The 57,671-nt window shown below is 38.9% G+C and carries 54 protein-coding genes, 1 pseudogene and 1 riboswitch (2 of these 56 running past the window's edge); of the genes and pseudogenes, 34 read left to right on the top strand and 21 right to left on the bottom strand.

Translation table 11 applies throughout. The annotated features are described in order from the left end of the window. The 6 genes from ACXVWP_RS01480 to ACXVWP_RS01455 all read left to right on the top strand — a co-directional run. Positions 1-1,583 carry the final stretch of a tape measure protein gene (locus ACXVWP_RS01480; RefSeq protein WP_369866651.1) on the top strand. 1,636 nt of this gene lie to the left of the window's left edge, so the window shows 1,583 of its 3,219 coding nt (coding positions 1,637-3,219); its start codon lies beyond the left edge, outside the window; it ends in the stop codon at positions 1,581-1,583. 94 nt (positions 1,584-1,677) lie between these two features. Then, positions 1,678-2,139, top strand: a complete 462-nt coding sequence (locus tag ACXVWP_RS01475) for a hypothetical protein (RefSeq protein ID WP_204628476.1) — start codon at positions 1,678-1,680, stop codon at positions 2,137-2,139. A gap of 329 nt (positions 2,140-2,468) precedes the next feature. After that, the gene (locus tag ACXVWP_RS01470; protein WP_458473195.1) at positions 2,469-3,038 is read left to right on the top strand and encodes a DUF1902 domain-containing protein; all 570 of its coding nucleotides are present in this window, start codon (positions 2,469-2,471) and stop codon (positions 3,036-3,038) included. Between the two features lie 75 nt (positions 3,039-3,113). After that, positions 3,114-3,467, top strand: a complete 354-nt coding sequence (locus ACXVWP_RS01465; RefSeq protein WP_297567861.1) for a hypothetical protein — start codon at positions 3,114-3,116, stop codon at positions 3,465-3,467. Positions 3,468-3,580: 113 nt separating this feature from the next. Continuing rightward, on the top strand, positions 3,581-4,039 hold the full coding sequence (locus tag ACXVWP_RS01460; protein WP_048953023.1) for a ProQ/FINO family protein: 459 nt from the start codon (positions 3,581-3,583) through the stop codon (positions 4,037-4,039). Between the two features lie 373 nt (positions 4,040-4,412). Further along, entirely contained in the window at positions 4,413-5,303 is an 891-nt protein-coding gene (locus tag ACXVWP_RS01455; protein WP_297567858.1) for a phage antirepressor N-terminal domain-containing protein, read from the top strand. Positions 5,304-5,463: 160 nt separating this feature from the next. Here the strand turns inward: ACXVWP_RS01455 and ACXVWP_RS01450 are convergent, their stop codons facing one another. Next, positions 5,464-5,772, bottom strand: a complete 309-nt coding sequence (locus ACXVWP_RS01450; protein ID WP_297567915.1) for a type II toxin-antitoxin system PemK/MazF family toxin — start codon at positions 5,770-5,772, stop codon at positions 5,464-5,466. A gap of 317 nt (positions 5,773-6,089) precedes the next feature. Here ACXVWP_RS01450 and ACXVWP_RS01445 point away from each other — a divergent pair, with 317 nt between their 5' ends. The 9 genes and pseudogenes from ACXVWP_RS01445 (at position 6,090) to cysB (ending at position 16,205) form a co-directional block, all read left to right on the top strand. Beyond that, entirely contained in the window at positions 6,090-6,608 is a 519-nt protein-coding gene (locus ACXVWP_RS01445; RefSeq protein WP_289901878.1) for a phage antirepressor N-terminal domain-containing protein, read from the top strand. 44 nt (positions 6,609-6,652) lie between these two features. Further along, entirely contained in the window at positions 6,653-7,363 is a 711-nt protein-coding gene (locus tag ACXVWP_RS01440) for a phage minor tail protein L (RefSeq protein WP_289901877.1), read from the top strand. A gap of 3 nt (positions 7,364-7,366) precedes the next feature. Beyond that, the gene (locus ACXVWP_RS01435) at positions 7,367-8,101 is read left to right on the top strand and encodes a C40 family peptidase (protein ID WP_297567855.1); all 735 of its coding nucleotides are present in this window, start codon (positions 7,367-7,369) and stop codon (positions 8,099-8,101) included. Then, positions 8,044-8,679 (top strand): tail assembly protein, encoded by a 636-nt coding sequence (locus tag ACXVWP_RS01430; protein WP_297567853.1) that lies wholly within the window; start codon positions 8,044-8,046, stop codon positions 8,677-8,679. Before ACXVWP_RS01435 ends, ACXVWP_RS01430 begins: the two co-directional genes overlap by 58 nt. Before the next feature lie 10 nt (positions 8,680-8,689). Beyond that, positions 8,690-12,829, top strand: a complete 4,140-nt coding sequence (locus tag ACXVWP_RS01425) for a host specificity protein J (RefSeq protein ID WP_458473193.1) — start codon at positions 8,690-8,692, stop codon at positions 12,827-12,829. Positions 12,830-12,888: 59 nt separating this feature from the next. Next, positions 12,889-13,215 (top strand): hypothetical protein, encoded by a 327-nt coding sequence (locus ACXVWP_RS01420; protein ID WP_458473192.1) that lies wholly within the window; start codon positions 12,889-12,891, stop codon positions 13,213-13,215. 329 nt (positions 13,216-13,544) lie between these two features. Next, complete coding sequence (locus ACXVWP_RS01415; RefSeq protein WP_128787353.1) at positions 13,545-14,168, top strand: L-threonylcarbamoyladenylate synthase; 624 nt, start codon at positions 13,545-13,547, stop codon at positions 14,166-14,168. A 117-nt stretch (positions 14,169-14,285) separates the two neighbouring features. Further along, positions 14,286-15,218 (top strand): annotated as a pseudogene (rluB, locus tag ACXVWP_RS01410) (23S rRNA pseudouridine(2605) synthase RluB); the annotation flags it as partial. A 15-nt stretch (positions 15,219-15,233) separates the two neighbouring features. After that, positions 15,234-16,205: an HTH-type transcriptional regulator CysB gene (gene cysB / locus ACXVWP_RS01405; protein ID WP_289902262.1), complete on the top strand. Its 972-nt coding sequence runs from the start codon at positions 15,234-15,236 to the stop codon at positions 16,203-16,205. Positions 16,206-16,267: 62 nt separating this feature from the next. Here the strand turns inward: cysB and ACXVWP_RS01400 are convergent, their stop codons facing one another. Continuing rightward, positions 16,268-16,663: a hypothetical protein gene (locus ACXVWP_RS01400; protein ID WP_289902261.1), complete on the bottom strand. Its 396-nt coding sequence runs from the start codon at positions 16,661-16,663 to the stop codon at positions 16,268-16,270. A gap of 63 nt (positions 16,664-16,726) precedes the next feature. On the opposite strand from ACXVWP_RS01400, the gene ACXVWP_RS01395 reads away from it, so the two are divergent. After that, positions 16,727-16,981 (top strand): helix-turn-helix domain-containing protein, encoded by a 255-nt coding sequence (locus tag ACXVWP_RS01395; protein ID WP_126471291.1) that lies wholly within the window; start codon positions 16,727-16,729, stop codon positions 16,979-16,981. A gap of 55 nt (positions 16,982-17,036) precedes the next feature. Here the strand turns inward: ACXVWP_RS01395 and ACXVWP_RS01390 are convergent, their stop codons facing one another. Together ACXVWP_RS01390 and prmB are read right to left on the bottom strand one after the other, a co-directional pair. Further along, a complete protein-coding gene (locus ACXVWP_RS01390; RefSeq protein WP_289902260.1) occupies positions 17,037-18,101 on the bottom strand; it encodes an MFS transporter in 1,065 nt (354 codons plus the stop codon). 97 nt (positions 18,102-18,198) lie between these two features. After that, entirely contained in the window at positions 18,199-19,143 is a 945-nt protein-coding gene (prmB, locus tag ACXVWP_RS01385; protein WP_289902259.1) for a 50S ribosomal protein L3 N(5)-glutamine methyltransferase, read from the bottom strand. An 84-nt stretch (positions 19,144-19,227) separates the two neighbouring features. Between prmB and smrB the strand changes: the two genes are divergently transcribed. After that, positions 19,228-19,737 carry an endonuclease SmrB gene (gene smrB, locus ACXVWP_RS01380; protein ID WP_297567844.1) on the top strand — a complete coding sequence of 170 codons (510 nt, stop codon included), beginning with the start codon at positions 19,228-19,230 and terminating at the stop codon, positions 19,735-19,737. A gap of 40 nt (positions 19,738-19,777) precedes the next feature. On the opposite strand, the gene trpA is transcribed toward smrB, so the two are convergent. The 9 genes from trpA to ACXVWP_RS01335 form a co-directional block, all read right to left on the bottom strand. Next, positions 19,778-20,584 carry a tryptophan synthase subunit alpha gene (gene trpA / locus ACXVWP_RS01375; protein WP_289902258.1) on the bottom strand — a complete coding sequence of 269 codons (807 nt, stop codon included), beginning with the start codon at positions 20,582-20,584 and terminating at the stop codon, positions 19,778-19,780. Next, a complete protein-coding gene (trpB, locus tag ACXVWP_RS01370; protein WP_289902257.1) occupies positions 20,584-21,780 on the bottom strand; it encodes a tryptophan synthase subunit beta in 1,197 nt (398 codons plus the stop codon). Before trpB ends, trpA begins: the two co-directional genes overlap by 1 nt. Before the next feature lie 12 nt (positions 21,781-21,792). Next, positions 21,793-22,551, bottom strand: coding sequence for an SDR family oxidoreductase (locus ACXVWP_RS01365; RefSeq protein ID WP_289902256.1), 759 nt, complete (start codon positions 22,549-22,551; stop codon positions 21,793-21,795). A gap of 23 nt (positions 22,552-22,574) precedes the next feature. Next, entirely contained in the window at positions 22,575-24,011 is a 1,437-nt protein-coding gene (trpCF, locus tag ACXVWP_RS01360; RefSeq protein WP_369866638.1) for a bifunctional indole-3-glycerol-phosphate synthase TrpC/phosphoribosylanthranilate isomerase TrpF, read from the bottom strand. Between the two features lie 41 nt (positions 24,012-24,052). Further along, positions 24,053-25,054: an anthranilate phosphoribosyltransferase gene (gene trpD, locus ACXVWP_RS01355; RefSeq protein WP_289902254.1), complete on the bottom strand. Its 1,002-nt coding sequence runs from the start codon at positions 25,052-25,054 to the stop codon at positions 24,053-24,055. Between the two features lie 11 nt (positions 25,055-25,065). Beyond that, entirely contained in the window at positions 25,066-25,452 is a 387-nt protein-coding gene (locus ACXVWP_RS01350) for a tautomerase family protein (RefSeq protein WP_005629316.1), read from the bottom strand. 9 nt (positions 25,453-25,461) lie between these two features. Continuing rightward, positions 25,462-26,046 carry an aminodeoxychorismate/anthranilate synthase component II gene (locus ACXVWP_RS01345; protein WP_289902253.1) on the bottom strand — a complete coding sequence of 195 codons (585 nt, stop codon included), beginning with the start codon at positions 26,044-26,046 and terminating at the stop codon, positions 25,462-25,464. A 12-nt stretch (positions 26,047-26,058) separates the two neighbouring features. Further along, positions 26,059-27,609: an anthranilate synthase component I gene (gene trpE / locus ACXVWP_RS01340; protein ID WP_289902252.1), complete on the bottom strand. Its 1,551-nt coding sequence runs from the start codon at positions 27,607-27,609 to the stop codon at positions 26,059-26,061. A gap of 197 nt (positions 27,610-27,806) precedes the next feature. Then, positions 27,807-28,388: an FMN-dependent NADH-azoreductase gene (locus ACXVWP_RS01335; protein ID WP_289902251.1), complete on the bottom strand. Its 582-nt coding sequence runs from the start codon at positions 28,386-28,388 to the stop codon at positions 27,807-27,809. Between the two features lie 260 nt (positions 28,389-28,648). Between ACXVWP_RS01335 and thrS the strand changes: the two genes are divergently transcribed. From thrS to rplT, 5 genes are all read left to right on the top strand, one after another. Further along, on the top strand, positions 28,649-30,580 hold the full coding sequence (gene thrS, locus ACXVWP_RS01330) for a threonine--tRNA ligase (RefSeq protein ID WP_289902250.1): 1,932 nt from the start codon (positions 28,649-28,651) through the stop codon (positions 30,578-30,580). Between the two features lie 127 nt (positions 30,581-30,707). Next, complete coding sequence (locus ACXVWP_RS01325) at positions 30,708-31,526, top strand: D-hexose-6-phosphate mutarotase (protein ID WP_289902249.1); 819 nt, start codon at positions 30,708-30,710, stop codon at positions 31,524-31,526. Between the two features lie 123 nt (positions 31,527-31,649). Further along, complete coding sequence (gene infC / locus ACXVWP_RS01320) at positions 31,650-32,213, top strand: translation initiation factor IF-3 (protein WP_430537364.1); 564 nt, start codon at positions 31,650-31,652, stop codon at positions 32,211-32,213. Positions 32,214-32,410: 197 nt separating this feature from the next. After that, complete coding sequence (gene rpmI, locus ACXVWP_RS01315; RefSeq protein WP_005596065.1) at positions 32,411-32,608, top strand: 50S ribosomal protein L35; 198 nt, start codon at positions 32,411-32,413, stop codon at positions 32,606-32,608. Between the two features lie 66 nt (positions 32,609-32,674). Continuing rightward, on the top strand, positions 32,675-33,028 hold the full coding sequence (gene rplT, locus ACXVWP_RS01310) for a 50S ribosomal protein L20 (RefSeq protein WP_005596075.1): 354 nt from the start codon (positions 32,675-32,677) through the stop codon (positions 33,026-33,028). Positions 33,029-33,269: 241 nt separating this feature from the next. Here the strand turns inward: rplT and dxs are convergent, their stop codons facing one another. The 3 genes from dxs to xseB all read right to left on the bottom strand — a co-directional run bounded on the left by dxs (position 33,270) and on the right by xseB (position 36,332). Next, positions 33,270-35,123 carry a 1-deoxy-D-xylulose-5-phosphate synthase gene (dxs, locus tag ACXVWP_RS01305; RefSeq protein ID WP_297567838.1) on the bottom strand — a complete coding sequence of 618 codons (1,854 nt, stop codon included), beginning with the start codon at positions 35,121-35,123 and terminating at the stop codon, positions 33,270-33,272. A 69-nt stretch (positions 35,124-35,192) separates the two neighbouring features. Further along, positions 35,193-36,086, bottom strand: a complete 894-nt coding sequence (ispA, locus tag ACXVWP_RS01300) for a (2E,6E)-farnesyl diphosphate synthase (protein ID WP_297567836.1) — start codon at positions 36,084-36,086, stop codon at positions 35,193-35,195. A 3-nt stretch (positions 36,087-36,089) separates the two neighbouring features. Further along, entirely contained in the window at positions 36,090-36,332 is a 243-nt protein-coding gene (gene xseB, locus ACXVWP_RS01295) for an exodeoxyribonuclease VII small subunit (RefSeq protein WP_005696153.1), read from the bottom strand. 167 nt (positions 36,333-36,499) lie between these two features. On the opposite strand from xseB, the gene thiI reads away from it, so the two are divergent. After that, on the top strand, positions 36,500-37,951 hold the full coding sequence (gene thiI / locus ACXVWP_RS01290; RefSeq protein ID WP_289902246.1) for a tRNA uracil 4-sulfurtransferase ThiI: 1,452 nt from the start codon (positions 36,500-36,502) through the stop codon (positions 37,949-37,951). Positions 37,952-37,986: 35 nt separating this feature from the next. Here thiI and ACXVWP_RS01285 read toward each other — a convergent pair whose 3' ends face one another. Further along, entirely contained in the window at positions 37,987-38,931 is a 945-nt protein-coding gene (locus tag ACXVWP_RS01285) for a gluconeogenesis factor YvcK family protein (protein ID WP_297567834.1), read from the bottom strand. 155 nt (positions 38,932-39,086) lie between these two features. Then, a riboswitch (molybdenum cofactor riboswitch) is annotated at positions 39,087-39,228 on the top strand. Here ACXVWP_RS01285 and moaA point away from each other — a divergent pair. The 6 genes from moaA (at position 39,217) to ACXVWP_RS01255 (ending at position 46,115) form a co-directional block, all read left to right on the top strand. Further along, positions 39,217-40,230, top strand: coding sequence for a GTP 3',8-cyclase MoaA (gene moaA, locus ACXVWP_RS01280; RefSeq protein WP_297567832.1), 1,014 nt, complete (start codon positions 39,217-39,219; stop codon positions 40,228-40,230). (Overlaps the previous riboswitch by 12 nt.) Before the next feature lie 87 nt (positions 40,231-40,317). After that, the gene (gene moaC / locus ACXVWP_RS01275) at positions 40,318-40,800 is read left to right on the top strand and encodes a cyclic pyranopterin monophosphate synthase MoaC (RefSeq protein WP_197561037.1); all 483 of its coding nucleotides are present in this window, start codon (positions 40,318-40,320) and stop codon (positions 40,798-40,800) included. A gap of 1 nt (position 40,801) precedes the next feature. Then, positions 40,802-41,047: a molybdopterin synthase sulfur carrier subunit gene (moaD, locus tag ACXVWP_RS01270; RefSeq protein WP_118788283.1), complete on the top strand. Its 246-nt coding sequence runs from the start codon at positions 40,802-40,804 to the stop codon at positions 41,045-41,047. Then, positions 41,048-41,500: a molybdopterin synthase catalytic subunit MoaE gene (gene moaE, locus ACXVWP_RS01265; protein WP_297567828.1), complete on the top strand. Its 453-nt coding sequence runs from the start codon at positions 41,048-41,050 to the stop codon at positions 41,498-41,500. A gap of 136 nt (positions 41,501-41,636) precedes the next feature. Continuing rightward, positions 41,637-43,499, top strand: coding sequence for a site-specific DNA-methyltransferase (locus ACXVWP_RS01260; RefSeq protein WP_297567912.1), 1,863 nt, complete (start codon positions 41,637-41,639; stop codon positions 43,497-43,499). Between the two features lie 9 nt (positions 43,500-43,508). Further along, positions 43,509-46,115, top strand: a complete 2,607-nt coding sequence (locus tag ACXVWP_RS01255; protein ID WP_297567826.1) for a restriction endonuclease — start codon at positions 43,509-43,511, stop codon at positions 46,113-46,115. Between the two features lie 41 nt (positions 46,116-46,156). On the opposite strand, the gene ACXVWP_RS01250 is transcribed toward ACXVWP_RS01255, so the two are convergent. From ACXVWP_RS01250 to purE, 3 genes are all read right to left on the bottom strand, one after another. Further along, positions 46,157-47,347, bottom strand: a complete 1,191-nt coding sequence (locus ACXVWP_RS01250; protein ID WP_289901782.1) for an amino acid aminotransferase — start codon at positions 47,345-47,347, stop codon at positions 46,157-46,159. Positions 47,348-47,485: 138 nt separating this feature from the next. Beyond that, the gene (gene purK, locus ACXVWP_RS01245) at positions 47,486-48,574 is read right to left on the bottom strand and encodes a 5-(carboxyamino)imidazole ribonucleotide synthase (RefSeq protein ID WP_289901781.1); all 1,089 of its coding nucleotides are present in this window, start codon (positions 48,572-48,574) and stop codon (positions 47,486-47,488) included. Between the two features lie 70 nt (positions 48,575-48,644). Then, the gene (gene purE / locus ACXVWP_RS01240) at positions 48,645-49,139 is read right to left on the bottom strand and encodes a 5-(carboxyamino)imidazole ribonucleotide mutase (protein WP_289901780.1); all 495 of its coding nucleotides are present in this window, start codon (positions 49,137-49,139) and stop codon (positions 48,645-48,647) included. Positions 49,140-49,301: 162 nt separating this feature from the next. Here purE and pepN point away from each other — a divergent pair, with 162 nt between their 5' ends. From pepN to rnm, 3 genes are all read left to right on the top strand, one after another. Continuing rightward, entirely contained in the window at positions 49,302-51,911 is a 2,610-nt protein-coding gene (pepN, locus tag ACXVWP_RS01235; RefSeq protein ID WP_297567823.1) for an aminopeptidase N, read from the top strand. 68 nt (positions 51,912-51,979) lie between these two features. Next, entirely contained in the window at positions 51,980-52,999 is a 1,020-nt protein-coding gene (pyrD, locus tag ACXVWP_RS01230; RefSeq protein ID WP_289901778.1) for a quinone-dependent dihydroorotate dehydrogenase, read from the top strand. Next, positions 53,000-53,827: an RNase RNM gene (rnm, locus tag ACXVWP_RS01225; RefSeq protein ID WP_049355719.1), complete on the top strand. Its 828-nt coding sequence runs from the start codon at positions 53,000-53,002 to the stop codon at positions 53,825-53,827. It begins immediately after the preceding gene. A 29-nt stretch (positions 53,828-53,856) separates the two neighbouring features. On the opposite strand, the gene ACXVWP_RS01220 is transcribed toward rnm, so the two are convergent. After that, a complete protein-coding gene (locus tag ACXVWP_RS01220) occupies positions 53,857-54,756 on the bottom strand; it encodes a LysR family transcriptional regulator (RefSeq protein ID WP_289901777.1) in 900 nt (299 codons plus the stop codon). Between the two features lie 97 nt (positions 54,757-54,853). On the opposite strand from ACXVWP_RS01220, the gene topA reads away from it, so the two are divergent. Continuing rightward, complete coding sequence (topA, locus tag ACXVWP_RS01215) at positions 54,854-57,460, top strand: type I DNA topoisomerase (RefSeq protein ID WP_289901776.1); 2,607 nt, start codon at positions 54,854-54,856, stop codon at positions 57,458-57,460. Position 57,461: 1 nt separating this feature from the next. Next, positions 57,462-57,671, top strand: the beginning of a protein-coding gene (locus ACXVWP_RS01210; protein ID WP_289901775.1) for an LOG family protein. 351 nt of this gene lie beyond the right edge of the window; the window shows 210 of its 561 coding nt (coding positions 1-210); the start codon lies at positions 57,462-57,464; the stop codon falls past the right edge of the window.

Genomic DNA, 57,671 nt, shown 5'->3' with positions numbered 1-57,671 from the left:
TAGAAAAGCTCTATCCTGAATTACAATTTAATAAAGACAAATTTGTTGAGTTAAAACTTTCAACAGAAGACTTTAAAGATTTGTTACCAGACGCCAATGGTAAAATCTTAGGGATGGCTGATGCATTAGCTCAGGCAGCGCAAAAAGCAAGATTGCTACTTAGCGGTGTAATTGGCGTAAAAGAAGAAACCGCAGGTATTGGCGCAGATGCTCAAAAGGTTATTGACGATCTTCGCCTTGATCGAAAAATTGCTAATGCAAAAACGCCACAAGAAAGAGCAGCGGGAGAAACAGAAAAATATATTAAACGGCTTTCTGAGCAAGGCAAATATAATAAGTCTGAACTTGCTGCAATCGAAAAAGAATATCAAGCCAATGCGTTAGCTAGAGAGAATAGATCTAGCGGGGCAAAAGGGAGTGGGAATAAAGTTGATTATGTCAAACAATATACCGATCAAGTGACCCAACTCCAACAACGCCTAGCGGACATAAAAGCCAATCTACAAGATGGTGGAATTAGCCAATATCAAGAGTTAAAAAAACTCACAAACGATATTGCTGCCAATGGTGAAAAATATGCGCACTTTGGTGCAGAAGGACTTGCTAATCTAAAACGCCTTGCCAGTGAAATTGACAGTGGGCAGCAACAAGTTGCAATCCGCGATTTAGGTGACAATTACAAAGAGCAGATTGAGGCTCGACAATTTGAATTGACGCTTATTGGTCAAACAAGTGAAGCGGTAGATCAGTTACGTTTCAATCATCAACTAGAGCTTGAAACGGCAAAATTGCGCAAAGGCATGACGCAAGAAAATATTGCCTTACTTGAGCAGACGATTGATGAAATTAAACGCTTAAAAGAAGAACAAGCTAAACAAACCGCAGTACTAAAAAGCGATCCAGCGGCTGGATTTAGAGATGGTTTCCAAAAATTCCAAAATACGGCGGAAGATGTGATGGGCAACGTATCTCAAATTACGTTAAATGCGTTTAATGGGATGTCAGATGCCGTAACTGATTTCATATTAACAGGTAAAGGAAATTTCCGAGGCTTTGCGCAATCAGTGATTAAAGATATCACTTCAATGATTGTAAAAATGATGATTTTTGCATCACTCAAGGCGGCGTTCGAAGGAACATCTATTGGCAAATTTTTCGGGTTTGACTCAAAATATACTGGTGGACTCGTTGGATTTGATGAAGGGGGATTTACTGGTCAAGGAGGGAAATATACGCCAGCTGGTATTGTTCACAAAGGCGAATATGTCTTTACCAAAGAAGCAGTAAGCCGTTTGGGTGTGAATTACCTCGATCAGCTCAACTATCAACGCAAGGCTAAACCACAGGGCTACGCAAACGGCGGTTCAGTGGGTGGATATGCACCAAGCACACCAATGAATGCGAATAATCGGGGGGTGAAAGTAAACATCATCAACAACGGTGAGCCAACAAACGCCAACGTGGAAACCAAAGAGACCAGTGGCGGCTTAGAAATTACTGTGGAATTAGTGCAAGCCATTGCTCGAAAAGAGGCAGGAACAATAATGCAACAAAATATGAGACCAGGTGGAATGTTCGCCTAATTTTAGGCGAATTTTCCATTTTGTGATCTTGTTCAATGTTTTTTAATTTTTTCAAAATATAATATTCCCTATAACCGTTATGTGGAGAATATTAATGAAAAAATTATTATTAACTGGGTTAGCTTGCGCATTATTGGTAGGGTGTGCTCAAGAACCGTTAAAAAAACAAACATCTTCAGGAAAACCTGAGACTGAATTTCCAAACAAAACTGTAGATCAGGTTATTAATGGAATCACTGAATATTGCAATGACAAAGGATTTGTTGTTGAAGAACAAAATAAAAACTATGTAGTTTGCGCAAAAGAAGCTGAAGGAGCTCAAGGATTCTTTACTCAGCTTGCTATAGGTAATGCCTACTCAACTACTCCACAAAATAAATTAAGATTTTCAGTATCAAAAAAAGGAAATGGTTCTAAAGTTTGGGTAAATGCTTGGAGCGAAACTCAAATGGCTATGGGGCAAGTAAATAAAATGCCTTTTGAAGGTAATAAAGCACAAAATCAAATGCAAGATATGCTTGATCTTTTATTACCTCAATATGTAAATAAGCAATAAAATAAATATAAGCCCCTTGACTACAAAGGGGCTTTTTCATGCGGTAAGATTTTATTTCTTTTTTAGTCATTGCAAGCAATTTCTTGTCAAAATAAAACTTTTCATCTATCATTCGATACAGTTTGAACTATTTCAATCACTGTTATTTAACCTTTAATAGCACATAAATTTACCCGTCCACTTCATTTTTGGTGAGTGTTTTTATGTTGATTAGAGAAATGTGTTAGATAAAAAGAAGGCTTATAATGTCTAATAAAAAGTGTAATGTATTCACCTCAAATTTTGGCACTCTCCCTTTACGGTTTACCCTTAAAGACGGTGAACTCTTTGTGTCAAAATCAGATTTAACAAAGATTTTCTATGAATTTTACCCTTCAGATTATCGCTATATTGTTGAAGAACTGATGAATAAAGGCATTACACAAATTATCGGCGATAAATCCGACGTGGTTTCAGTGGTGATTGGAGAATCTAAAATTGGTGCAGCAATTCATTTTCACGCTGTGGGTAATTTACTTCATTTTTGTAGTGAATTGATTGATGTCGATGATGAAATCATGCGTAGTGCTGCATTCCAAGCTAGCACCTTTACAACGTGGTACATTGGAACTTTATCAAACGCCAATAGTTATTTCGGCATAACCATTGAGGATACGCTCATGTCAGTGAAGAAACGCTTGGATAAAATCAATCCGCCTTATATCGTGGAAGTGATGTACGATGTAGAAGATAACATCCCCGCGTGGATTGGCACGTGCGATAAGTTGCATCTTGTCACTGAAGGCCGCACTTATGAAGAATTGCAACAACGCGTGTGGGAAATTGCACCTGAAATGCACGAATTACAAGGTTACGGCAGTGAAAGTGATAATATCCGCCTTGCCTTTATCCAAACTTGATGGGAAAAGAGTAATTACTCAATCACCATACAAATAGAGGTGGTATAATTCTTAATTACTTACGGAAAGATGAGAATGAAAAAACGCTTATTTATTGGCTTAATAAGCCTTACTTTATCTGCATGCCATTCTGGATTTACACATAACAGCAGTAGCGGTTCAAAATGGGAGACAAGAGAAGTTTATTCAACTCCACAAATTGATAATACCACTGCTACAATGCCAGGGCAAAGCCGTATATTCCCTCAGCCAAAAGGAGAGAAATCGGTAGATAAGCAATCAAAAGCAAAAAAGAAAGCTGTTTCATCATATCCTACTAAGAAACGTTATAGACACTTGAGTAGTTGTGACTGCGGTTATGGCTATTGCTACGGACCAAGAGGTGGCAGATATTGCTATACATCTGGTGGTAACAAAAGCTATCGTTAAATTAACAAAGCCCTATTGCAATCAATGGGCTTTATACTATTATTTGCCCCATAGGCGTCAGAAACCTTAACCAAAAAGCTTCCCAATGGAAGCTGTTTTTTATGGGGTAAGATATGGGTCGAAAAGATAATATCAAAGCAAATTTAGCTAAGTTAAAAGAACGGTTTCCAAATGTCTTTTTCGATACTAAACCACTAGTTCCTACAATTATCGATGATATGCTTGCCGTACTTGGTGATGATGAATTATCAAAAGTGGTTCGAAGTGCTATGCGATATTATTTAGATTCACCTAGCTATTTAAAACGTTTTGTTCGTAGAAAATGGATCAGAGATGTTAATGGTTCAAAAGTGAGGTTAATTACTGCGGAAGAAAAGCAACTAGCGAGAGAAAGATTAAATCAAATTAACGAACATAATTCCAAAGCCAATGCTGAATATCGTTTTGCTATTGCACTCGCAAGAGAAACGAAGATTGAATATAAGAAAGTTGAATTGCTTGAGCAGAAAAATCCTGAAAAAAGTAAAGTAGTTGTAATCCATAGACGAACGCCCAAAATTAAAAGTGAATAATTACAAAAAGCCCCTTGACACCCAAGGGGCTTTTTCATTATGATTTTTATCAGGCAGATAGTTATCTGCTCAAGGTGTCGAAACCTTATATTCCACAGCGGTTAGTCCGCTCCCGACAGCATAGCGGTTTTTTTATGCGTGAAATTTAGCAACCTTGTTTGTTTATTGCCATTAAACATTCATTGCGCATAACCACATTTTATCTATGCCGGGTGGGCGGAGAATATAACACCCATAAAGCAGTGAGATTTACAAGCCATTATAAATTTCATTGAGGGGAATAATCCCAGCCTATCTGTGGAAGGCTTTCGAACCACCCGGCACCCTTAATTGGGTAAATCTTAATATCGAAAAAAAACCACAGGAGACAGTTATGTCTAATCAAATTTCAACCCAAACAATTTCATTCAACAATCAGTCATTAATTACCGTTGAACAAAATGGCGTGCATTATGTTGCTATGAAGCCTATTTGTGAAAATATCGGCATTCAATGGGAATCGCAATACAATCGAATTAGACGTGATGATGTACTAAATTCAGTTATATTCATCATGAATATGACTGGAAGCGATAGTAAGAATTATCAAATGATTTGCTTACCAATCGAATACTTAAACGGTTGGTTATTTGGTATTGATATTAATCGTTGTAAACCAGAAATCCGTGACACATTAATCAAATACAAAAAAGAGTGTTATCAAGCGTTACATGATTATTGGTTTAATGGTAAAGCTGAACGTAAAACCACGGTAGATGATCGCACAGGATTACGCAATGCCGTAAATATGTTGGTGAGCAAAAAGGGATTAATTTATTCTGAGGCTTATCATTTAATCCATCAACGCTTTAATGTGGAAAGCATCGAAGATTTAACACTAGAGCAATTACCGCAAGCAGTAGAGTATGTACACAGAATTGTGCTTGAGGGTGAGCTTATCACTGAACAGAAAAAAGATGAGCTATTCATCCGTGAATTTACAGAGCATGACCTGCAACAGCTCGTTTGGGCATGGTTTGCTTTATTGCGTGGCACCGAACTTTGCCAAGTGCTTCACCCAGCATTAAAACAAATTGGCTCGCATTATGCTGCTTCCGTTTATGACATTGCTTACGAATATCGCAGTACTCTCCGTCAGGCCCATAACGTATTGACACGTATTACAGAACAATTTAAATGCGAGCAAAGCAATAACTGGCGTGTCTTAAAATATCTTCGAGCCTACAACCCTAAAGCAACAGGCTTTCAGCTAGATATTCTATAAAACACCACAAAATCCGACCGAACTTTGGGAAAGAAGAAAAACAAAGGGGAGCCTAATGCTCCCCACTTCACGATTAAACTGGCTTGTTATCGCCTTTGTTTAATCGACCAACTGTTTTTCAAATTGGTTTTACAAGCCCCTCTCGGGTACGGGTAAGATTCTACCTTAGTTTTAAGGCTATTGCAGTACAATTTTTAATCAACTGAAAATCTTCGTCACACACAACAGGAACGATATAGGTTCTTTTATCAACCTTATATCGATCTAATCTAGATAGTGACACTGTGTAAACCATATCGCACTTTGCCCAACATTGAATATTTGCTTTGTCTGGTAGCGGATTTACAGGTAACGCATAATGATAATTTTCTAGGGGATTAGGTTCGGTTGTACTCAATGGGATAACAGTAACAAGCTCCCTGTTTCTCTTATGTCGAGCTATGACAACAACAGGGCGAACCTTTGTCATTTCTGGTGACTTGAATTGAGAAAAGTCACACATTAAAACCGATTTTTCCTTTGGTTGATATTTTAAAGTCATAAGATTTATTGATGTTTTTATTAGATCTTATATGACGCAATGACGGAGATCAACCATTAGATTTTCCTATAGAGTAGGGTTTACCTGCAACATGGAATAAACACAATAATACTAACAAACAACCGCTCTTATGGGCGGTTTTTTTATTGCCTGTAAGATAGCGATGTACACGTGACAAGCGGTGCTTCCTTTCTCCACTCACTGCTTCTTACAGGCCCCTTTTTGTGGAGAAAACAGGAAGAAATATGCAAACATTAACTGCAGAATTTTTAGGTAAAGAAGTTACTTTAGTGGACAATAACGGCGTTGCTTATGTGGCAATGCGTGAGATTGTGGAAGGAATTGGGCTGGATTGGAAGGTTCAACATAGAAAACTCACCTCTCATTACCAAAAATTCAGTTGTGGTCATATCACCACAACTGGTAAAGACGGCAAAAAATACGAAATGCTTTGTATGCCAATCAAAAAATTAAACGGCTGGTTGTTTAGCATTAACCCAAACAAAGTGCGCGCCGATTTAAAAGAACGCTTGGAAAATTACCAAGAGGAATGTTTCTTGGCGTTGTGGGACTATTGGACGGAAGGTGTCGCCCGCCGTGACGAAGTCAAAAACAAGTTGGCATTGTGGCAACAAAAGAAAGCCGAATACACGCAACGAGCTGGTGAACGGGGAAAATTATTGCAGCAATGCAAATCAGAAAAGCAAGCCCTTGAGCGTGAGCTTTTACAAATTAAACAGTTAGATCTTTTCGTGAACTTATAACCGCACAATCTTTTAGAAAGTGCGGTTTTTTATTGGAGTAAATAATGCCAGCCTTAATTAGTAACGCATTTAAACTCGACCTCGCCAAACTTGAACAAAATGCGCTCATTGAGTTGTTTGAGGTGGATTTACGAGGATTGAAAGATAATGACGGCATTAATGGTGAGTTATATCGCTTTTATGCTGGCACTAATGAAAAATCTCAATCTATCGTATGGCAAGGCAAAACATTTGAGCCATTTGCCGTAAAAGCTGATGGCTTTGAAATGTCAGGTAATGGCCCAAGTAATCGACCAACTCTCACGCTGGGAAATATTAACGGATTTATTACCGCGCTTTGTAATCGTTTTGAGCAGTGTTTAGGTGGTGTGGTTAGACGAAGATTAGTCTATATGCACTATCTCGATGCAGTTAATTTCGAGGGTGGAAATAAGCAAGCCGACCCATCGCAAGAAGTATTGAGTTATTTTCTGATTGAACAATTATCATCGCTCAATCGAGACGTAGCTCAATTTACTCTAGCTTTACCGTCAGAGACTGATAACGCACTAATTGGGCGAATGATTACCTCTACTTGTAATTGGCTGTATCGTGGTGTTGAGTGCGGTTATACAGGGCGAGCAGTCGCAGACGAGAAAGACCAGCCGACAAACGACCCTAAAAAAGATAAGTGCAGTGGCTTGTTGACTGGCTGCAAACTAAGAAACAACACGCATAACTATGGCGGGTTTGTTAGCGTTGATAAATTGGGGTAGAAAATGGACGGTAAACTACACAATGAAATAATCCATTACTCAAAATCAAAAGAACCACAGGAAAGCTGTGGTTTTGTTGTTTTAGTGGGCAGTGAAAAAGTCTTTATACCTTGCGAAAACGTAGCAGAAGATAAGGAAAATCACTTTGAAATCACGCCAGAAGATTACATCAACGCATCAGAGAAAGGCGAGATTGTGGCATTAGTCCACTCACACCCACAAGGCGAGCCTAAACTTTCTCAATCAGACTTACAAACGCAACTATATAGCCAATTAGATTTTTGGTTAGTTTGCGATGAAGAAATCCATATTTTCTCAAAAATCCCATTTTTAATCGGTCGTGAGTTTGATCACGGTGAAACAGATTGCTACACGCTATTCAGGGACTTTTACCACTTATCTGGTTGTGAATTGCCTGATTTTGAACGCCCTGATTACTGGTGGGAAGATGGTTTAAATCTCTACTTAGACAACATGGGAAAGTGCGGATTTGAGCAAGTTTCAGAGCCTCAAGTTGGTGATGTGATTTTGATTAGTGTTGGGGCAAACGTGCCGAATCACGCAGCAATCTATATTGGCGAACAAATGGTATTGCATCACGCGCCAAAACGCCTATCTAAGCGTGATTTATATGATGGTTACTGGCTCAAACATACTCACAGCATTTGGAGATACAGAGAATGGTCAACGTTAGATTTTACGGTAGCCTTAAACAGTTTGGATCTGAATTTAGGTTAGATTGCAAAACGCCTGCCGAAGTCGTTCAAGCTCTCACAAGCCAAATTCCAAAACTTAGACAATTCATTCAGCAAGGCTTATTTACCGTAAGGGTAGGGCGAGATTACTTTGATAATCGCTATCTTGAGCAAGGATTAAATCAAAAGCTGAAAGATGATGCAACAGTGCATTTTACCCCAACATTGAAAGGCTCAAAACGTGGTGGACTTTTTGGCGTGATTGCTGGTGTAGCTTTGATTGCAACAGCTTTCGCCTTAGGTCCATTAGGATTTAGTGTTATCGGTGCAAATGCTGCTTGGATGGTCGGTGGAGTAGGTGCATCAATGTTATTGGGTGGTGTAGCTCAAATGCTCACGAAAATGCCGTCAATGTCAACAGGCAAAGATGCTGAGAAGAAACAATCAACCAGCTTTTCAAACCTCTCGAACATGGCAGCTCAAGGTCGTCCAATGCCTCTCGCTTATGGGCGAATTCGAGTCGGCTCGCTGATTATCTCGCAAGGTGTTGAGACGATGGATATTGAGCGACAACCTCCAGAAGAGAAAAAAGGCAAATTATTACCAAGATTTAAACGATAGGAGTTAGACAATGGGTAAAAGTGGCGGTGGCGTCCATACGCCTGTTGAGGCCAAAGAAACAAGCCGAAGTAAACAGCTAGTCAAAATCATTGATGTTATTTCTGATGGTGAGATTGAGGGTTTAGCCGATGGAATGAAGTCCGTCTATTTTGACAATACACCAGTTCAAAACAAAGACGGTTCTTATAACTTTAATAACGTCCAATTAGAGGGGCGAGTAGGTAGCCAAGTTCAAGATGTAATTGCAGGATTTAATACTTCAGAAAAAGAAGTCAGCGTTGGAACGCAAGTTAGAAAGAATTTACCAATTACACGAACAGTTACAGATAACAAAGTCTCTCGATTACGCTTAACCATTGGCGTTCAATCTCTTTTTAGTCAAGCTGAAAATGGCGACACAAGCGGAACAACGGTAAATCTTGTTATTACTATCGGTTCACAATCTTATCCAGTTTCAATTAGTGGCAAATATAGCTCACAATATTTACAACAACACACTTTTGATAATCTGCCTCCAGTTCCGTTTACCGTTAAGGTTGAGCGAGTAACGGAAGATAGTAAATCACAAAGACTACAAAACAATACAGTTTGGTCAAGCTACACAGAGATTATCGACACGGAATTCACTTATCCAAATACCGCCTTAATTGGCGTGAAGTTTGATTCTGAGTATTTTAGCAATATCCCAGCAAGAACCTATGACTTGTTAGGCTTGAGAGTAAAAGTACCGAGCAATTACGACACACGCACCAGAAAATATACTGGTATGTGGGACGGTACTTTTAAGACAGATTGGACAGATAATCCAGCTTGGATTTTATACGATGTAGCAACAAGCAAGCGTTACGGATTAGGCAATAGATTAGGTGAGTTTGGTGCGGATAAATGGACTTTGTATCAAGTCTCCCAATATTGTGACCAATTAGTGCCAGACGGTTTCGGCGGACAAGAGCCAAGATTTACCTGTAATGCATGGCTAACCGAGCAACGTTCCGCATATGATGTGATTAATGATATTTGCTCAATCTTCCGTTCGATGCCAGTGTGGAACGGTCAACAGCTAACAGTTGTAATGGATAGACCAGCCGACCCAGTTTGGACATACACAAACGCAAACGTGGATGAGAGCGGATTTAATTATACGTTCTCGGCAAAAAAATCTCGCCATAACGCAATTCAGGTTGAATACGCAGACAAAGATAACTCTTATGAAAGAGCGATTGAGTATGTTTCTGACGATGAGTCAATCCGCAAGAATGGATTGAACGTTAAGAAAATCACCGCATTTGGTTGTACATCTAGGGGTCAAGCGCACCGCACTGGATTGTGGTTGTTGCAAACAGAGAAACTCGAGACTAAGACAGTCACCTTTACAGTCGGTGCAGAGGGCTTAATGCACGTGCCAGGCGACATTATCAAAGTCGCTGATACGTATTACGCAGGTACTAATGTTGGCGGTCGAGTTTTAGCGGCAAATGGTAAAAAAGTTACCCTAGACCGAGAAATCTCAGTCAATGGCAATAGTTATTTTAGCTATATCAACGCTCAAGCTAAACATCAAGATATTAAGATTGTATCTGTAAATGGCGCCGAAGTTACTTTAGACCAAGAGCCAGCAGGACTAGAGGCTTACGGTGTATGGTCGTTAAGTACTCAACAGGTAACAAGCCAATTATTTAAAGCCTTATCTGTAAAAGAGGAAAGCAAGGGCAAATATACCATTACAGCCTTGCAGCACGAGCCACAGAAAGAGGTGATTGTTGATAATGGCGCCAAGTTTGAGCCAAAAGAGACGACTATTCGTAACTTATCAAAAGTTAATGGCTCAAATGTAAACTATGGCGATGATGGCATTAATCTAACATGGGATGTTTTGTCATCACCTAATGAGATATTTACTTATGAGGTGAAGCTCTACCGAGGCGGTGCTTTATTTAGAACGTATTTAGATCTTAAAGAGCCTAAATTATCGCTTGATAACTTACCGAATGGCAGTTACACGGCAGAGATTAGAGCCAGAAATCAAAGGGGCCAATTATCAGATCCTGTAACGCGCTCATTTGAGATTAATCTCAACATCCCTAGATTTGTTACTAAATCCTTGTTGTTTGCTATTGAGCTGGATTGGGATTTACCTAAGACATTTACACCTGGGTTTAGTACTGAGATTTGGCGTAGCAATACAAATGACATAAGCACTGCAGTGAAAGTGGCAACACTGCCATATCCTCAAAGTAACTATGTTATTAATGGTGTGCCTTTATCAACAGGCTACTACTTTTATTTGAGAGGAGTAGATAAGCAGAGAAATAAAGGTGAGTTCACTGAGGCGGTGTTTGGTGAAGCAGACCATAATCCTGATAATTTGTTAAATGCGTTAGAAGGGAAAATTACTAAATCCCAACTTGGTCAAGAGCTTATCAATTCCATTAAAGCAGATATTAATAATGCTGTTGGCGAAGAAGCTAAAACAAGACAAACTGCTGTTGCGGGGGCATTGGCTCAAATAGCTGCACAAGCTCAATCATCAGGAACTGCAATTAAAAATCTTGAAAAAACAGACCAAGCACAAGCTGAAACAATTAAAACTGTGACAGCTAAGGCAGAATCAGCTTTATCAGGCATTACCGCAGTAAGACAAGCTCAAGCGCAAAGTGATAAAGCAAACGCACAGCAAATCAGTGCACTAACTGCTAAAGTTGGCAATGCTGAATCAACAGTATCGCAGGTGAGTAGTGTTGTTGCCGGACTTAATGGCAAAGTTAGCTCAATGCACACAATCAAAACACAAGCTATTGCTGGTGGGCGGACTGCTGTTGCAGGGATCGCTCTCGGTGCAAACCATGAAGAAAGTTCGGTCATTGTTATGGCTGATAAATTCGGGATTGTGGCAAATTCTAATGATGGTAATGTCAAACCTGTATTTAGTGTAGCTGATGGTCAAGTAGGTATTCGTGGTGATTTGGTTGTGGCGGGGTCTGTGACGAGAGATAAATTGTCATCTGGTAGCGGTGGCAATCTCTTATTTAATCCTATATTTTCAAATGTGGGAGGTGATGGATTGCCACACGGCTGCAGATGGTGGAGTAATTCAACGGCTCATAATCTTAGAGCAAACTCAAAACAAGCTGATGATACTTGGGGATTAACATATTATCTACCTGGTGAAAATCAGCTTCTTTTTAGTATAGACGGTGATTCATCGGCATCAGCTACAGTGGCAATGCAATCTGCGCCATGTCTTGGCGATAAATGGTATATGCTATCTGCATATATGGGTATTCACAGGGGGATGGCGAGATTAACTGCAAGATGTCATTTAAAAAATGGTGAATACAAGGATTTTAATTCTGAGAATATTATAGGTTACTCGTTCAATGGTGGACTTGCTGGCTACACCAAGCGAGCATTTATAAAATTTAAAGCACCAAGTGACGTAGAGCGGATTACGCCAATCTTCTGGGTTATAGCGAACAGCAATGAATCAGCTAAGCATCTACGAGTCGCTCGGCCAATGCTTGAAGAGTGCACGGAATTTACTACGGAGCCTAGCCCATGGCAAAATGCAGGAGTAACCGAAGTGCATGGTGGAAGCATTATTGCTAACACAATCCGTGGCGACCATATCCAAGCTAACCAAGAAATTAGAGCACCACGAATAATTGGTGGTGTCATTACTGGTAACACCGTTAATGGTGCAACAATCAATGGTGGAACAGTTAATGGTACAACTGTTAGTGGTGGTACTGTTAAAGGCTCAACCATAGAAGGTGGCGTAATCAAAGGCGCAAGACTGGAAGCTGTAACTGGTAAATTTAGTGGTACGCTTGAGGTTAATCATTTGGTTGGTGGCAACTTGTGCGAGGTGTTTGTAGCAAATATTAATATAAGAACAGTAGGTTCGAAAAATGATGAGGTCACTTTCTATACCGCTACAATTCACATCAACCCATCACCAGTTAAACGCATTGTGTTTATCGTTAATTCTGACGTTAGCTTTGTTATCAATGCTAACGAACGAAAAGAATACTATTATTCAAAAACATCTAGAGGAAACCACCCACCAGAGGTGTTTGACTTTAGCGGTGGTAATCCAAAAATCTGCGTTACAGCTTACGCTGTATCTGACGCAAGAACAATCTATCAATAGGTAGATAATTTAACGAAATGACCGCACTTTTTATGTGCGGTTTTTATTGGAGTAAAAAAATGAAATACATCACAAAACAAATCGAAGATATTCGTACTGGCGCCATGTCAGAATATCATGCAGTCACAGGTTTACAAGTTGACTATGTCAATAATAGTACATTTGTCACTATTGCATCGTATGTATCAAAAGCCAAAAAGGATGAAGGGAAAGAATCCTTATCTGTAAATACTTTCACTATCCAAGCTGTGCCAGAATGGGACAGGATTCCGTATGAATGGGCGTTAAATGAATTAGTTAAGGCACAACCTGAAGATTTTAGCCCTGAAACATATATAGGCTATGTAAACCCATATATGTTTGCTGGTGGAAAAGTAGAGCAGTAAAAAGCAAAACTGGAAAGCGGTGAAATCGATCCGAGTACGGCAAAAGATTTTGTAATCTCGGCATACCCTCAGGTCTAGTAAAAAAGTGCGGTTGTTATGGCCGCACTTAACCCTGTAACAATCATCCATTTATGTTATAAATATGTTCCGAAATAATTTTAAATATCTTTGATTTTAAAAGAGAAAAAAGAACAATAATATTGACTTTTTCGGAACGAAAAAATAAAACAAATCCTTTTACGAGGCTTGCTTATTATTTTTTATAACAAATTCTTATAACCTGCATCTAAATCGGTGTATAATCTCGTCAGTTTTTTAAGGACAAAATTATGAGCCAATTTTTCTATATCCATCCTGAAAACCCACAAGCGCGTTTGATTAATCAAGCGGTAGAAATCTTGCGTCAAGGTGGTGTCATTGTGTACCCGACAGATTCGGGCTATGCCTTAGGCTGTATGATAGGTGATAAACATGCGATGGAGCGTATTGTTGCAATTCGTAAATTGCCAGAAGGGCATAATTTTACGTTGGTATGTAGCGATTTATCCGAGCTTTCAACCTACGCAACGGTGAGTAATTCGGCTTACCGTTTAATTAAAAACAATACGCCGGGGCGTTATACTTTTATTTTGACGGCGACGAAAGAACTTCCACGTCGATTAATGACCTCAAAACGCAAGACCATTGGATTGCGTGTGCCAGATAACCAAATTGCTTTGGATTTATTGAGTGCATTAGGTGAGCCAATTCTATCTTGCTCACTGATGTTGCCTGATAATGAACATATGACTTATTCCGATCCAGAAGAGATTCGTGAATGTTTAGAACGTCAAGTGGATTTAATTATTCATGGTGGCTATTTAGGTCAAGAGCCAACAACGGTGGTAGATTTAACGGAAGAATCGCCAGTGATTTTACGTGAAGGAAGTGGTAGTACCGATCCTTTCATTTAACTTATTTTAGACGCTTGGGAAAGCGACAAAGGAAAACAGATGAAACCTATTCAAAAAACAGTCAGACAAGAACGTGAAAAACAAGCGGGAAAGCAACCGCACTTTGAGCGTAAAGAACGTAAAAGTGCGGTCAATTCTGACATCAAATCAACCCCTAAAGCTAAGGTAGCTAGACCCTCTCGTCAATCTACTGTAGAAGGTGAAAAATTACAGAAAGTGCTTGCGCGTGCGGGACAAGGCTCTCGTCGTGAAATTGAAGCGATGATTGCTGAAAACCGTGTGAGTGTTGATGGCAAAATGGCGACTCTTGGTGATCGTATCGATGTACATTCTGGTGTAAAAGTGCGTATTGATGGTCGAATCATCAACCTTCAACAAGCACAAAAAGAAGTATGTCGTGTATTAATGTATTACAAACCGGAAGGCGAACTTTGTACCCGTAGTGATCCAGAAGGTCGTGCAACTGTATTCGACCGTTTACCACGCTTAAATGGTGCAAGATGGATTGCAGTCGGTCGTTTAGATATTAATACTTCGGGCTTATTACTTTTCACAACTGATGGTGAATTAGCTAACCGTTTAATGCACCCAAGTCGTGAAGTTGAACGTGAATATTCTGTGCGCGTATTTGGTCAAGTGGACGATGCGATGTTAGCACGTTTACGTAAAGGTGTGCAGTTGGAAGATGGTCCAGCCAATTTCAAAGAAATCAAATTTGCTGGCGGTGTTGGGATTAACCAATGGTACGACGTGACTCTAATGGAAGGTCGTAATCGTGAAGTGCGACGTTTATGGGAATCACAAGGTATTCAGGTGAGTCGCTTAATTCGCATTCGTTACGGCAACATTAAGCTAATGAAAGGCTTACCGCGTGGTGGCTGGGAAGAAATGGATCTGGAAAACGTCAACTATCTACGTGAGTTAGTAGGCTTACCACCAGAAACCGAAACCAAATTAGATGTAACAAAACCTCGTCGCCGACCAAAATCAGGTCAAATTCGTAAAGCAGTAAAACGTTATACTGAGTTAAGTAAACGCTATAAAAAATAATAGGTGGTATTAGCGATGAAAATGCAGCAACTTCGCTATATTGTTGAGATTGTAAACCAAAATTTAAACGTGACAGAAGCGGCTAACGCACTTTATACCTCTCAACCTGGTATCAGTAAACAGGTTCGCTTGTTAGAAGATGAACTCGGTTTAGAGATTTTTGAGCGTAATGGTAAACACATTAAATCCATTACACCTGCGGGTAAAAAGATCGTGGCTATTGCTCGTGAGCTTTTGGTTAAAGCACAAAGCATTAAATCGGTTGCCAATGAATATACCTGTCCGAATCATGGGGTGTTACGCATTGCGACAACCAATACACAAGCGCGTTATATGCTGCCAACCGTGGTGGAACGTTTCTCTAAACAATATCCGGATGTGAGTTTACATATTCATCAAGGTTCACCGACTCAAATTCATGATGCGTTGATTTCTGGCGAAGTGGATTTAGCGATCACGACAGAGGCACCGTATCTTTTCGATGATTTAATTCAACTGCCTTGCTATTTATGGAATCGTTCGGTGATTGTTAAACCTGATCATCCTTTAGCAAAAGTGAAAGAGCTTACCGTTGAAGACTTAGGTAAATATCCGTTAGTCACTTATACTTTCGGCTTTACTGGTGTATCTGATTTAGATTATGCGTTTAACCGAGCTGGTATTTTGCCGAATATTGTGTTTACTGCAACGGATGCTGACGTGATAAAAACCTACGTGCGTTTAGGATTGGGCGTGGGCATTATGGCGTCTATAGCACATACACCTTCCGATACGGATTTAGTGGCGATTGATGCGGGAAATTTATTTCGTCCGAGTATAACGCAAATAGCCTTTAAACACAGCACATTCTTACGCAACTATATGTATGATTTTATCGAATTTTTCTCACCGCACTTAACACGTCCAATGGTTGAAAAAGCCGAGAGATTGCGTGATAACAATGCCGTGAAGAAATTGTTTGATAATGTCGAATTAGATGTGAAGTAAAATAGCAGTTAAAAATTAAACTTTTTTATAGAAGAAAGGACACGTTATAGCGTCCTTTTTTGCTATTGTTTTTCATTTTGATTCTGAAGTTTCTCTTGTTTTGAATGATAAAAATAGAGGTATGTTAAACCAATTGGTGCGATAAATACTGCGAACACAAAACACAGCATCATGGTTATGAATTTGATTATAAGCATGAATAGAGCATTAACAAAGAAAACATTATTTCCTAAAATATATTCAATAATACTTTCATAAACAAATCGAGAATAGGGATATAAGAATAAACAAATTAATCCAAGGATTATATTAGTAAGAAATATAGATGAGTTACCAGTATGACTGTAGTTGTTATATCCTATAACAGCCATAAATGTAAAAAAGATTGACCCGAATAAAAATTGACGAATATAGTAATCTTTTGATAAGCCACCAAGAGTCTTAGATAAAAATGACATAACATCTCCTTATAATTGAACCTAAAACGGGTACAAGTATGACTTGCACCTAAAATAGGTGCAATGAGAAAATTAAGATTATCTATTCATTCCGATGAATATATTTGGTTAAGAGAATTATTGCTTAATCGAAGAAAAGAGCTGGGTTTATCACAACGCGCATTTGGAGAAAAATTGGGCGTTGTACATTCGTTTATTGGAAAAGTCGAGACAGGAGATCGTCGTTTAGATGTATTTGAATTCATCGAATATTGCAAAGGACTTAATTTAGATCCAATTCAGGTATTAAGAGAAATTGAAGAAAAATTTAAAGTATAATATTTGTCATATAGTTTTACAAAAGTGTATTGAGACATTGACTCAATACGCTTTTTTACAATAAAAACAAATGAGGCACTAAATTCATGACGATAACGGTCGCGATAGAAAGCAATAATCGTGATGAGCCAAAGATAAAACCTCGGTTGGTGCCGTTATCAAATTTTACTAATAAATTTGCCATCGCCGTTAAGGCATAGACTTCAATTACCGTGAAGATGACTAAGTAAATATAAGCGGAAACCACAGAAATATATTTCAACGTAATAAACCAAGGCAAGATAATGCCCACAGCCAAGATTGGTGCCACCCATAAGGTTTGTTTAATCGTTAAATTAATTTTTCGAGAAAAATAACTTTGTAATGATACAGTCAACAAACCATTTACAAAAAGTGCCATCGGGGAGTGTTCTGTCATCCCTAATTTATTATCGAAAAGAAATGGGAAGATCACAAAGAATGACGTTGCAATGGAAAGAGGAATAAATAGCATCAAATGCACAAATAAAAATTCTTTGGTGATGATTTCTTTAATTTGAGCAATGCGAAACTTCACTAAGGTCTGTAAGGTTTGGATTTGATAAAACGGTTTTACCATTAAGGCAAAGAGAACCGCTTCCATCGCAAAGCAGACCCAAATCAGCGACTCAATGTGATTGTATTTGATAAATGGAATCACTAACAAAGGCGCAAACATAGACGACATGGAGGTGACTTTTAAATATTTTCCCTGTAATCGAGTTTTCTCTTTGTATTCTTCGCCTGCGAGTACAAGTAGGCAGGCTTTCGCATTGGTACCAAACAAACAACTGCCTAAGCCAAAACAGGTGGTGGCAATTAAAAGCAGAAGGTAATTGTCTGCAGAGAGAAAGAAAATGTAGGCGATCACATCTAAAAAGCACCCAAGCAACATCATTTTGGCCAGTCCAAATCGATCGCCCCAAATACCGGCTAAAATGGCTAATGCTTGGTTGCAGAAGAAAAGCAACGAGAGTGAAAAGGCAATTTCACTGTTACTTAAGCCTTTTCCTTGTAAATAGATGAAAAATACCGTTTGCATGGAAAAGAATGCAAGGGTAGAAAAGAAACGGCGAGTCAGTAAAAGTTTTTGTAAATTCATTGTGTTATTAAAAAAAGAAAAGCACGCGTTAAGAACGCGCGCCAGTAATTGGTTAAGTGCGGTCAAAATTCACGACGATTTTTAACCGCACTTGAGATTAAAATGAATCGTGATATTTCACTAAATCTTCGCGGCTAATGGCAAATACACCTAGACCGCCATTTTTTAGTTCAACCCATTCAAATGGCACATCTGGATATTGTTCAATGAGACTTACCATACTGTTGCCTACTTCGCAAACGAGCACGCCATTTGGTGTTAAATAATCCGGCACTTGTTTTAAAATTTGTTTTGTAATTTCTAAACCATCAACACCGGAACCTAAGGCTAATTCAGGCTCATAATGGAATTCTTCCGGCATATCTGCCAAATCTTCTTCATCTACATAAGGTGGGTTGGTCACGATTAAATCATATTGTTGACCGAAGAGATTTTGGAATAAATATGATTGAATCGGGAAAACACGGTGTTCTAATTGGTGGCGTGCAATATTGATTTCCGCTACATTTAACGCATCCACAGAAAGATCGACTGCATCCACTTCAGCCTCAGGAAAGGCTTCAGCAGTAGCAATCGCGATACAACCACTGCCGGTACAAAGATCTAAAATACGTTTTGGTTCAGATTTTAAAAGCGGAGCAAATTTATCTTGGATTAATGCACTAATTGGCGAGCGAGGAATAATCGTCCGCTCATCTACATAGAATTCTAATCCGCAGAACCACGCACTATTTGTTAAATAGGCGACAGGCATACGTTGCTCAATACGGCTTAAGACTAATTGTACTAAGGTTTCTTTTTCTGAGTGAGTGAGTTTGCTGCTAAATAAATCTTGCGGTAAATCGAGCGGTAATTGAAGTCCCGCAAGGACTAATTGAAGACTTTCATCCCACGCATTGTCATGGCCTTGTCCGTAATAAATATCAGAACGGTTAAATGTGCTGTATGTCCAGCGTAAAAAATCTTGAATGGTTGTTAATTCACTTGCCACATTATCTTCTAAAATTGTCGCAACAAGTTCTTGATTGTGTAAGGTTTCCATTTTGTGCCTCAATAAAAAATTTGGCTAGTTATACCATAGAATAGATGTGCTATCATTAAGCAAAATAACAAATTGAGAAAAATAATGACAGAACAAGATGATTTCGATCTTTTTCGGGCGGAAACAAAAGGGATCAAACCCATCAAGCAAGATACTTTTGTGGCGCCGCGTCAAAAGAGCGGTCAAAAAAAATCCGATTTACGTGATATTCGAGAAAAAGAAGATACGCTTTTCTATTTTTCCGATGAATATGAACCATTGCTAAATGAACATGATGGTGTCATCAAATATTTACGCGAAGGGGAAGATAGCCATTTATTGAAACAACTTCGTCGTGGCGATTTTTCACCCGAATTATTTTTGGATTTACATGGTTTAACCCGTGAGCAAGCCAAAATGGAATTAGCGGCATTGTTGCTAGCTTGTGAAGATCAGCATGTTTATTGCGCGAGCATCATGACCGGCTATGGAACCTTTACGTTGAAAAAACAAATTCCACGTTGGTTAGTTCAGCACCCTAAAGTCCGGGCGTTACACCAAGCACCCAAAGAATGGGGTGGAGAAGCAGCGATACTCATTTTAGTGGATGCATAAAGAAAGATGCAGATCGACATTGATCTGCATCTTTTGTCAATTATTTTGTTGCTGCTTTCATATTGCGAACAAACTCAGCAAGTTCAGTTAAACATTGAGCTTGATTATCTAAATTTCGCTCAATGATTTTTACCGTTGCAGAGCCTGAAATAGCTCCCGCAGCACCAAGTTGAAGAGCCTCTTTTACTTGAGCAGGTTGAGCAATACCAAAACCTTGTAGAATTGGTGGAGCCTTATGAGCTTTAAGTTGTTCTACAAGTGTATCTAAGTTTGCAGCATGAGCTTGATTCTCTGCACTTGTTACACCTGCACGAGAAACTAAATAGGTATAGCCTTCGCTGTTTTCAGCAACACCTTGTACCGTTTTGGCATCAGCATTTGGTGGGCAAATAAAGACAGGTTGAATGCCATACTTTTTAGCAGCTTGAACATAGTCTTCTTTTGCCAATAGTGGAATATCTGCTACTAAAACCGCATCCACGCCGACTTCTGTACAACGTTGATAGAAATTATCTAATCCTTTAGCAAAAATCAAATTTGCACAAAGGAGTAAGCTAATCGGAATTTCTGGATATTTTGACCGTACTTTAGCGAGTAATTTAAAGCTGTCTTCAGTGCTATGGCCCGCATTTAGCGCACGGTTATTAGCTGCCTGGATTACGGGACCGTCTAATAGCGGATCAGAAAATGGAAAGCCTAATTCCAACGCATCTGCGCCATTTTCAACTAAAGTACAAATAATCTCAAAAGAGCGATCAAATGTTGGATCGCATAATGTAACGAAAGGTACAAAAGCCCCTTCTTTTTTCGCTGCAAGTTCTGCAAATTTAGTTTCAAAACGGCTCATTATTGCATTCCTTTTTCTTTTAAAATTTTATCAACGGTGAAAATATCTTTATCCCCACGACCAGAAAGATTCACCACTAAAATTTGTTCTTTATTCGGTTCTTGATGAATCATTTTTAGTGCATGTGCTAATGCATGAGAACTTTCCAATGCAGGAATAATCCCTTCATGTTTTGCTAATGCTTGGAAAGCGTTTAATGCTTCATCATCTGTAATGCTTGGGTATTCGGCACGACCAATACTTTGCAAGTAAGCATGTTGAGGCCCAACAGAAGGGAAGTCTAATCCAGCAGAAATAGAGTAGGATTCTTCCACTTGACCATCTTCAGTTTGCATTAAAGGTGATTTCATGCCGAAATAAATACCCACTTTTGCATGGCCTAATGGCGCACCATGTTCACCACTTTCAATGCCGTGACCTGCAGGTTCTATACCAATTAAACGTACATCTTTTTCATCAATAAAATCGGCAAACATACCAATCGCATTGGAACCACCACCAACTGCCGCGATGACAGCATCCGGTAAACGGCCTTCTTTTTCTAAAATTTGACGTTTAGTTTCTTCACCAATCATTTTTTGGAATTCACGTACAATCGTCGGGAATGGATGAGGACCTGCTGCGGTACCCAATAAATAATGGGTGTTTTCATAGTTGGCTGACCAATCACGCATCGCTTCACAGCACGCATCTTTCAATGAGCAAGAACCTTTTTGTACAGGAATCACTTCTGCGCCCATCAAACGCATACGGAAGACGTTTGGTGATTGACGTTCCACGTCTTTTGCCCCCATATAAACACGGCAAGGCATATCTAACATCGCACAAGCAAGGGCTGTTGCTACGCCATGTTGTCCTGCACCAGTTTCTGCGATAATACGTGTTTTACCCATGCGTTTTGCTAATAAAATTTGACCTAATACTTGGTTGGTTTTATGGGCACCGCCGTGAAGTAAATCTTCACGTTTTAAATAAATTTTTGCTTTTGTCCCTTTGGTTAAATTACGGCAAAGGGTAAGTGCGGTTGGTCTGCCCGCATAATTTTTAAGTAAATCTTGAAATTCACGTTGGAATTCAGGATCGTCTTTTGCTTCCACAAAGGCTTTTTCTAGCTGTTGTAATACCGGTACGAGAATTTCCGGTACATACATTCCGCCAAATTCACCGAAATAAGGATTTAAAAGGGTTTCTGACATAATATTTCCTTGTTATTTTTGAATTCTTGCAACATTAAGTGGTGCAAAGGTTTGTGCAGTTGGCATCACTTCAATGCGATTAATATTGACATGTTCAGGTTGTTGATTGAGCCATAACACAATATTAGCTATATCTTGTGGGCTGACATATTCCACATTTTCATAGAGTTTTTTTGCTCGGGCATCATCACCTTTAAAGCGGATATTAGAAAATTCAGTTCCACCACAAAGACCGGGTTCAACATTGGACACGCGAATTTGTGTACCAGCAAGATCGGCTCGAAGATTTAAACTAAATTGTTTTATAAAAGCTTTAGTGCCACCGTATACATTGCCACCTGGATAAGGATAAGTACCTGCAATTGAGCCTAAATTAATAATATGACCTGAATTGCGTTCAACCATTTGTGGTAACACAAGACGAGTGATGGTGACGAGACCTTTAATATTGGTATCAATCATTTGCATCCAATCGTCTAAACTCGCTTTATCTGCACTTTCTAAGCCTAATCCTAAACCTGCATTATTCACCAATAAATCAATGGATTGCCAAGTAGCGGGAAGGGAATGGAAAGCATCTTCTGTTGCTTGGCGATCTGAAATATCAAAGGCAAGAAAATGGAAGTTCTCACCTAATTCTTGTTGTAATTGTTCTAAACGAGCTACGCGGCGCCCTGTGCCAATTACACGATAACCATTTTCAATAAATGTGCGACAAATTGCCGCACCAAATCCGGCAGTTGCGCCGGTTACTAACGCTGTTCTTTGCATAATGCTTCCCCTTAGCAATCAGATTAATTTGACAAAATCGTCTTAAAAACTGACCGCACTTTTTCGCTGTCTTTTACGCCTGCGGCAGTTTCTACACCAGAATTGAGATCAACCCCTAGGCAACCTTGCTTAATGGCTTGTTCAATATTGTCGGGTGAAATACCACCCGCCAAAATAATTTTGTGTTTCAAGTTTTCAGGAATGAGTGACCAATTAAAGGTTTTTCCTGTGCCACCTTGCTGATTAGCGGATTGGCTATCGAAAATATAGCGAGCAATATTTAAATCATCAGTAAAATCAACTGCACTTTGTGCTTCAGTATCGACTGAAATAGCTTTCCAAATTTGAGTATCCTCAGGTAGTTGATGGCGAAGTGCAGTAATAAATTCAGTGGTTTCTGAACCGTGTAGCTGAACGGCATAAAGCTGCAATTGTTTAGCGATTTTTATAATAAAATCAATTTCTTGATTCTGGAACACGCCAACAAAATGAAGTGGTGATGCTGTCACTAATTCTTGTGCTTGACGTAGGCTCACACAGCGTTTTGAATGATCGACGAAAATTAAGCCGCCGTATAATGCCCCGTTTGCGTAAACCTCTTTGACGTCTTGCGTGCGAGTTAAACCGCATACTTTATTTTCGCCAAAAATCACTTCACGCACAGCATTATTTAAATCTGCACTGCCCATTAGGCTGCTGCCGATCAAAAAGCCATGTGCCACTTTTTGCAAATCACGAATTTGACTGTGATTATAAATCCCTGATTCGCTGATAATACGTGCATCCGCGGGGATACGATCGGCATATTTTTGTGTGAGTTCTACTACGCGGTTTAAATCAACAGTGAGATCGTGAAGATTACGATTGTTAACACCGATAATTTTTGCACCTAGAGCAAGGGCTCGCTCAAATTCTTCTTCATTGCTGGTTTCTGTCAATACCCCCATGCCGAGAGAATGTGCAAGATCAGCCAATACGCGATAGGTTTCATCATTCACCACTGAAAGCATCAATAAAATAGCATCAGCTTGATAGTAACGCGCAAGATAAACCTGATATTCGCTGATCATAAAATCTTTGCACAATACAGGTTGTGAGACAACGTCACGTACTTGCGGCAAATAGTCAAATTTACCTTGGAAGTATTTCTCATCCGTTAGCACTGAAACCGCTGACGCATAATGTTTATACACATTGGCGATTTCATCTAAATTAAATTCACCACGAATTAATCCTTTAGAAGGGGACGCTTTCTTACATTCTAAAATATAAGCCGGTTTTTGATGGGTGCCTTTACCCAACGCATCATAAAAAGAGCGGTCAGATTTTTGAATGTTTTCTTTAAATTGTGAAAGCGGAAATTCAGTTTCCTTTGCTTTAACCCATAGTGCTTTGTCTAAGACGATTTTTTGTAGCACCGTAGCAGAGTCAATTGGTTTGGTGAAATCTTGCGTGATCATAATTTTTCTTCTTATTGTGGCTTATCAAATCAGCCTTTATCTTAATATTTTGTCAAATGTTGTAGTGTCTCAAACGCTTTGCCTGAAGCAAGGTGAGCCAACACATTTTGAACATTTTGTTTTAAGTCATCATGACCAAATAATTTCAGCAATAATGCCACATTTGCGGCTACCGCATTAGCATGCTCTGCTTTGCCTTTACCTTGTAAAAGTGCGGTCAGATATTGGGCGTTTTCTTGCGGTTCGCCACCACGTAAACTTTCTAAAGATTGTGTTTTTAAACCAAAATCTTCTGGCGTTAAGGTGAAGTAGTCAATTTTGCCGTTTTTAATTTCAGCGACTTGCGTTTCACCATGTACGGCGACTTCATCAAGACCCGCACCATGAACCACAAAAGTATGTTGATGGCCTAATGCAACAGCTGTTTCAGCATAGGTTTTCACTAATTCAGGAGCATACACACCAAGCAAATGATAAGTTGGGCGAGCTGGATTGATTAATGGCCCCAAAATGTTAAAAAGCGTACGTGTTTTTAATGCTGCACGAACAGGAGCGACATGTTTAAACCCACTGTGATATTGTTGAGCAAATAAGAAGCATACGCCAATATCATCAAGTGCTTGACGAGCTTGTTCTGACGTGACATTCACATTTACACCAAGTGCGGTTAATACATCACTGGCACCTGATTTGCTTGATACGCTTCGGTTACCGTGTTTTGCTACTTTGGCACCCATAGAGGCTGCAACAATGGCACTCGCCGTAGAAATATTAATTGTGTTTTGACCATCGCCACCCGTTCCTACAATATCCGCAAAAGGGTAATCAGGACGAGGGAATGATTTGGCATTGTTCAAGGATGCTGATACCGCACCACTTAATTCCTCAATGGCGGCACCACGTACTTTTAACGCAATCAGCATGGCAGCGATTTGTTCGTTATTCAGTTCGCCTTGCATAATGGCATTAAAAATGACCGCACTTTCTTCTTTATTAAGTGTTTTTCCACTGTAAAGTTGTTCTAATAATTGAGCCGTTTGCATAATCTCGTCCTTTATACGTAAATATCGTAATCTAAATCGCGTGCTTCATCGCCAGTCATACCACGGAAACCCCAACAATGCGCAGGTTGTTCTTTAATCGTAATTTCAACGTTGTGAGATTTAATCCCAATTTTGTATTCCAGTTCGCTGAAAAGCATTTTGATTAAACGTTTTTTCGTGCCTTCCATACGACCTTGCATGAGGTTAATTTCAATAACGGTGTAATCATCGTTACGATCGATAGGATAAAGGAAATCTTCTTTATCTAAACATAAAAAACGAATTGCATGCTTTCCACGAGGAATGTCTAAACCAAGGTTTAAACAGTTATAAATTACTTCAGCAATATCTTGACGACGAGGTGCAAGCACTTCTTTTAATCCATATACGGTAATCATTTTTCTTCCTTAATCTCTGTTTAATAACCATTCCACAGATTGTTGTAATAATTTGGGACCTTGCACAGTAAGGATGCTTTCTGGATGGAATTGGAAAGCACAAATTGGCAAGGTTTTATGACGAATCGCCATCACGATACCATTGTAATCGGCATTGACAATAAATTCGTCAGGCAGATTTTTACCCATTAAAGAGTGATAGCGTGCCACAGGCATTGGGTTAGCAATATCTTTAAACATGGCTTGGTTATCGTGTTGAATGCGCGATACTTTACCATGTAATACTTCGCCTGCATGTACAACCTCTCCACCAAAAGCTTGAATAAGCGCTTGATGGCCTAAGCAAATACCAATAATTGGCACATCATTTTTTAAACGTTCAATAAGTGGGAGTAAGATGCCTGCTTCTGCCGGGGTACCTGGTCCTGGAGAGAGTGCAAGAATCGTATCCGGTGTATTTAATGCTTCTTGTACCACTTGTTCTAAATTAGTGTCATTACGATAAATTTTTACGTTATGCCCAAGCACTCGGAATTGATCCACTAAGTTATAAGTGAATGAATCAAAATTATCTAAAAAGAGAATATTAGCCATAATTTATCGTCCTTATTTTGCTTGGGTATTGATTTGTTTGATTGCTTTAAGCACTGCAGCCGCTTTATGGCGAGTTTCATCCGCTTCCATTTGTGGATCAGAATCCAATACTTCGCCACAACCCGCTTGAATATGGGCAATGCCATTTTGTACAAAAGCAGAACGAATGACGATACAGGTATCGAAATGACCATCAGACGTGAGATAACCGACCGCACCACCGTAGCTGTGACGTTTTTGCTGTTCAAATTGATAGATTAACTGCATCGCTTTGATTTTAGGCGCACCAGTTAATGTCCCCATATTCATACAAGCTTGATAAGCGTGTAAGGCATCAAGTTCAGGACGAAGTTTACCCACTACGCGAGAAACCAAATGCATGATGTGCGAATAGCGATCCACTTGCATTAATTCGGCGACTTTACGTGTACCACTTTGGCAAACACGAGCAATATCATTACGGGCTAAATCCACTAACATTAAATGTTCAGCTTGCTCTTTATGATCAAGACGTAATTCTAATTCCAAACGTGCATCTAATTCTGGATCAATATTACCATGGGCATCAAAACCACGTGGGCGAGAACCTGCAATTGGATAAATTTCTAATTGGCGATTGTCCGGTGCATATTTCAACGCACTTTCTGGTGATGCTCCGAATAAAATGAAATCCTCATCGTTCATGTAGAACATATAAGGGCTTGGATTGTTATGTTTTAATTGTGCATAGCTCGCAAGGGTATTCGGGCAAGCCAATGAAAAACGGCGGGATGGCACGATTTGGAACACATCACCAATATTAATATGATGTTTTAATGCTTTTACAATGCCGATGAATTCAGGATCTTCAAAGTTAGTGTTGACCTCATCACTTGCTGCTTTAATGGAAAATACACCATCAATATTTTTTAATTTTTGAGCAATAGAAAGTGCCGTTTTCGCGACTTCCACTTGTTCTTCTTGACTAAAACAAAAGCTTTTTAATGTGGCTTGTTGGCTTTGGTGATCGATGGTGATTAAATTTTCTGCGAGATAAAAACTGTAATCCGGGCAGTTAATGCCATCATCTTTTAATTCAACACCTTGCATTGGAATAAAATTTGCCACCAAATCATAAGCAAATAAACCACCTAAAAAGACAGGTGTGCTGCTATGTTGATAATGGTTAGAAATTACACGAAGTCCATCAAAAATGGTTGCAGCTTGTAATTTGCTGTCTTCATCTAATTGATTGTCGAGCTGCGCAAATTGTACAGAAAATTCATTCTCAAAATTAACCACACTTACGGTACCAAGTTGGCTTAATACAGGATGAATTTCGTTTAACACTTGTTTTCCGTTCGCATTCAATGCTCTAAAGGTCACCTGATTGCCTAAACAAGTAATTTTAACGGCAGCATTAATTAGAATAAGGCTCTGTAAGCTATTTTTACTACCAATTTCGGCAGAGTCGAGTAGAAGAGAATTTGAGTTCTGTTGGCAAAGCGTATTAAAAATTGCGGTGGTGTCGGCATGATAGGGAACCGGTTGAGAGGTCACCGCAATAAAAGGGGTATTTTTCATAATCAATCCTGTATTTTGAACTTTTGCACTATTAAACTAGTACACAATGCATAAGTCAAGAAAATAATCAAAAAATTGGCGTGATTTTACAATATTTTTTTAATTTTTAACCAAAGATATTAAAAATAGAGAAAGTTGATTAGAAAAAAGCCATTTTGAGGCATATCTCAAAATGGCTTATCTGGGGATTTTAGTAATTAGAGAGATGCAACAATCTCATCAATTTTATTTCTTGCTGAACGTTGTGCTTTTTCAATCGCTTCAGCACCTAATCCGATGCCTTTTGCATAAGCAAACTGAACATCGGTAATGCCAACAAAACCTAAAATCGCTTTTAAGTAAGTTGTCACATTGTTGTTGTCATCATACATGCCACCAAAACTTGCTAATACAACCGCTTTTTTACCTTGAAGTAAACCTTCAGGGCCATTTGCGGTGTATTGGAAAGTCACACGAGGACGCGCAATAAAATCAAAATAAGATTTAAGTTGTGTTGGGATGCCTAAGTTATACATAGGTGCACCAATTACAATAATATCAGCGGCTTTTAATTCAGCCACTAACTCATCAGATAAGGCTAAAAGTGCATTTTCTTCTGCAGTTTTAGGTTCGCCACGTACCGCAGTTGCCGCCGTTGCATCAAAATGGGGAAGTTGTTGCGCCGCTAAATCACGTACCACAATGTTGTGGTCTTTTAATTTTTCAATGGTGTAATCGGCTAATTTATTACTTTGAGAGTTATCTGCAAGGATGCTTGATTTCAATACTAATACGTTCATAGAGTTTCCTTTAATTGGTGTTTATCAAAAGTGCGGTCATTTTATCGGAAATTTTGAATAGATAAAGTAGCTATCAGGAAAATCATTATTTACTCATTGGAAAGAATTCAGCGAGATATTAACAAGTGTGGTGGAAAGTGCTAAAATTCTCCGCCGCACTTGGTTTGCTCGATAGTGGGAGTGAATGAAAGTGCGGTTTGTTTTTAATCATTATTTGCATGTTGCCTTTCGTATGGGCGACCACTGTATAAGGAAAAATTATGCCTATTATTACTTTACCGGACGGTTCTAAACGTGAATTTGATCGTCCAGTTTCTGTGTTAGAAGTGGCTCAAGATATCGGAGCCGGTCTTGCCAAAGCAACCATCGCTGGCCGTGTAAACGGTGAACGTCGTGATGCGTGTGACATCATCAATGAAGATGCCAACCTTGAAATTATTACGGCAAAAGATGAAGACGGTTTAGAAATTATTCGTCACTCTTGCGCACACTTGCTTGGTCACGCTATCAAACAATTATTCCCAGATGTCAAAATGGCAATCGGTCCAACGATTGAAAATGGCTTCTATTATGACGTGGATTTAGACCGTTCTTTAACGCAAGAAGACATTGATGCTATCGAAAAACGTATGCTGGAATTGGCGAAAACCAATTATGACGTGATCAAAACTCCGGTAAGCTGGCAAGAAGCAAGAGATACTTTTGAAAAACGCGGTGAGCCATACAAAATGGCTATTTTAGATGAAAACATCGAACGTACCGCAACGCCTGCGCTTTATCATCACGAAGAATACATTGATATGTGTCGTGGGCCGCATGTGCCGAATATGCGTTTCTGCCATCACTTCAAATTAATGAAAGTAGCCGGTGCATACTGGCGCGGTGATAGCAAAAATAAAATGTTACAACGTATCTACGGTACGGCTTGGGCAGATAAAAAACAATTAGCAGAATACTTAACTCGCTTAGAAGAAGCGGCAAAACGTGACCACCGTAAAATCGGTAAAGCGTTAGATTTATATCATATGCAAGAAGAAGCACCGGGTATGGTGTTCTGGCATAACGATGGTTGGACAATTTTCCGTGAATTGGAAACCTTCGTACGTACTAAATTAAAAGAATACGATTATCAAGAAGTGAAAGGTCCGTTCATGATGGACCGTGTGTTATGGGAAAAAACAGGTCACTGGCAAAACTACGGCGATTTGATGTTTACTACACAATCAGAAAACCGTGAATATGCGATTAAACCAATGAACTGCCCGGGACACGTTCAAATCTTTAACCAAGGTTTAAAATCTTACCGTGATTTACCAATCCGTATGGCGGAATTTGGTTCTTGTCACCGTAACGAACCATCAGGTTCTTTACACGGTTTAATGCGTGTACGTGGCTTTACTCAAGATGATGCACATATTTTCTGTACTGAAGACCAAATTGAAAGTGAAGTAACCAGTTGTATCAAAATGGTTTACGACATTTACAGCACGTTCGGTTTCCAAAATATTCAGGTGAAATTATCCACTCGTCCTGAAAAACGTATCGGTGCAGATGATATGTGGGATCGTGCAGAAGCAGGTCTTGCAGCAGCATTAGCACATAACGGCCTTGAATATGAAATTCAAGAAGGTGAAGGTGCATTCTATGGTCCGAAAATTGAGTTTGCATTACGTGACTGCTTAGATCGTGAATGGCAATGCGGTACTATCCAATTAGACTTTGCATTACCAGGCCGTCTAAATGCGTCTTATGTGGCAGAAGATAATGATCGCCGTACACCAGTGATGATTCACCGTGCGATTTTAGGTTCGATTGAACGTTTCATCGGTATTATTACTGAAGAGTATGCGGGTTTCTTCCCAGCATGGTTAGCGCCAGTTCAAGCGATTGTGATGAATATTACTGATAGTCAAGCTGATTACGTGCAAAAAGTGGTGAAACAACTTTCTGATGCTGGATTACGTGTTAAAGCTGATTTACGTAATGAAAAAGTCGGCTTCAAGATTCGCGAACACACCTTACGTCGCGTGCCTTATATGCTTGTTTGCGGTGATAAAGAAATCGCCGAAGGCAAAGTGGCAGTACGTACCCGTAAAGGTGCTGATTTAGGTACTTTCACGATTGAAGAGTTTGCTGAAATCTTAAAATCCCAAGTAAGACAACGTGAGTTGAAATTGTTGGGTGAAGAGTAATTAATTTTTTAAAATCTTAATTAAAAATGACCGCACTTTGATGTGCGGCTTTTTTATATTCACGGTATAAAAATAAACTCAAGTCTCTCTTTCTTCTATATAATAACCTTATCACAAGGAGGCGAATATGACAGCTCAAACTCAACAATTAACACCAGAATTAACTTTAGAATATATCAATGAAATTCCTGTTTTAATCTTAAATCACCCAGTAGGATCGGCTCGAATTGCACTACAAGGGGCACAGCTATTAAATTGGCAGCCTAAAGGGGCAGAGCAGGATATTTTTTGGTTAAGTGAGATTGAATCTTTTACACAAGGTGTTGCGATTCGTGGTGGTGTACCGATTTGTTACCCTTGGTTTGGCGGTGTTAAACAACCTTCACACGGTACAGCGCGTTTACGTTTATGGCAATTAAGTGATTATGATCTGCAAGCGAATGAAGTGCGGTTAGAATTTTCACTGTTTTCTGAATATGGTGTGATTGAAGCCAAAATGAAAATGGAATTTACCGATAAATGCACAATGACTTTAACGCATTTGGGACAAGAGCCAGCTCAAGCAGCATTACACAGCTATTTTAATATCGGTGATATTTCACAAATTGAAGTCCAAAATTTACCAAGCCGTTGTTATGACTCATTACAAGGTAAACATACTGATGTTCCTTCAACACGCAGAATAGAACAAGGTGTAGATTGTATTTATACGTTAGAGAAAGATAAAACATTGTTGGTGGATAAAGCATTTAATCGACGTATTCAAATTACCCATCATTATGTAGATTCAATTGTGCTATGGAATCCTTGGGAGAAAACACCTAGTGCAATGAAAGCAGATGGATATAAAAATATGGTGTGTATTGAAACCGCAAGATTAGAGAAACTACTTCAATTTGGAGAGAGCATTTCAGCTGAAATAAGTGCTTTACCTGCTGATATTTAAAGGAATAGAAATCCTTGTTGCATAAACGTGGCAAATACTATAAAATCTGGCTCGTTTTTTGTTTGTTTTTATAGCAAATGATTTAATAGATCTTCTGTTTGAATGCAGTCGATTTTTTCTTAAATAAATAGAAGGAATAACATTATCAAAACCGTAAAAAAAGCGCCGGCAGCTAACCGCCCGAATCGCATTAACGATGAAATTCGAGTAAAAGAAGTTCGTTTGATTGACCAAGATGGTGAACAAGCGGGGATTGTATCAATTCAACAGGCCTTAGAAATGGCAGAACAAGCAGCGCTTGATTTAGTTGAGATCAGTCCGAATGCCGAACCACCGGTTTGTCGTATTATGAACTACGGCAAGTTCCTCTATGAAAAGAGCAAAACCGCAAAAGAACAGAAGAAAAAACAAAAAGTTGTACAAGTAAAGGAAATTAAATTCCGTCCAGGTACTGATGAAGGTGACTACCAAGTTAAATTACGTAGCTTAATCCGTTTCTTAGAAGATGGCGATAAAGCGAAAATTACCGTACGTTTTCGTGGTCGTGAAATGGCTCACCAAGATATTGGTTTAGACGTATTAGAACGCGTTAAAAACGATTTGGCTGACATTTCAGTAGTGGAATCTGCACCGGGTAAACTAGAAGGTCGCCAAGCGGTAATGGTGTTAGCACCTAAGAAAAAATAATTTTTTATTTAGATCTAATCTAGATAATCTAATTTTCACTTCGGTGAGGATACAATTGCATATTAGGCAAACTACGCAGCCTAATTGCTTTTGGAGAAGGGCAATTCAATTTGCTATATTGGAATAATTAGTGCCTACAAGTAATCTTCGGATTCGCCTAATTATGTGTTTAACTTAAAATGCGGAGTTTTTTAACAATGCCTAAAATTAAAACAGTACGTGGTGCTGCTAAGCGTTTCAAAAAAACAGCTTCTGGCGGTTTCAAACGTAAACAATCTCACTTACGTCATATTTTGACTAAAAAGACAACTAAACGTAAACGTCATTTACGTCATAAATCAATGGTTGCGAAAGCAGACCAAGTTTTAGTAGTAGCTTGCTTACCATACGCATAAGCCGTTATTTAAGCAAAACGTACGATTAGTTAAATTAGTTAAAAATATTACATAGGAGATTAAATAATGGCTCGTGTAAAACGTGGTGTTATTGCAAGAGCACGCCATAAGAAAGTTCTTAAGGCTGCTAAAGGTTATTATGGTGCACGTTCACGCGTGTATCGCGTTGCTTTCCAAGCGGTGATCAAAGCTGGTCAATACGCATATCGTGACCGTCGTCAACGTAAACGTCAATTCCGTCAATTATGGATTGCACGTATCAACGCTGCGGCTCGTCAAAATGGTTTATCTTACAGCAAATTCATCAACGGCTTAAAAAAAGCGTCTGTTGAAATCGACCGTAAGATCCTTGCTGATATCGCTGTATTCGACAAAGTGGCGTTCGCTGCATTAGTTGAAAAAGCAAAATCTGCACTTTAATTTTTTAAAGTTTAGATCAAAAATTAGGACGCTGAAAAGCGTCCTTTTTTATTACCTCCCAAAAGAAAAAACCGCTACTCAAAACTTGAATAGCGGGGAGGTCTTAATTTATAAGAAACTTCAAAAAGATAACTGCAATATACAGTGCACTAGCAATGTATCAGACTGTGTGTTTTTGAAATAGTTCGATATTTTTGAAAATTTTTTTAAAAATATAAAAATTAAACCAAAATGAATGAATTTAGCCCTTTATAAAGGCGATAATTTGTTCTTCAATCCCTTTTTCATCTAATTTAATTTCAGCAAGTGCTTCTTGTTGTGTGCCTTGCGGAATAAAAATATCAGGTAAACCAAGTTGTAAAAGTGCGGTTGTTTTTCCATGAGAATTTAGCACTTCTGAAACAGCAGAACCTGCACCACCTTGAATCGCATTTTCTTCCAATGTTACAATGACGTCATGTGTATTCGCCACTTCTAGAATACGAGCTTCATCAATTGGTTTCACAAAGCGCATATCGACAACAGTCGCATTGAGTTTTTCTGCCACAGATAAAGCAGCAGGTAAGAGAGTACCAAAATTCAGAATCGCGATTTTTTTACCTTGACGAATCATTTTTGAACGACCAATTTCTAATTCTGCAAGTGGGGTTAATTCTACGCCGATTGCATTTCCACGCGGATAACGTACCGCAGCAGGCTTACCATATTTATAACCAGTGTAAAGCATTTGGCGACATTCATTTTCATCACTTGGTGTCATAATGATCATATTCGGAATGCATCGCATAAAACTTAAATCAAAAGCACCTTGGTGAGTTTGACCATCGGCACCTACGATACCCGCACGATCGATGGCAAAGAGAACAGGCAAGTTTTGAATAGCAACATCATGAATAAGCTGATCATAAGCACGTTGTAAGAAGGTAGAATAAATGGCTACAACAGGTTTATAACCACCAATTGCAAGACCTGCCGCAAAGGTGACAGCATGTTGCTCTGCAATAGCAACATCAAAATATTGTTGTGGGAATCGTTCTGAAAATTCTACCATGCCAGAACCTTCACGCATTGCAGGTGTAATACCGACTAATTTATCGTCTTGTTCCGCCATCTCACATAACCAATCGCCAAAGATTTTTGAATAGGTTGGTTTGGCATTTGATTTAGGAAGTTGGCCGCTTGTTGGGTCAAATTTTGGTACGCCATGGAAACCAATTGGGTCTTTTTCAGCGGGCTCGTAACCTTTCCCTTTTTTGGTTTTGATGTGTAAAAATTGTGGGCCTTTAAGATCGCGCATATTGCTTAAGGTAGCAATTAATTCATCAATATTATGCCCGTCAATAGGTCCAATATAGTTAAAACCGAGTTCTTCAAAGAGCGTACTTTCTGGCGAGAACATCACACCCTTCATGTGCTCTTCGGTTTTCTTCATAAAGTTTTTAACGGTCGGTACTTTATCTAAGATTTTTTTACTGCCATCACGAACCGTTGAATATAATGAACCAGAGAAAATACGGGCAAGGTGATTATTTAAGGCACCGACATTTTCAGAAATAGACATTTCATTGTCATTTAAAATGACCAACATATCAGTATGCAAAGAGCCCGCATGATTTAAGGCTTCAAATGCCATCCCCGCAGTGATTGCACCATCACCAATCACACAAACGGTTTTGCGACCTGCATTTTCACGTTCTGCCGCAACAGCAATACCTAGTCCTGCACTGATTGAAGTAGAAGAGTGACCAACACTTAATACATCAAACTCACTTTCTTCACGCCAAGGGAAAGGATGAATTCCGCCTTTTTGGCGAATGGTGGACATTTGATCTCGACGACCTGTTAAGATTTTATGTGGATAAGCTTGATGGCCCACATCCCAAATTAATTGATCAAAAGGGGTTTTAAAAATGTAGTGTAATGCAACCGTCAATTCAACGGTACCAAGACCAGATGCTAAATGGCCGCTGGTTTGACTAACGGATTCCAACAGATAACTCCGTAACTCCTGGCAAAGTTGCGGAAGCTGATCTTTATTCAAAAGACGCAAATCTTCCGGCGAATTAATTAAGGATAAAAGAGGATAGTTGTTCATATATTCGTTAGTCCTAAAATGTGAAAAAAGTGACCGCACTTTGAGAAATCAAGATAAGTGCTGTCACCATTAACTTTTACGATTGACAATAAATTCAGCTAATGCACGCAATGCAGTGGTATCAAAAGGTAAATTGTCTAATTCATGTAAGGCGGTTTGATAGAGTTCTTGTGCTTTTTGTTTCGCGCCCTCTAACCCTAACAGCTTTGGATAAGTGCTTTTATCTAAACCTAAATCAGAACCCACCGGTTTACCGATTTCGGCACTGTTACCTTCAATATCTAAAATGTCATCTTGCACTTGGAAAGCTAAACCAATAGCTTGTGAATAACGTTCTAGTTGTTGCTCTAATTCTTTGTTTTCAAAGTGAGGCGAACAGATAAAACCCAGTTTTAATGCGGCTGTTAGCAATGCACCAGTTTTGTTGCGATGAATAAGTTCTAATTCGGCTAAATTAACTTGTTTGTGCTCTGAAATTAAATCTAAACTTTGCCCTAAACACATGCCTTGTACGCCAGATGCTTGAGCTAAGACTTTCACTAATTGCAATTTTTGTTCAGCAGAAAGAGAAGGGGCTTCAGTAAGAATTTCAAAGGCAAAAGCTTGTAATGCATCGCCAGCTAAAATGGCCGTCGCTTCATCAAAAGCGATATGACAAGTTGGTTGACCTCGACGAAGTTCATCGTTATCCATTGCAGGCAAATCATCATGGATTAAAGAATAGGCGTGAATAGCTTCAATGGCTGCGGCCGCGTAATCTAAAGCGGACATTTCAGCTCCCAGCATTTTACCCGTTGCATAGACAAGGAAAGGACGAACACGTTTACCGCCTAGCAATAAGCCATATTTCATGGCATCACGCAAAGGGGCATTATAAGCGTCAATTTCTTCAAATTGATTGGCTAAAAACTGATTAATGCGATCTTGAACTTGTTTGAGTTCAGTGCCGAATTGATAACTCATGGATTACTCGTCCCCTTGATAATCACTTAAAGGGGCGGTTTCGCTTTTTTGTAACAAAATTTGAATACGTTGTTCTGCTTGTTGCAAGCGCTCTTGACCAAGTTGAGCCAATTTAATGCCGTTCTCAAATTCTTTCAGCGCATCTTCCAATGGCAATTCACCGCTTTCAAGCTTTGTCACAATCGTTTCCAATTGTGCAAGTGTTGTTTCAAAATCAGGTTCAGCATTTGCTGGTTTACGCGCCATTAAATTATCCTTTTCAGATGAATAAATTGCTCCGTATTGTACTTGATTTTTATAGGGATGTTAAAAACTTATTTCAAAGTGCAGTCAGTTTTTCGTGAGAATTTGAACTTTGTGGGATGTGGAATTTAGCGTACAATACGGCCATTTTTTATTATTCACAGATTATTATGAAATTTATCGTTAAACTTTTTCCTGAAATTATGATTAAAAGCGAAACCGTGCGTAAGCGTTTCGCAAAAATTTTGACCTCAAACATCCGAAATATTTTACAGAAATATGATGAAGAAACGGCGGTTGTTCGTCATTGGGATTACATCGAAGTGCGCTCAAAAAATGAAGCCAATCGTGAAGAGTTGATTGCGCTTTTGCAACGTATTCCAGGGATTCATCATTTTTTAGAAGTAGAAGAAAAACCGTTTACCGATCTACATCATATCTTTGAGTTGACCTTAGCAGATGTCGCTGATCAACTTGAAAACAAAACCTTTTGTGTACGTGTAAAACGTAAAGGGAAACATGATTTCAGTTCCATTGAAGCAGAACGTTATATCGGTGGTGGTTTAAATCAGCATATTGCAAGCACAAAAGTACGTTTAAAAAATCCTGATGTAACCGTTCGTATTGATATTGAAGATGACAAAATGATGCTGGTGAGAGCTCGTCATGTTGGCCTTGGCGGTTATCCAATTGGGACACAAGAAGATGTGCTTTCATTGATTTCAGGTGGCTTTGACTCTGGCGTATCCAGTTATATGCTTATTCGTCGTGGTTCACGTGTGCATTACTGTTTCTTCAATTTGGGTGGTGCAGCCCATGAAATTGGCGTGAAACAAATGGCTTACCATATTTGGAATCGTTATAGTTCATCCCATAAAGTCCGTTTTATTGCCATTTCTTTTGAAGGCGTAGTGGGCGAGATTTTAGAGAAAGTCGATAACGGCCAAATGGGCGTCGTGTTAAAACGAATGATGGTGCGTGCTGCAAGTAAAGTTGCACAACGTTTTGATATTCAAGCTATCGTTACTGGTGAGGCACTCGGACAAGTTTCGAGCCAAACTTTAACCAATTTGCGCTTAATTGATGAAGCATCCGATGCATTAGTATTACGTCCACTCATTACTCATGATAAAGAACAAATTATCGCGATGGCGAAAGAGATCGGTACGGATGATATTGCTAAATCAATGCCGGAATTCTGCGGGGTAATTTCTAAAAATCCAACGATTAAAGCGGTACGTGAAAAAATTCTTGAAGAAGAAAATCACTTTGATTTTGGCGTGTTGGAAAGTGCGGTTGAAAATGCACAATATTTAGATATTCGCCAAATTGCAGAAGAAACGGAGAAAGAAGTGGTGGAAGTGGATACCATTTCAGTGCTTGGTGAAAACGATATTATTTTAGATATTCGTAGCCCAGAAGAGACAGATGAAAATCCATTTGAATCAGACGAGCATCAAGTGATGCAATTGCCGTTTTACAAATTATCTTCACAATTCGGTTCATTAGATCAAAGTAAAAACTATGTGCTTTACTGTGAACGAGGCGTAATGAGTAAACTGCAAGCACTTTATTTAAAAGAAAATGGTTTCACGAATGTGAGAGTTTTCGGGAAAAAATAAGCAAAAAAATGACCGCACTTTAACGTGCGGTTTTTTTATTCGTAATCTAATTCACCCACTAATTCATCGATAGCTTTGGCAAGTAACGTTCGGTCATGACGATAGCTGATATCATCTGCATTCAAGCGTTTAGCCAAGATTTTAACGGAAGAAATGGCAGACAAATCGACCGCACTTTGTTCACGATAAGGTGTAATTGCGCCATTAATGACTGGTTCACCAATAATTTCATTAATTTTCAGAATACGATCTGCTAGTGAAAGCTGAGAGGCAGCGCCAATTTCTACCCCTAAATTATCAATAAAAATCACTTTTGCTTTGCTATTACGCAGGGCAGTCGCTAATTCAGGTAGCAATAGTGGCGGCATAATGCTTGTCATGAAACTTCCTGGACCAAGCAAAATGACTTCCGCTTGTTCTAATGCACTAATCGCTTCCTGGGCAGCTTTAACCATTGGCACTAAGAAGAGCGATTGGGGTAATTCTGTTAAATTATCAATGCTTACTTCACCTACAATACTGGAGCCAGAACCTAAACTCGCGGCAAGATGAACAGGTTCTTCTGACATGGGAATAATGTGAGATTTTACTTTGAGTAATTCACGAATCAAGTTAATGGCTTCAATAGGGCGAATATGCATATCTTCTAAAGCTTTAAGCATTAAATTGCCTAAATTATGCCCAGAAAGTTCACCTTCGCCAGTAAAGCGATATTCAAATAATGCGGAGGCCGTGCTTGGCTCAATGATGATTTGATTTAAGCAATTACGTAGATCGCCCCACGCAATACCACCTTGTTCTTGACGAATGCGACCGGTTGAACCGCCGTTATCTGTGGTGGTCACAATACCAGTTAAACGTTCTTTCATAAAACTAAGCGCCGATAATACACGCCCTAATCCATGACCACCACCAATGGCGACAATATGTTTGATTTCGTCTAAATGTTCATGACGGCTGTGACGAGATAAATCAGACATTTTTCTTCCTTTTTTACCTATAAATTATTATAAGAAACAATGTTATATATTTTATTATATAAGTTAATTCTATTATTTTTATCAATATAGTGAGGTTATTCTATCAAATTATTGCTATTAACCGCTTGCTTTTATTACAATACAGACACAATTTATTTTTCGCATAACTCCGAGCTTGTTTAGCCTAAGTTTCACAAGAAATACGGCGGCAAGCCAATAACGCGGTACGTTATTCAGGGATACGCTGGAAACGGTTTATCCTCTCCATATTTAGAAAGGTGTAAAATGCAATCCATTCCTATTAAAAACGTAGGAGAGTCTCGCTTAGTCGATCCTTTCCAACGCCAATATTACTATCTACGACTGTCGATTACCGATCAGTGTAACTTTCGTTGTACCTATTGTTTACCTGATGGTTATCAACCCGAAGCTAACAAACCAAGTTTCTTAACCTTAAAAGAAATCACCCATCTTGCTCAAGCGTTTGCTGAAATGGGCACAGAGAAAATCCGTTTAACGGGTGGCGAACCGACTTTACGTAAAGATTTTATTTCTATTGCTGAAAGCATCGCTAACATTGATGGCATTCGTCAATTAGCCGTCACGACAAATGGCTATCGCATGGCAAAAGATGTGGCTGATTGGAAGAAAGCAGGAATTACGTCTATTAACGTCAGTGTTGATAGCTTAGATCCAAAAATGTTCCATCAAATTACAGGTATCAATAAATTTGATGACGTGATGCGTGGTATCGATCGTGCATTTGAAGTGGGTTACAACAAAGTTAAAGTCAATTCAGTTTTGATGAAAAATTTGAATGACAAAGAGTTTGAGCAATTCCTTGTTTGGGTGAAAGATCGCCCAATTCAAATGCGCTTTATCGAACTGATGCAAACCAGTGAAATGGACAGTTTCTTTGATAAACACCATCTTTCTGGACAAGTCTTAGCTGATAAATTGCTGAAAAATGGTTGGACATTACAGCATAAATCCCATACAGATGGCCCAGCTAAAGTCTTCACACATCCTGATTATGCAGGCGAAATTGGCTTAATTATGCCTTATGAGAAGAATTTCTGCGCAAGCTGTAATCGTCTCAGGGTATCAGCGAAGGGCAAACTTCATCTCTGTTTATTCGGCGAAGAAGGCATTGAATTACGTGACTTATTGCAATCTCATGAACAGCAAGATATTTTGCAAGCACGTATTTTTGCCGCACTGCAAGGCAAACGTGAACATCATTACTTGCATGTCGGCGATAGTGGCGTAAGAAATCATTTAGCCTCTATCGGTGGCTAAAAGAAAATAGGTGAATTTGCTATTCACTTATTTTGCTTTTGTCACACATGTAAAACATTCAATATTTTAACCTCACTTTATTTTATTATGACTACATTTACGCATATCAATTCTCAAGGCGAAGCCAATATGGTGGATGTTTCTGCAAAAGCAGAGACTGTTCGCGAAGCTCGTGCTGAAGCCATTGTAACCATGTCAAAAGAAACCCTTTCCATGATCGTGGAAGGCAAACATCACAAAGGCGATGTATTTGCTACTGCACGTATTGCAGGTATTCAAGCGGCAAAACGTACTTGGGAACTTATCCCGCTTTGCCACCCCTTATTACTTTCTAAAGTAGAAGTGAATTTAGAACCGTTACTTGAAACCAATCAAGTTCGTATTCAATCTCTTTGCAAATTAACCGGAAAAACCGGCGTAGAAATGGAAGCATTAACCGCTGCAAGTGTTGCCGCATTAACCATTTATGACATGTGTAAAGCCGTACAAAAAGACATATTAATTGAGCACGTTCGTCTGTTAGAAAAGAGCGGTGGAAAATCCGGTCATTTTATTGCGGAGGAAAAATAAGATGTTAAATGTTTTATTTTTTGCTCAAACTCGTGAATTAATTGGGGAAGATTCTATTCAGCTTGAAGGCGATTTTGAGACAGCGGAAGCGGTGCGTGAACATCTTGCTCAAAAAGGTGATAGATGGGCGCTAGCGTTAGAAAAAGGAAAACTTTTAGTCGCTATCAATCAAACATTGATGCCATTAGAAAGTGCGGTCAAAAATGGGGATGAAATTGCGTTTTTCCCACCGGTAACTGGAGGCTAAATGGCTGATATTCAAATTTCAGTACAAGAACAACCTTTTGATCAAAATGCCGTTTACCAATGGCTTTCTGAGCAACATTCGGTTGGCGCAACAGTTATTTTTGTGGGTAAAGTACGCGATCTTAATTTAGGCGATGAGGTATCCAGTTTATACTTAGAGCATTATCCCGCCATGACAGAAAAAGCCTTACGTGAAATTGTAGAACAGGCGGAAGCGCGTTGGGATATTCAACGAGTGTCTGTGATACATCGAGTAGGACTTTTGCATACTGGCGATGAAATTGTTTTAGTCGGCATCAGTTCTGCTCACCGAGGTGATGCCTATCATGCCAACGAATTTATTATGGACTTCTTAAAATCTAAAGCCCCGTTCTGGAAAAAAGAACAAACCCATCAAGGTGAACGTTGGATTGAAGCAAGAGAGAGCGATAAAGAAGCGTTAGAGAAGTGGTAAATTAACCACTATAAAATAAATTTTTATTGATTTACAAGAAAGGACCAATTACCATGCTTGACAGCACAGCACAGCACAGCACAGCACAGCACAGCACAGCACAGCACAGCACTTGGATAACCTATCCATTAAATTAATGCAACTCAAATTACTTCTACCTGAAATTTTTTGCGAAGAACAAATTGATTTTCAAAAATTCCAACAACTTTTTTCTGACCACATTACTTCCGAGCCCGAGCGTTATATGTTGAACTGGGCAGGGAAATCGGAAGCCTATCGCATATTACAAGCACAAACTAGCAAAACCCTCACACCGCGACCTGCGGAAAGTGTCAATTTTGATTCCACTGAAAATATATTTATTGAAGGTGAAAATCTGGATGTGTTGAAAGTGTTACAAAAATCCTATTTCAATAGCATCAAAATGATTTATATCGATCCGCCTTATAACACGGGTAATGATTTTGTTTATAATGACAATTTCAAGCAGGATCTTAAAGATTACCAGGAACAAAGCGGAGAATTGGATGAGGAAGGCAAACTCAAACTGGCTTTCAAGAAAAACAGCAAGGAAAACGGGCACTTCCACAGCAAATGGTTAAATATGATGCTCCCCCGTTTACATTTGGCAAAGAATTTGCTGAAAGATGACGGTGTCATTTTTATTTCCATTGATGACAATGAACAAGCTCAGTTGAAGTTATTGTGTGATGAGGTGTTTGGGGAGGAGAATTTTGTTGCAGAGCTTATTTGGGATAAACAACATTCACAACAGCAAGGATTGTTTAAAAAGTATCATGAATATGTATTACTTTATGCTAAAAATATAGAAAATCATAAAAATATAAAAGGTGGAATGGGAATTATTGATGCAGGAGCAATAAAGAAAATATCAAAATCTAATCCAGAGAGTGAATTTACATTTCCTGCCGGAGTGAAATTTGAAGCAAAAAATGGAATAAAATTGACGGGAGTATTTGGTGATAGTGAAAAAGTTACAGTTGTTAGAGGAATCCTTGAAGCAAAAGATGGTAAGACTGTAGAAGAAGTTACTCTATCTGCAGGGTGGACACAAAAGAAACAAATGACAGAATTTTTTGCAGGAAACGAAGTTTATGATACTAAGGGACAAAAAGTCATTGAGTTCTATTTTTCATCAACTGGAAAGCTTAAGTGTAGAAAAGAGAGGGCTTCAATAACACCCCCCACCTTATTACCTAAATATGGCATGAGTAGCTTGCATACAGAGAATTTAAATAACCTTATGGGTGGTACAGTATTTAATAACCCTAAACCATTACCAATGTTGAAGGATTTTATTCAATGGTTTACCGAAGATGAAGATATTATTTTAGATTTTTTTAGCGGGAGTAGTTCAACTGCCCATGCAATTTTGGAACTAAATTTATCTGAGAATAAATGTAATAAATTTATAAGTGTTCAACTGGCTGAGCCGTTAAACTTTAATGATGACGCTCAAAAGCAGACGTATAGATTTTGTTTAGATTTAGGTATTCCAACAAACATCGCTGAAATCTCCAAAGAACGCATCCGCCGAGCAGGCAAACAAATTGCTGAAAATCATCCTGACAAACAACTGGATATTGGTTTTAAAGTGTTCAAACTAACTGACAGCCACTTTAAACAATGGCAATCGCCTTCAGTAGAAAATTTAACGCAGCAAATCGAATTGTTTGTCGATCCTGTGCGGAAAGAGGCAACGCCTGACGCCATGCTTTATGAAATTTTATTGCGCTTGGGCTTGAAATTAACGGCAAAAGTGCGGTCGGAAAATCAGGTGTTTTGGATGAGTGATGAAAACGGGCAACAGTTTGCCTTGTTACTTGAAACCCTGAGTGCGGATTTATTGGATCAGGTGATTTCTGTCCAGCCGAAAAAAGTCGTGATGTTAGATTCGCTGTTTAATGGCAATGATGCCTTAAAGAAAAATGCCGAGTTGCAAATGAATGATGCAGGCATTGCCTTCTTTGTGCTTTAAGGAGGCAAAATGGAACTTCAATTTGAAACCTTGGATTACCAAACGCATGCGATTCAAGCGGCGGTGGATTTGTTCATCGGACAGCCTAATCAGCAAACGGAATTCGGTTTGAAAGCGCAGAATGATATGCGTTTCGTGGCGAATTTGTCATTACAAATTAATGATGAACAGCTACAACAAAACTTGGCGAAGCAACAAAACAAGTTTAATTTTTACCGTACTTTAATTGAGGAACAGGGTAGAAATTTTACCGTAGAAATGGAAACCGGCACGGGGAAAACCTATGTTTACTTGCGCACGATTTTTGAATTGAATCGTCAATATGGTTGGCAGAAATTTGTAATTGTGGTGCCGAGCGTGCCTATTCGTGAAGGGGTATTGCATACCTTGGAAACGACGCGTAGCCACTTTGCCACCCTGTTTGATAACCCGAGCGTGAACCCGAAATATGAATATAAAAGTAATCAACTTTCCCGCTTAAAAGCCTTTGCTACCGGCAATCATATTGAGATTTTGGTGATGAATATTGATGCCTTTGCCAAAGAAAGTAATGTGATTAATACACAAAATGAAAGTGGCGATGCGCCCATTCGTTATATTCAACACGTCAATCCTATTGTGATTATTGATGAACCGCAGAATATGGAAACGGATATTCGCCGTCATGCTATCGCAAGTCTCAATCCTTTATTCACTCTGCGCTATTCTGCGACCCATAAAAACGCCTACAACCCGATTTTTCGCCTCAATCCTGTGCAGGCGTACGAATTAGATTTAGTGAAACAAATCGAAGTGGACAGCGTGTTGGCGGATAATGATGTGAATGGCGCTTATGTGGCTTTAAAAGAAATTAACGTAGGTGCGAAAAGCTGGTCGGTGAAAGTGGAAATCTTGGTGAATGATAAGTCGATGAAGAAGAAAGTCGTCACTGTTAAGCCGAATCAAGACTTATTTGATCTTTCCAGACAAAATGAAGTTTATCGCAATGGTTATATTTTGGAAGGAATGAATATTGAGGAACAACAGATTGAGTTTTCCGGCGGATTAAAAGTGACGAAAGGCGTTGATAATTCTCTCTTGAAAGATGATATTCAAAAAATGCAAATTCGTCGCACAATAGAAGAGCATTTACGTAAGGAAAAAAGTTTAAATCCGCTAGGTATAAAAGTGTTGTCGCTATTTTTTATTGATAAAGTAGCTAACTATCGTAATGATGGCAAATTTTATCAATGGTTTGAAGAGATTTATCGTCAGTTAACTGATGAAGATCCTTCTGGCGTGCATGCTGGTTATTTTTCAGAAGATAAAAAAGGCGTATGGAAAGATACCAATGGCACAACACAGGCAGACAATAAGGCTTATAATTTAATTATGCGGAATAAAGAATCCTTGCTGTCGTTGGGTAATCCGTTGCGTTTTATTTTCTCTCACTCTGCTTTGCGTGAGGGGTGGGATAATCCGAATGTGTTTCAAATTTGTACGTTGAACAATACCCATTCGGAAATTAAAAAGCGACAAGAAATCGGACGTGGATTGCGCTTACCGGTGAATCAGCTTGGCGTAAGAAGCCATGAGCGGGATAAAAATATCCTGACAGTGATTGCTAATGAAAGCTATGAGGAATTTGCGACCAAATTACAACGTGAAATTGAAGAAGATTGCGGTGTGTCCTTTGATAAAGGACAAATTAAAAATAAGCTGGATCGAAAATATGTGCGTTATCGCAAAGATTTTACCCAACACCCGGAATTTGCTGCGATTTGGGGACGTATTAAGCACCAAACGACTTATCGGGTCAATTTTTCACAGGATGAGCTGATCGAAAGTGCGGTCAACAATTTGGTCAAAATGCCACGTATTGATGAAGTGAAAATTCGACATGAAAAGGTCGCCTTTGCGATTAATGAAAAAGGTGTGACGACAGAATATCGTTCTTCCAATCAGGTAGCCTCAAAAACTCACTGGGATATTCCCGATGTGTTGGGTGAATTACAGAAGAAAACCGGGCTAACCCGTCAAACCATTTGCCGTATTTTGCAAAAATCAAAACGATTGGCTGAGATTTATCATAATCCACAACGTTTTATTGATTTGGTTGCAGAAAAAATTAATGAAGCGTTAAGTCAAATTATGGCGGATGGTGTGGAATATCACCGCATTGCGGATCGCACCTATGAAATGACGTTATTTAAGGATTTTGAGTTTTATCTTAATCAATACAGTTTTTCTGTGAGTAATCAATCAAAAACCATTTATGAGAGTTATATTGCCCTAGATTCCAACACGGAAAATACGTTTGCCCGCCATTGTGAAAGCTGTGAAGATGTCGAGTTTTATTTTAAGTTACCGAAAAATTTTAAAATTCCAACGCCATTGGGGAATTATAATCCCGACTGGGCGGTGGTATTTAAAGGGCAGAATAAAGTTTACTTTGTGGCGGAAACCAAAAATACCGGTAAAGGTATTCAGCGTGGTGTGGATGAAAGTAAGTTGGATCCTTCAGAACAAATGAAAATTGCTTATGCCAGAAAGAATTTTGAACATCTCCATAGAGATTACGATGATTTGGAATATCGGGTTGTACAAAGTATAGATGAATTAACTGAAAATGTGTAAAAAATATCAGACAGCCAATATTGGCTGTCTGATCGCGTTAATTAAAGCACTTTAACAATGCTTTCACACAAATAACGAATATTGTCTTCAGTGATACCGGCCACATTGATACGACCAGAACGAACAGCGTAAATCGCAAATTCTTCTTTTAAGCGATCGACTTGTTCAGGCGATAAGCCACTGAAAGAGAACATACCGTTTTGTTCTATGATAAAGCTGAAATCTTGTTCTGCACCATATTCTTTTAATAACTGAACGAATAAATGACGCATTTTTTTGATGCGTTCACGCATTTCAGTCAATTCATTTTCCCACTCTTGGCGAAGTTGTGGATCATTTAACACCGTGGCTACGGTCGCCCCACCATGAGATGCTGGGTTAGAGTAGAGAGTGCGAATAATTGATTTCACCTGTGTTAATGCAGTTGAAGCAATTTCTGCATTTTCAGCGACAAGCGTAAAGGCACCTACGCGCTCATTGTATAAACCAAAGTTTTTAGAGAATGAACTCGCCACTAATAATTCTTTATGATTTGCCGCAAAAGCACGTAAACCGTAAGCATCTTGGTCTAAGCCATTGGCTAAACCTTGATAAGCAAAGTCAAAGAGTGGTAACCAGCCATTTTTTGCTGAAAGTGCGGCTAATTCTTGCCATTGTTCTGGGGTTGGATCAATACCAGTTGGATTGTGGCAGCAACCGTGTAAAAGCACAACATCGCCTTCGCTTGCTTGGCTTAAATCTTCAAGTAAATGTTCCCAGTCAAGGGCTTTGCGTTCAGCATCATAATAACGATATTCACGAATCGTCATGCCTACCGCATTGAAAATTGCATTGTGGTTAGGCCATGTTGGTGTACTAATCCATACATTTTGAGCTTTGGTTTGGCGTTTAATGAATTCTGCCGCAATGCGTAATGCACCTGTGCCACCTAAACTTTGCGCAGTTCTTGCACGGTTTGCTTTAATTACATCAGAATCTTTACCAAAAAGGAGCTCTTTTGTGCGTTCGTTATAATCGGCAATACCATCGATAGTCAGATAGTTTTTCGTTTTTTCGTTATCAAATAAGCGTTTTTCTGCTTCTTTCACTGCACGCATAATCGGTGTTGTACCTTGTGCATCTTTATAAACGCCAATACCTAAATTGATTTTATTTTCACGGGTTTCAGATTTGAATGCTTCGCCTAAGCCTAAGATAGGATCGGCCGGAGCCGCTTTGATATGTTCAAACATAGCTTTTCCTTATGTATGTGTTGTGAGATAAGTAATTTTATACTTCAGCCGATAGATTTTATCAAGAAGAACCTGATAAAAATCAACCGCACTTTGATGTTTTTAGATATTCATCAAAAAGTGCGGTTGTTTTTTGGATTATTTTAATTTCTCAATCGCCCAATTTAAACCGGATTGATAGTCTTCAGGAAGTTCGTGACGAAGTTTTTCAAGCTGTTGAATAATGATTGTTTTATCAGGATGCGTAATATTGATATGACCTAATTTTCTACCCGGACGAACTTCCTTACCATACCAATGTAATTGGGAAAAGGGCGTGTTCAACCATTGTGGACTATGTTCTGTACCAATTAAATTAACCATGACACTTGGTGCAATAGGTTGTAATGACGGTGTAGGTAAATCTAATAAAGCACGTAGATGCAATTCAAATTGACTAATAGCACAGCCTAATTGTGTCCAATGTCCGCTATTATGCACACGAGGGGCAAGTTCATTAATTAATAATTTATCCCCCACTACAAAGCATTCCATCGCCATTACACCCACATATTCAAGTTTATCCATGATTTTTCCAAGCATAGATTCAGCCTGAATTTGTTGGTTTTGTTGTTGAGGGAATGAAATATCTGTCACACTGTAACGTAAAATGCCATTTTGCTGTAGGTTATGTGTTACAGGATAGAAACGTTTTTCACCATTTTTAAATCTTGCGCCTACGATAGACACTTCGTAATCAAAAGGAATAAATTTTTCTGCAATAACTTCACCGAATAAATCGTCCGTAATATCACGTTGATTATTTTCAGTGATAATCCATTGACCTCGACCGTCATAACCACCGGTACGACGTTTTACCACGACTTTTTCGCCTACGTTTGTAAATACTTCAGTCCATTGCGTTTTATCTTCTAATAAACACCATGGTGAGGTAGAGAGATTGAGTTCATCCAGTAAAGATTTTTGGGTAAAACGATCAGCCAATAAGCCAAAAACATTCTGATTAACGAAATTCTTATGATGGCCTAATAATTCAGTTAACGGTGTTTTTTCCCAACGTTCAATCTCTGCGGTGATGATGGCATTTTTAGGTAAATCAAATACGGGGGCATTGAACTCAAGTGGTTGAACATTAATGTCTAATGGCGCGCCAGCGTAACGTAACATTCTGCCGAGTTGGCCATTCCCAAGCACATAAACGGTAGGATATAGGGTAGAGTTTTGCATAAAATTTCTCATCAAATCTAGCTAAAAAAACAACCGCACTTTAAAAAGTGCGGTCAAATTAAAAGGTGTTTTATGTACGTGGATCAGGATTATCCAATACCATATTGGTTTGATTTTCGCGGAATACTTGTAGGCGAGCGAATAACGCATCATCCCAACCTGCAAGAATTTGTGCAGCGAGTAATCCTGCATTAGAAGCACCAGCAGGGCCAATCGCTAACGTACCGACAGGAATGCCTTTCGGCATTTGCACGATAGAATAGAGACTATCAACACCGCTTAACATAGAACTTTTAACAGGGACACCCAATACAGGTACAAGCGTTTTAGCCGCAATCATACCGGGTAAATGAGCAGCGCCACCCGCACCTGCAATAATCACTTTGTAACCATTTTTTTGTGCATTTTCGGCAAATTCAAACAGCTTATCGGGGGTTCGATGTGCGGAAACGACTTCAATATGATATGTCACATTGAGTTCATCTAAAATTTGAGTGGCTTCTTGCATGGTTGCCCAGTCGCTTTTTGAGCCCATCACAATAGCAATTTGTGCGGTATTTGACATATTTTTAAAAAATTATCTGATAAAAAAACGATACGTAGAATAGCATATTTGTTCACTTTTAAGCAAACGTTTGCTATGCGGTGAAAGCTGAAAATTCCATTGCAAGTTTGGTCATAAAATCTTATCCTAATACGAGTTTTTTTCTTAGAAATAGAGCAGATTATGTTAGCTAAAGCGAAATATAGAAAAGATTACAAACAACCTGATTTTACGGTTACGGATATTTTCCTTGATTTTCAATTAGATCCTAAGCATACCGTTGTCACTGCAAAAACAACCTTCCAACGTTTAAATGATGAAGCAACCCATCTACGATTAGATGGTCATGGTTTCCAATTTGCCTCCATTAAATTCAATGGCGAAGATTTTAAACATTATCATCAAGACCACGAAAGTTTAACGTTAGATTTAACCAATCAAAGTGCGATTAATTTTGAACTTGAAATTGTGACGAATCTAGAGCCTGCACAAAACACCTCTTTACAAGGGCTTTATCAATCAGGTGAGGGTATTTGTACACAATGTGAAGCAGAAGGTTTTCGTCAAATTACCTATATGCTTGACCGTCCAGATGTATTAGCTCGCTATACAACCAAAATTACCGCAGATAAAACTAAATATCCTTACTTACTTTCTAATGGTAACCGCATTGCAAATGGTGAATTAGAGGATGGTCGTCATTGGGTTGAATGGAATGACCCATTCCCGAAACCGAGCTATTTATTCGCTTTAGTGGCAGGTGATTTTGATTTATTACAAGATACCTTTACGACAAAAAGTGGTCGTAAAGTAGCCTTAGAGCTTTATGTTGACCGTGGCAATCTTGATCGCGCTTCGTGGGCAATGGAAAGCCTGAAAAAAGCGATGAAATGGGATGAAGACCGTTTTAATTTAGAATACGACTTAGATATTTACATGATTGTTGCTGTGGACTTCTTCAATATGGGTGCCATGGAAAATAAAGGGTTGAATATTTTTAACGCTAAATTTGTGTTGGCAAATCCACAAACTGCAACCGATGATGATTATCTCGCCATTGAAAGCGTAATTGCACACGAATATTTTCATAACTGGACGGGAAACCGTGTAACTTGCCGTGATTGGTTCCAGTTAAGTTTGAAAGAAGGTTTAACGGTTTTCCGTGATCAAGAATTTTCATCTGACACAGGTTCTCGAGCAGTCAATCGTATTAATAACGTGAAATTCTTACGTACGGTACAGTTTGCCGAAGATGCAAGCCCAATGTCACACCCAATTCGCCCTGAAAAAGTCATTGAAATGAATAACTTCTATACCGTGACTGTATATGAAAAAGGGGCAGAAGTGATTCGTATGTTGCACACTTTATTAGGTGAACAAGGTTTCCAAAAAGGCATGCAACTTTATATTGCTGAAAACGATGGTAAAGCGGCAACCTGCGAAGATTTTGTGTCTGCAATGGAACGTGCGAATGACGTTGATTTAGCTCAATTCCGTCGTTGGTATAGCCAATCTGGTACGCCAGAATTATTGATTAGTGATGCCTATGATGAACAAACTCATACTTATCGTTTAACCGTTTCACAATCTACGCCGCCAACAGCGGATCAAATGGAAAAAGTAAACTTACATATTCCATTGAAAATTGCGCTTTATGATGCTAACGGTAACAAGCAAACATTACAGTACAATGGAAAATTATCAAATGATGTACTCAATGTTACGGAAAAAGATCAAACATTTGAATTTCATAATCTCTATTGTCGACCTATTCCTGCATTATTGTGTGATTTTTCTGCACCAGTTAAACTGGATTATGATTATACGACTACACAATTACTTAGCCTACTTAAATTTTCTAATAATCAGTTTGTTCGATGGGATGCGGCACAAACGCTATTGACTCAAGAATTACGCCGTAATGTGGCGAATTATCAGCAAGGAGAGCGATTAGAGATCTCACCTGACATTTTGATTGCACTCGCTCATGTGTTGGAAAATTATGAACAAGATATTGAATTAGCTACATTGATTTTGACTTTTCCAAAAGAAATTGAGTTTGCAGAAAGTTTCAAAACAATTGATCCTGATGGTATTACTGCAGCAAGAGAATTTATGTTGGTGCAAATAGCCGAATACTTAAAAAATGATTTATTGAGGATTTACACGCATATTCGTCTTGATGTTTATCAAGTGACTCAGAAAGATATTGCTTTACGAGCAATGCGCAATGTTTGTTTAAGTTATTTGGCCTACAGTAACCTAGGTAATAATGTGGTACAAAAACATTACAATAATGCTAATAATATGACGGATACTTTAGCGGCATTAAATATGGCAACCAAAGCAGCGTTACCTTGTCGTGATGCCTTGTTGGAGGATTTTGAACAAAAATGGCAACATGATGGCTTGGTAATGGATAAATGGTTTGCGTTACAAGCAACTCGCCCTGATGAAAACGTATTGGAAATTGTACAAGTATTAATGGATCACCCAAGCTTTAATTTTAACAATCCAAACCGTTTACGCTCATTAGTTGGAAACTTTATAAATTATAATTTAAAAGCCTTCCACCATATTAGTGGATCTGGTTATCGTTTTTTGACAGATGTTTTAATTCGTTTAAATGATAGTAATCCACAAGTTGCAGCACGTTTAATTGAGCCACTGATTCGTTTCTCTCGTTTCGATGAACAGCGTCAAACCTTAATGAAACGCGCCTTGGAGCGATTAAGCGCTGTTGAAGATCTCTCAAAAGATCTATTTGAGAAAATAGAGAAAGCCTTGCAATAACCCAATAGTGCGGTTAATTTTAACCGCATTTTCCATTTACAGTGAACTATCCTGAGAGATAAACGAGTATGTATTCTTTGATCCGTAAAGCTATCTTTTCCCTTGATCCTGAAACCGCCCATGATTTAGTGATTAAATCATTGCATTTAGCGGGTAAATCACCTTGCCAATTTTTATTAAAGCAGCTTTTGGCTTGTCCACAAGGTTTGCCTAAGCAAGTAATGGGCATTATGTTTAAAAATCCTATTGGGTTAGCCGCGGGCGCAGATAAAAATGCCGAAGCGATTGATGGATTTGGTGCGATGGGATTTGGTTTTATTGAAGTGGGTACGGTTACGCCTTTGGCACAAGAGGGAAATGCGAAACCCCGTCAATTCCGTTTAGTGGAAGCTGAGGGGATTATTAACCGTAATGGATTCAATAATTATGGCATTGATTACGTGGTCGAGAATGTTAAAAAGGCAAAATTTGATGGTGTAATTGGGATTAATATTGGCAAAAATAAAGTCACGCCACTTGAAAAGGGGAAAGATGATTACTTATTTTGCTTAAATAAAGCCTATAACTATGCGGATTATATTACGGTAAATATTTCATCACCGAACACTCCAGATTTGCGTCAATTGCAGTATGGTGATTATTTTGATGATTTATTACAAAGTATTAAACAACGTCAAAAAACTTTAGCTGAGCAATATAATAAATATGTACCGATTGCTGTAAAAATTGCACCTGATTTATCCGAGACTGAACTCGTTCAAATTGCTGATACGTTACTTCGTCATCAAATGGATGGGGTAATTGCCACTAATACAACGATTTCACGCGACAACGTCACAGGTTTGAAAAATGCGGAACAACAAGGTGGCTTAAGTGGAAAACCGTTACAGCAGAAAAGTACAGAAATTATTCGAAGATTGCATCAAGAGCTGAAAGGTCAAATTCCGATTATTGGGAGTGGTGGCATTGATGGTGTACAAAATGCACAAGAGAAGATTGAAGCAGGTGCTGAATTGTTACAAGTTTATTCGGGTTTGATTTATCACGGTCCAAGCTTAGTTAAAGAATTAGTGAAAGCGATTAAATAAATGACAAAAAAATATGATTTACATTGCCATAGTACGGCTTCAGATGGTGTTTTAACGCCTACAGAGCTTGTGCAACGAGCTCATGAGCTAGGTATCAATGTGCTTGCTTTATGTGATCACGACACCGTGATGGGCATTGATGAAGCTAAAATTGAAGCAGATAAATTAGGTATTGAGCTAATTAATGGCGTGGAAATTTCAACGAATTGGGAAGGTCGTGGTATCCATATTGTCGGATTAAATTTTGATAAAACGCATCCTAAAATGACCGCACTTTTAGCCGAACAAAAATCACTGAGAGAAAAAAGAGCGGTCGAAATTGGCCATAAATTAGAAAAAGCAGGCGTCCCCAATGCCTATGAGGGCGCAAAAGCGTTAGCCAATGGGGAAGTAACTCGTGCGCATTATGCGCGTTATTTAGTGCAAATCGGCAAAGTTTCAAATGATGGGCAAGCCTTTAAGCGTTATCTAGGCGGTGGAAAATCGTGTTTTGTCAAAGCTGAATGGGTCGATATTCCAACGGCGATTGAGACGATTCATGCGGCAGGTGGCGTTGCCGTCATTGCTCATCCTATGCGTTATAACATGACAGGAAAATGGATTGGTCGATTAATTGTTGATTTCAAACAATGGGGCGGTGATGGCATGGAAGTGGCAGATAGTGGACAGACCAAAGAGCAACGTCAATATCTTGCGCGTTTAGCCAATGAATATGACTTAGCCGCCTCTTTAGGGTCAGACTTTCATTTTCCTTGCGGATGGATTGAATTAGGAAAGAATTTGTTTTTACCTGAAGAGGTAAAACCGATTTGGACATTATTTGAATAATAAAGGGCGGTTAATCCGCCCCTGTTTTTTTATATTTGACTGTTCTCACACAAACCGAGGCTTGCGAGAAATTCAATAAATGCGCGAACTTTAGCCGGTAAATGACGACGATTTGGGTAAAGCACATAAATATCTAAAGGTTTTTGTTTATATTCAGACAAAATTTCAACTAATTCACCTGAAGCAAGCGCATCTTTTACAAAGAAATTCGGTGCATTACTGATGCCTAAACCCGCTTTTGTCATTTCTAACAACGCCATACCATTATTAGAAACCACTTTAGATTGAATTTTATAACGTTGAATTTGATTGGCTTTTGTTGATTGCCAATGCACTTGATTTAACGATGATTTATAAAGTAAACCTTGGTGATATTCTAAATCGTCAGGTGTAAGCGGTGTGCCTCGCGCTTCTAAATAACTTGGAGAAGCAACAAAATGCATAAGGGAGCTACTAATTTTACGCGCAACAAGTGAGCTGTCTTGCATATAACCGATACGTAATGCTAAGTCATAGCCTTCCGCAACGAGATCAACACGCTTGTCTTCAAATTCAATTTCTACGTGTAAATTGGGATGAAGCTCAATAAATTTAGGCAAGTTAGGTGAAATATAAAGTAAGCCAAAATCACGTGGCATAGAGATTAATAAATTACCTTGTAAGCTCGTTGCCATATTACTGATGCTAGAGTCTGCCTCACTTAAATCTAATAGAATGGCTTGGCAACGTTGGTAATAAAGCATACCGGCTTCAGTTGGCATAATTTTTCGTGTTGTACGTTGTAATAATCGTGTTTTTAAATGTTCTTCTAATTGTGAAACTAATTTACTCGCCATTGCCACAGAAATATTCTGTTGGTTTGCGGCTTGTGTAAAACTTTGCGTTTCGATCACTTTGCAGAAAACCGAAATTGCATTGAGTTTATCCATTTATAAATCCTTTTTGAAAAAAAGCTTGATTTTATCGGCGTAAGTTTGCAGTATATCGGCTATTTTAGAGAATTCTAGTTATATTTTAGGTAAGCAAATGAGCAAATCTTTAGTGATTGTGGAGTCGCCAGCCAAAGCGAAAACCATCAATAAATATTTAGGTAGCCAGTATGTGGTGAAATCCAGCGTAGGGCATATTTGTGATTTGCCGACATCAGGAAGTAGTACTGGCGAAAAGGCTAAGCCAGTTTCGACAAAAGGATTAAGTACAGAAGAAAAAGCAAAAATTAAAGCAGAGAAAGAGCGTTCCGCTTTAGTTAAACGTATGGGGATTGATCCTTATCACGATTGGAAAGCTAATTACCAAATTCTACCTGGCAAAGAAAAAGTGGTCGCCGAATTAAAATCCCTTGCTAAAAAATCCGATCATATTTATCTCGCAACCGACTTGGATAGAGAAGGAGAGGCTATCGCATGGCATTTACGTGAAGTGATCGGTGGCGATGATAGTCGTTTTAGTCGCGTTGTATTTAATGAGATTACTAAAAAAGCGATTGAAAAAGCGTTCCAGCATCCTGCTCACATTAATATGGACCAGGTTAATGCTCAGCAAACCCGTCGTTTCTTAGACCGCGTAGTAGGCTTTATGGTGTCACCATTATTATGGAAGAAAGTGGCACGTGGGTTATCTGCAGGACGAGTACAATCTGTTGCCGTAAAATTGGTGGTAGAACGTGAGCGTGAAATCAAAGCATTCCAACCGGAAGAGTTTTGGGAAATTGAAGCGCTAACCCAAACGACTAAGAAAGAAGGCTTGCGTTTGGATGTGGTGCAATATAAAGGCAAGAAATTTGAGCCGAAAAATGAAAAAGAAGCTCAAAGTGCGGTCGATTTTTTAAATAAATCACACTACGTTGTCACAGATTTAGAAACAAAACCAACAGGTTCTAAACCAAGAGCACCATTTATTACTTCAACCTTACAACAAACTGCAAGCACGCGTTTAGGTTTTGGAGTAAAGAAAACCATGATGTTGGCACAACGTTTATATGAAGCTGGTTATATCACTTATATGCGTACTGACTCTACCAACTTGAGCCAAGATGCATTAAATATGGCACGTGCTTATATCGAAAGCCATTTTGGCAAAGATTATTTGCCCGCTAAACCGAATTTCTATTCGAGTAAAGAAAACGCACAAGAAGCACACGAAGCCATTCGTCCTTCTGATGTGAAAATGCTCGCAGATCATTTAAGTGGCATAGATAAAGATGCAGTACGCTTGTATGATTTAATCTGGCGTCAATTTGTGGCTTGTCAAATGCCGGCTGCACAATATGACAGTACAACCGTCACTGTAATGGCTGGCGATTATGAATTGAAAGCCAAAGGCCGTATTTTACGCTTTGATGGTTGGACAAAAGTCTTGCCACAATTAGGTAAAAATCCAGAAGACCAAATTTTACCGACTGTGAGTTTAAACGAAACATTAGCACTAAAAACGGTTTCGCCAAGCCAACACTTTACCAAACCACCCGCTCGTTTTACTGAAGCAGCATTGGTGAAAGAATTGGAGAAACGTGGTATTGGTCGTCCTTCGACTTATGCGGCAATTATTTCGACTATTCAAGAACGTGGTTATGTGCGCATTGAAAATCGCCGTTTCTATGCAGAGAAAATGGGCGAAATCGTTACTGATCGCTTAAATCAATCTTTTACTGATTTGATGAGTTACGATTTCACTGCAAACATGGAAAATGTACTAGACCAAATTGCATCCGGTGAAAAAAATTGGAAAGCTGAGTTAAATCAATTCTTCAAAGATTTTTCTACCCAACTTTCTACGGCTGAATTAGATGAGCTAGAAGGTGGAATGAAGCCGAATAGCCTTGTGCTCACCGATATTGATTGCCCAACTTGTGGCCGCAAAATGGCGATTCGCACAGCAAGTACTGGTGTCTTCCTTGGTTGTTCTGGTTATGCATTACCACCAAAAGAGCGTTGTAAAACAACGATTAATCTCATTCCAGAAGCAGAATTACTCAATGTATTGGATGAGGCCTCTGAAACCAAAGCCTTAATGGATCGTAAACGTTGCCCAAAATGTGGTACGGCGATGGATAGCTATATCATCGACCCACATCGTAAATTGCATATTTGTGGTAACAATCCGAATTGTGATGGTTATTTGGTTGAACAAGGCCAATTCAAAATTAAAGGCTATGATGGTCCGATTGTAGAATGTGATAAGTGTGGTTCAGATATGCACTTAAAACTCGGTCGTTTTGGTAAATATATGGGCTGTACCAGCTGTGATAATACCCGTAAGATTTTGAAAAATGGCGAAGTTGCACCGCCAAAAGAAGAACCGGTTCATTTCCCTGAATTGAAATGTGAAAAATCTGATGCGTATTTTGTATTACGTGATGGTGCAAGTGGCGTGTTTATGTCAGCACATAACTTCCCGAAATCACGTGAAACTCGACCAGCAAAAGTGGCGGAATTAGCGCTTTATCGTGATCGTTTACCAGAAAAATTACGTTATTTAGCCGATGCGCCACAAAAAGACCCTGAGGGTAATGAAGCCATTATCCGCTTTAGCCGTAAAGAAAAACATCAATATGTGACATCTGAAAAGAATGGCAAAGCCACAAAATGGATTGTGGATTATATTGATGGAAAGTGGGTAGAACGGAAAAAGTAGGATGAATATCACGGTTTATTGCGGAGCAAGTTTAGGTAATGATTCAGCCTATCAGTCTGTCGCAAAAAAATTAGGAAAATGGATTGCTGATGTTCAACATACTTTAGTTTATGGTGGCGGAAAATTGGGATTAATGGGCGTAGTTGCAGATACTGTACTTGCTCATCAAGGTAAAGTAATTGGCATTATCCCTCAATTTTTACAAGACAGA

It is taken from the genome of Haemophilus sp. SZY H56 (genome assembly GCF_054332415.1).
This window is presented reverse-complemented; position numbering and strand designations above follow the sequence as displayed.

Bases quoted from the DNA above. Each gene is read 5' to 3' on its own strand.
- ACXVWP_RS01335 (WP_289902251.1), bottom strand. From the start codon at position 28,388: ATGAACGTATTAGTATTGAAATCAAGCATCCTTGCAGATAACTCTCAA.
- rpmI (WP_005596065.1), top strand. From the start codon at position 32,411: ATGCCTAAAATTAAAACAGTACGTGGTGCTGCTAAGCGTTTCAAAAAA.
- trpB (WP_289902257.1), bottom strand. From the start codon at position 21,780: ATGTCAGAAACCCTTTTAAATCCTTATTTCGGTGAATTTGGCGGAATG.
- ACXVWP_RS01425 (WP_458473193.1), top strand. From the start codon at position 8,690: ATGGGTAAAAGTGGCGGTGGCGTCCATACGCCTGTTGAGGCCAAAGAA.
- pepN (WP_297567823.1), top strand. From the start codon at position 49,302: ATGTTAGCTAAAGCGAAATATAGAAAAGATTACAAACAACCTGATTTT.
- ACXVWP_RS01390 (WP_289902260.1), bottom strand. From the start codon at position 18,101: ATGAATTTACAAAAACTTTTACTGACTCGCCGTTTCTTTTCTACCCTT.
- purK (WP_289901781.1), bottom strand. From the start codon at position 48,574: ATGCAAAACTCTACCCTATATCCTACCGTTTATGTGCTTGGGAATGGC.
- trpA (WP_289902258.1), bottom strand. From the start codon at position 20,584: ATGAGCCGTTTTGAAACTAAATTTGCAGAACTTGCAGCGAAAAAAGAA.
- dxs (WP_297567838.1), bottom strand. From the start codon at position 35,123: ATGAACAACTATCCTCTTTTATCCTTAATTAATTCGCCGGAAGATTTG.
- thiI (WP_289902246.1), top strand. From the start codon at position 36,500: ATGAAATTTATCGTTAAACTTTTTCCTGAAATTATGATTAAAAGCGAA.
- ACXVWP_RS01430 (WP_297567853.1), top strand. From the start codon at position 8,044: ATGGTCAACGTTAGATTTTACGGTAGCCTTAAACAGTTTGGATCTGAA.
- moaC (WP_197561037.1), top strand. From the start codon at position 40,318: ATGACTACATTTACGCATATCAATTCTCAAGGCGAAGCCAATATGGTG.
- smrB (WP_297567844.1), top strand. From the start codon at position 19,228: ATGACAGAACAAGATGATTTCGATCTTTTTCGGGCGGAAACAAAAGGG.
- ispA (WP_297567836.1), bottom strand. From the start codon at position 36,086: ATGAGTTATCAATTCGGCACTGAACTCAAACAAGTTCAAGATCGCATT.
- topA (WP_289901776.1), top strand. From the start codon at position 54,854: ATGAGCAAATCTTTAGTGATTGTGGAGTCGCCAGCCAAAGCGAAAACC.
- ACXVWP_RS01465 (WP_297567861.1), top strand. From the start codon at position 3,114: ATGAAAAAACGCTTATTTATTGGCTTAATAAGCCTTACTTTATCTGCA.
- ACXVWP_RS01255 (WP_297567826.1), top strand. From the start codon at position 43,509: ATGGAACTTCAATTTGAAACCTTGGATTACCAAACGCATGCGATTCAA.
- rplT (WP_005596075.1), top strand. From the start codon at position 32,675: ATGGCTCGTGTAAAACGTGGTGTTATTGCAAGAGCACGCCATAAGAAA.
- trpCF (WP_369866638.1), bottom strand. From the start codon at position 24,011: ATGATCACGCAAGATTTCACCAAACCAATTGACTCTGCTACGGTGCTA.
- ACXVWP_RS01460 (WP_048953023.1), top strand. From the start codon at position 3,581: ATGGGTCGAAAAGATAATATCAAAGCAAATTTAGCTAAGTTAAAAGAA.
- xseB (WP_005696153.1), bottom strand. From the start codon at position 36,332: ATGGCGCGTAAACCAGCAAATGCTGAACCTGATTTTGAAACAACACTT.
- ACXVWP_RS01325 (WP_289902249.1), top strand. From the start codon at position 30,708: ATGACAGCTCAAACTCAACAATTAACACCAGAATTAACTTTAGAATAT.
- cysB (WP_289902262.1), top strand. From the start codon at position 15,234: ATGAAAATGCAGCAACTTCGCTATATTGTTGAGATTGTAAACCAAAAT.
- rnm (WP_049355719.1), top strand. From the start codon at position 53,000: ATGACAAAAAAATATGATTTACATTGCCATAGTACGGCTTCAGATGGT.
- thrS (WP_289902250.1), top strand. From the start codon at position 28,649: ATGCCTATTATTACTTTACCGGACGGTTCTAAACGTGAATTTGATCGT.
- ACXVWP_RS01345 (WP_289902253.1), bottom strand. From the start codon at position 26,046: ATGGCTAATATTCTCTTTTTAGATAATTTTGATTCATTCACTTATAAC.
- ACXVWP_RS01220 (WP_289901777.1), bottom strand. From the start codon at position 54,756: ATGGATAAACTCAATGCAATTTCGGTTTTCTGCAAAGTGATCGAAACG.
- moaD (WP_118788283.1), top strand. From the start codon at position 40,802: ATGTTAAATGTTTTATTTTTTGCTCAAACTCGTGAATTAATTGGGGAA.
- prmB (WP_289902259.1), bottom strand. From the start codon at position 19,143: ATGGAAACCTTACACAATCAAGAACTTGTTGCGACAATTTTAGAAGAT.
- purE (WP_289901780.1), bottom strand. From the start codon at position 49,139: ATGTCAAATACCGCACAAATTGCTATTGTGATGGGCTCAAAAAGCGAC.
- ACXVWP_RS01400 (WP_289902261.1), bottom strand. From the start codon at position 16,663: ATGTCATTTTTATCTAAGACTCTTGGTGGCTTATCAAAAGATTACTAT.
- ACXVWP_RS01350 (WP_005629316.1), bottom strand. From the start codon at position 25,452: ATGATTACCGTATATGGATTAAAAGAAGTGCTTGCACCTCGTCGTCAA.
- ACXVWP_RS01250 (WP_289901782.1), bottom strand. From the start codon at position 47,347: ATGTTTGAACATATCAAAGCGGCTCCGGCCGATCCTATCTTAGGCTTA.
- ACXVWP_RS01450 (WP_297567915.1), bottom strand. From the start codon at position 5,772: ATGACAAAGGTTCGCCCTGTTGTTGTCATAGCTCGACATAAGAGAAAC.
- moaE (WP_297567828.1), top strand. From the start codon at position 41,048: ATGGCTGATATTCAAATTTCAGTACAAGAACAACCTTTTGATCAAAAT.
- ACXVWP_RS01285 (WP_297567834.1), bottom strand. From the start codon at position 38,931: ATGTCTGATTTATCTCGTCACAGCCGTCATGAACATTTAGACGAAATC.
- ACXVWP_RS01365 (WP_289902256.1), bottom strand. From the start codon at position 22,551: ATGCAAAGAACAGCGTTAGTAACCGGCGCAACTGCCGGATTTGGTGCG.
- pyrD (WP_289901778.1), top strand. From the start codon at position 51,980: ATGTATTCTTTGATCCGTAAAGCTATCTTTTCCCTTGATCCTGAAACC.
- trpE (WP_289902252.1), bottom strand. From the start codon at position 27,609: ATGAAAAATACCCCTTTTATTGCGGTGACCTCTCAACCGGTTCCCTAT.
- moaA (WP_297567832.1), top strand. From the start codon at position 39,217: ATGCAATCCATTCCTATTAAAAACGTAGGAGAGTCTCGCTTAGTCGAT.
- trpD (WP_289902254.1), bottom strand. From the start codon at position 25,054: ATGCAAACGGCTCAATTATTAGAACAACTTTACAGTGGAAAAACACTT.
- ACXVWP_RS01455 (WP_297567858.1), top strand. From the start codon at position 4,413: ATGTCTAATCAAATTTCAACCCAAACAATTTCATTCAACAATCAGTCA.
- ACXVWP_RS01445 (WP_289901878.1), top strand. From the start codon at position 6,090: ATGCAAACATTAACTGCAGAATTTTTAGGTAAAGAAGTTACTTTAGTG.
- ACXVWP_RS01415 (WP_128787353.1), top strand. From the start codon at position 13,545: ATGAGCCAATTTTTCTATATCCATCCTGAAAACCCACAAGCGCGTTTG.
- ACXVWP_RS01395 (WP_126471291.1), top strand. From the start codon at position 16,727: ATGAGAAAATTAAGATTATCTATTCATTCCGATGAATATATTTGGTTA.
- ACXVWP_RS01260 (WP_297567912.1), top strand. From the start codon at position 41,637: ATGCAACTCAAATTACTTCTACCTGAAATTTTTTGCGAAGAACAAATT.
- ACXVWP_RS01435 (WP_297567855.1), top strand. From the start codon at position 7,367: ATGGACGGTAAACTACACAATGAAATAATCCATTACTCAAAATCAAAA.
- ACXVWP_RS01420 (WP_458473192.1), top strand. From the start codon at position 12,889: ATGAAATACATCACAAAACAAATCGAAGATATTCGTACTGGCGCCATG.
- ACXVWP_RS01440 (WP_289901877.1), top strand. From the start codon at position 6,653: ATGCCAGCCTTAATTAGTAACGCATTTAAACTCGACCTCGCCAAACTT.
- ACXVWP_RS01475 (WP_204628476.1), top strand. From the start codon at position 1,678: ATGAAAAAATTATTATTAACTGGGTTAGCTTGCGCATTATTGGTAGGG.